The organism is Pseudomonas sp. Emmai (genome assembly GCF_055179735.1).
On sequence record NZ_CM143685.1, the window covers coordinates 3,809,407 to 3,860,966 of the forward strand.

Below are 51,560 nucleotides of genomic sequence, written 5' to 3' on the forward strand. Positions count from 1 at the left end.
CGACCAGAATCCCAAATAAACTGCTTAAATGTCGCCTCGTTGGTGTCAATCAGTTTGGCCACAACATATTGGCCGCTCTCCACGTCGCCGCCGGGCGCCACTAAGATTAACATCCCTTCGCTGAAGCTCATCCCATTGGTAGAGGTCATCGATGGCCCGCGAACCTTCAGCCAGAAGCCATTAGGGCCGGCCCATGCGTCCGAAGGGTGCATAGCTTCGAACTCACCAACATTGAACAAATCCATCGCCTCCGCTGCAACCCCTGCCTGCACCCAGCTTATTTCTGGGTACTCGTAATACCGAGTTGGCCCTGGAGCCGACTCGACGTTGGCATCAAAAGAGCCATCACCAATACCGTACATAAGCCACTCTGGAGAAACCCTGAAGGCTCTTGCCAGCTTGGCGATAGTCGGCATGCGCGGGCTCGAGCTCTCTCCAGACAAAATCCGGTTGATCGTTGGCTGAGGAACGCCAGACCTTTTCCCGAGCTGGGTTTCGTTCAATCCAGTCTCTGCCATTTTCGCGCGAATGCGCCCAGCGATGTCCATTACTCACCAAATATACAAATGCGGATTATGAGAATTCTATTGCATGAGAGCATGCGTATTCGTATGATTCCTCATGCAAAACCTCATAGGATTCCCGTCATGACAGTTCAAGAGATGTTGAATCGCCTTTTCCAGCTCGGGCTGTCGCAGACAGAAGTAGCTGAACACTGCGGCACCACGCAGGCCACGATCTCCCGCGCAACCAGCGGGACGATGGTCGGCTACAGCACCGGCAAAGCCATTGAGCTTCTGCTTGCTGAGCGCGAGAAGACCGCGAAGAACACCGAATTCCAAGCCGCTTAACCACCTTGCATGCTCAAAGGAGCCAAACGATGCACTTCGATCCAAGCCACATGCACGACAAGCCCACCAAAGTCCGCCTGGATGAGGTGGCTGACGATCTGCTCACCGCGATGGCCCGTTTCCAGCGCACACAGAAAGCCGTCCTCGCCCGGGAAATCCTCGAGCGCGGCCTGAACCAAATGATGGAAGAGCTTAACGCGAAAACCGACGTGGCCTGAAGTGGCCGAGGAGGCCCTGTGCCTGAAACAAAAGAGCTGGATGTACAGCTTGACGGGAGAGGTGCCCGAGAACTGGAGCTACTAGCCAGGAGACAGGGAATTTCACCCGAAGAGTTGGCAGCAAAAATCATCAACAAAGAGCTGGATCGAGTAACCCGCCCACCAAAAAGCCGCAGCAACGTCGCTTCCATAGGACGTAAGGGCTGATAAGTCCCCTAGGGACTATTGAGGATCTGCCAGTGAAACAACCATCCACCAAATCGCAGGCACAAAAAAACCGACGGATCAGGTCGGTTCTTTTAACAGCGCTTGCAACAACGTTCTGGAGCGAATAATGCCCACTACCCAATCAATCGTCAATACCCCATCCGGTGTCGCGACACGTTTTTCGAATTCTGAAAACGTGTCGCGTACCACTATGTCTTCACGAGAGGTCGCCGAACTAACTGGGAAGGCTCACTTCCACGTGAAGCGCGACGTTCTTTCGATGCTGAAAGACCTTGGAGAGGATGCATCCAACTTTGGATGCATCTATCTCGACCCGCTGAATCGTGAGCAGACCGAGTACATGCTTGATCGTGAGCATACCGACTGCCTGCTCACCGGTTACAGCGCCGCCATGCGGATGACAGTGATTCGCCGCTGGCATGAGCTGGAGACCCAGTCCGCGCAACCTGTGTCTATGCCGTCGTACGCGGAAGCGCTGAGGCTGTACGCCGACCAGATCGAGCAGACAGCAGTTCTGCGAATCGAGAACCACCAGCAGGCCTCCAAAATCCACTCCATGGAGAACCTGTTCAAGGAAGGGATGACCCACACCCAATTCTGCAAGGGCCTCAATGGGGTCAACGTCATGCAGGTGGGCAAATTCCTTGAGGGTCGCAACTGGCTCTACAACGAGAGCAAATCCGGCCTGCGCTTCCGTGTGGCGTCCTACGCCCGCGACAAGTACATGACCGAGCACCAGCACGAAGTCACTCCCCACGGCCGCGAGCCGTTCATTTCCTTTACGCCGGTTCTGCTGAAGAAGGGCGCTGCACGCCTGTACGACCTATACCTGGCTGGCGAGCTGCCCATGAAGAAGACCTGGGACGGCCTGTTCACTCACGACAAGGCGATGCGGGGTGCGGCATGAGCCGGGTAACGATCGTTCTCGACAGCCCCACAGAGCCAATCCACTTGGGCATGACGCTAGCTGGCGGTCGCCTTACAAGCGCATGCCTGGGCGATCAGTCAGAGCTTCTCGAAACAACCAAGAAGCTCCAGCGCGCCCTGTTCTATTACAACCAGATGCCAGAAGGCGAGCGTCTTGCTATTGAGCGTGAAGCCGCGCGTGTCATCGCCAAATTGGAGGCCGCGTAATGGCCGGGGACTGGATCAAAATGCGAGTAGACCTTCAGACGCACCCGAAAGTATTCCGCATGGTGTCCGCATTGCAGGCGGACAGATTGCGGATTATCGGCGGACTGCACATCGCTTGGAGCATCTTCGATACCCACTCCAATGATGGCGTGTTGGTGGGTTACACCGTCGATGCGATGGACGCTGTGGTGGGCTGGCCGGGCTTTACCAAGGCCATGATTGATGTCGAGTGGGCATCCGTAAATGATGGTGGAAGCCTTGTAATGCCTCGCTTTGACGAGCACAACGGGGCCAGCGCCAAGCGCCGCGCCAACGATTCCGAACGCAAGCGCAACGAACGCAAAAAACCTGTCCGCAATTTGTCCGCTTCGGATGCGGACAGTTTGCGGACCAGAGAAGAGAAGAGAAGAGAAGAGAAGAAAGAGCAAGATCAAAAGCAGGGCGCTGGCGCGCTGGTGAAGAATCCGAAGTTTGATCCTCTCACCGCAAGGCCTGAGAACGTCTCCGAAAAAGCGTGGGCCGACTGGTGCCAGCACCGCAAGGAAATCCGCAAGCCACTGACTGCCAAAAGCTGTGAGCAACAGGCCAAGGCGCTTCGAGGCCACGCCGCGCCGGATCAGGTGCTAGCCACCTCGATCGCCAATGGATGGACGGGAATATTCCCAGACAAGCCCGCCAGCAACGTCCACCCGTTCCCGGCCTCACGCCACACAGGATTCTCTGATCGCGATTACAAAGCCGGCCTGATTGCCCGGGAGGATGGTTCCTATGGCTTCTGAAAACGTCGTCGCCATTCCGGCACCAGCTTACCCGCCAGGGACGCGAATCCAGCCAGCCACCTGCGAAACCCATGGGGAGTACGAGCAGAAGGTCTATTCGGTGCTGGGCCGCGACCTGAAGAGCGGTTGCCCTGAGTGCAGTCGCATCCGCGCCGAGGAGGAGGAAGGCCGCAAGCAGGCTCAGGAATCCCAACTGCTGCGTATGCGCATGGCCGAAAAGCTCGGCGCAGCGCTGATCCCTAAGCGCTTCGTGGGCAAGACCTTCGATCAGTACGTCGCGAAGACCGCCGAACAGCGCAAGGCCCTGAACACTTGCCGCCGGTACGCCGCCGAGTTCGTGGATATTGCCGAGACTGGGCGCTGCCTGTTGCTGCTGGGCAAGCCTGGCACCGGCAAGACCCACCTGGCCGTGGCAATCGCCAACCAGATCATGGCGACCACCACCTCGACAGCCGTGTATCGCACCGTGGGCTCTGTGCTCCAGGCTATCCGCGCTACTTACGACAATTCCAGCGACAAGTCCGAAAACCAGATCCTGTCGAGCCTGATCAGTCCCTCACTGCTGATCCTGGACGAGATCGGCGTCAGCAAGGAGAAGCCCAGCGACTTCGAACTGACCACCCTGTTCGCAATCATCAACGGCCGCTACGAAGAGCTGAGGCCCACCGTCATCGTTTCCAACCTCGACGCGAAGGCCTTGGCCAGCGCTATCGGCGAACGTTGCGCAGACAGGCTGCGGGAGGGCGGTGTGATCGTGATTCCGTTCGAGTGGGAATCACAGCGCGGCAAGGAGGGCTTTTGACATGGCAGTTACCAGCATTCGATACAGCACCGCCCCAACCAAGCCAAAACCGCAGGCCGGCGACGAGCGCTTCCTGAAGGGTCGTGGCGTCCAGCAAATCCGCCAGCAGCAGTACAGCAAGATGTACAGGGCCTACATGGTCAGCAATGGCCGCCCGGTGTGGGAGTGGGTCGACAAGGGCAGCGAGAAGGATCGCACGTCTGAGGCATGGCTCCAGGCTCGCAAGTCGGAGCGCCTGGCATTGATCGCAGAAGCAGCGGAGCAACGGACATGATCGACAAGATGCGTGAAGAGTTTGAGCGCACCAATGGCCGAGATCACCGGCGCCAGCCGCCAAAGGGTAACAACTACATCGACCCGATGGCCCAGGCCGATTGGGAGTCGTTCCAGAAGGGCTGGAGGCAGTCCCGGGCTGCTGTAGTGATCGATCTGCCAGTCGAAAGCACCGAATGCGTAGATGGTGAGTTCGTCTACTTGGGCCTGGCTCGCGCCGCCATCGAAGCCGCCGGACTGAAGGTGAAGCCATGACCGACCACACAAAACTCAAGATTGCCGCCGAGGCCGTTAAGCAATCCTATGCGGACCTGTGCGAGCACGGCGGCGACGAATTTGCCGAAGCCTGGAATACGGCCGAGATGGCCTATGACGACGCAGCCAACCCTGACGTTGTTCTGGCCCTGATCGCCGAGAACGAGCGCCTGAACGCTGATTGTTCGAGTATGCGCGGAAGCCTGAAGACCTATTCAGTGAACACCAAAAAGCTCGTCAGAGATGGATCGAAAGCATCTCGGGAGCGCGACCAGGCAGAGCAGGATTACAAGGATGTCGTCGGCACCATTGAGCTTCGCGATATCGAAATAGCCACGCTCCGCGCCCAAGTCGCCGGACTCAAGACCGGCTACGAAGCCTACGAGCGGGTGAATGCTGAGCTGAAGGCTGAGTGCGAGGTGCTGCGCAAGGATGCAGATCGCGCCGCGTATTGGAAGCAGCGCGCCAAGTCCGCTGAAGGGCACCTGTTCTCCGGTGATTTCCGGGCCGCTGCAATGGAGCTTCACAAGTACTCGCGATTCGAGTCTACGCCATGGCCCGAACTCACAGGATCGCAGCATGCGCTGATCACAAGCGCTGCAGGAGCAGTGATTGCCACTGTCAACAGACTTCGGGATGCGCGACGCCCAAAGAATCGCGACGAGACGGATGCAATCATCTGGTGTGCGTGCGGCGACGGCCATGCAGCGAACAGCTATGGCGCTGGCTTCATGGATGCGAACAGCGGGGTTTGTTGGAGCTGCGACGCCGCCATGGGCCAGGGAGATCGGTCATGACTCTCGACTCAATCGCTTTGTGGCTTGGATACGGCTCAATGATCGTAGGTGGATTGCTGGTAATCGCGGCGATGCTCTTCATTGTCGGGTGCGCGCTTGCTGCGATTGCCAACAAGAGCCTTCGCGCGCTGATCCGCATCTATGACCTGAACACGCTGCGCGCGACCATGCGCAAGCTTGAGGCGGAAGGGAAGGTCAGCAAGAAGACAGGGGTGCAGTCATGACTGACAAGATCAGCGTCAACTGCCGCTCCATGCTCACCGAGGCCATCACCCGCATGTCCAAGATGTTCGAGGACAAGCACTTCGTGGTGGTGAGCCTACGCCCGGGCAAGGACCGCACCCTTGACCAGAACCGCCTGTGGTTCGCGATGTACAAGCGCATCGCCGAGATGACCCAGATCGGTGACGCTGGGGAGGCGCGCAAGTACTGCAAGCTGCATATCGGCGTTCAGATCCTGCTGAACGAGGACGCCGGGTTCCAGGCTGACTGGTACCGGGTGATGCGTCATCTGCCCTACGAAACGAAGCTGGACATGATGGGCGAGTGTCATTTGTTCGGCCCTGACGGCTTCCCGGTGACCAGCCTGTTCAATCGCGCTCAGGGTATTCAGTACACCGATCGAATCGCTGCCTACTTCACTGGCCACGGCGTGGTTTTCACTGATCTGCTGAGCAAGGAGGCTGCATGAGCCAGAAACTCACTTTGCGCTACATCGCTTGGCAGGTTTCCACCGGCATGCTTGACCGCGATATGTACCTGGAAGCCTGGGGCGGCCTTTGCCAGTTTTCCTTCGCAGTCACTGCATTCGTTCTTCGGCTGCTGATGCTATTGACCTTCCCTGTATCAGTTCCATTCCTGTGGGGGTTCCTGCGAGTGATGGAGCCGATCAACCATAAGCGGCGAAAGGCACGTTTCGACAAGGTCGCGAAGGCCCACCGCCAGCGCTTGCAGGAGGAGGACTGATGCTCGCCACCAAACAACCCAAGCCAAAGACCTGCAAAAACCCAGCATGCAGCGCCTCATTCGTCCCGCAGCGGCTGGGGCAGGCGGTATGCAACTACTCCTGCGGCCTGGCCATCAAGGACGTGAATCAGGACAAGGCGCGCAAGTCTCTGGCCCAGATCGAACGCAAAGAGATCAAGATCCGCAAGGAGAGGCTGAAGAGCAGGGCGGATCACCTGCGTGAGACGCAGACCGTGTTCAACGAATGGATCCGCCTGCGTGACGCCGCGCTGCCGTGTGTGAGCTGCGGCCGGCACCACGAAGGCCAATTCCATGCTGGGCACTATCGAACGGTTGCGGCAAATCCAGAGATCCGCTTCGAGCCGCTCAACGTGTGGAAGCAGTGTGCGCCCTGCAACAACCACAAGTCCGGCGACATCGTGAACTACCGCATCGAACTGGTGAGGCGAATCGGCGCCGAAAAAGTTGAATGGCTCGAAGGTCCTCATGAGCCCCGGCGCTACACCATCGAAGATTTGAAGACCATGAAGGCGCACTACCGGGCGCTGATCCGTGAACTGAAGAGGGCGGCCGCATGAACTGGAAAGCCACCAGCAAGAACTGCATTTCCTCGGAGGAGGGCTATCAGATCAGCAAGTACGCCCTGCAGGACGGACCGGCGTACGTCGCGAGGTCGCCGGCGGGGAAAATCCTGCACTCCGGCAAAGACCTGGCCAAGGCCAAGGCGGCATGCGTTGAACATTTTGAACTGACCATGGGGAAGGCGGCATGAAAATCAACTCAGCGCGTCAGGCATGGCATGACTGCAAATACAACCCGGCCCCCGGCCAAACCTCAGATGTTGTTCAGTTGGGCGTGGTGGTGCAGAACACAGAGCGAGGGCCGACGGCGAACCATGCGATGCACAGCGCACTGGCTGGGCACATCCAGTCGGTAATCGCCAGGCTTCACCCGCAGATTCGCGTCTTCGGTGATTTCATGTACGCCGCCGAGCAGAGTGACGACATTCGCGAAGCAGCCGAAGATGTGGTGTTCCTTCTGGTGCAGAACAGATCGCCGCGGATGACGGCGGCCAAGCGGGAGAAGTTGGAGTACGTGGTGAAAGGCGTAATGAGTCGTTACCGCTACATGCACCAGGGCGGCCAGTCGGCCAACGAAGACCCGCTGGCCAACGCCGAGAAGTTTCGGGCGTGGATGTGGCAGGTGCATGGTGTCCGGTTGGAATCCTGCAATTGGGAGCGCGATTGGGGCGGCGCGCTGCAACTGATCTTCGAGTGCTGTGAGGATCTCGACCGTCGTGCGCTCAGTCCTGTAGCAGCGGTGATTTACGAAATGCGCGAGGCCGCTTGAGGGCCTATTGCGTTCCCGTGCGGCTCATGGCATGATTTCGCCATCCTGATAATTTTGCCTTCGGCAACCTACTATGAATTTAAATGAAATTTGCGGTCTGGTTGCATACGACGAGTCGTCTCATACTGGATTGAGATGGCTTGTTGATCGAAGGGGCTCTGTTCGAAAAGGCGATCCTGCTGGGTCGCTTCTTGAGCATGCGAAGACCGGTCGAAAATGTTGGCAGGTTCAGTTGGGTGGGGTAGTGCAACTGGCTCATCGAGTTATTTACTCCTTGCGAACTGGTGACCAGATCCCTGAGGGTGTGCAGGTCGACCATATCGACGGTGATTCCACCAACAATCGATTCGACAATCTTCGCCTGGTCGAAGCCGCTGGCAACATGCGCAACAAATCGCAGTACGCCACCAACACCACGGGAATGACCGGCGTTAGCCTGACCAGCAAAGGCTACTACCAAGCATCGGCCCAGGGGGTTGATGGCAGGTCGATGTACAAGTGCTTCTCCCGGAAAAAGCTTGGGGATGCGCAAGCGTTAAAGATGGCCTCTGAGTGGAGAGCAAGCCGTATGGCAGAGCTCAATTCGCAGGGTGCTGGCTACACCGAAAGGCACTTGTCTCACTGAGTGCGCTGATCCAAGAAAACCCGGCCACTGCGCCGGGTTTTTTATTGCTCAAAATTCACTGCAGCCAGGGCAGCCTTCGGGAGGCCTGGACGCTGATAAGCCGGTAGTGCAGCGCTACGGAAAAACACCGGCAGCCCGCGCGCCCTGACCTAACACGCTTTCAGGGTGGCGCGAGACCGAAACGGCGAGATCGATGCACTTGGGTGTCGACGCCGTGATGGCCTTTGGCTGGCAGCGTGGGAAGACACGCGCACCTATTCAGGGCCTCGACATTGATCGGGGCCTTCTTGTTTTCGGCCCCGCCACACCCTTCGCTCTGAGCTGGGAGTGCCGCCGGGGCTGATCTATTCGCCGCTGCTCCCCAGCGTTTGGCCGCCACCTGACGGCCTTTTTTATTCAATCATGCAACTGAGAGGTCGAGCGCATGGAATTCCTGCATCGCTTGCTCGACAAGGCCGACCTGATCCTTGCCGGGGTAGTCGGCGCCATCATCGCGAGTTGGTGGAGCAAGGACGATCTGAAGGATCTCTGGTCCTGGGTCATCTTCCTGCTGACGGGTATTGCCTGCGCCCTGTACTTGACGGGCATAGTTTGCGACCGCCTGGCTGTGACTGATCCCAGCAATGTTGCCGGTGTTGGGTTCCTTCTTGGGGCGTTCGGCGGGTCACTCCTGACCGCCATCAACCGGGCCATCAAAGCCGCCGACATCTGGGCGCTTATCCGCTCGAAGCTCGGAGGGGGTTAATTCATGAGCCTTCAAACATTGAGCACGGCTTTCGTCTCCATCATCGCCATCTGGGCGACCTGGTGCGTACTGAGCCACAAGGTGAGAGACGGTATTGTCGGCAAGATCATTTACGCGGCGATCGCCGTGTCCGGGTTTGCGATTGCTACCCGGGGAGAGGCTGTACTCCTCAGCCCCAGCGCTGCAGGCGTCACCTTCCACGGAGCGCTCGCATTGGCTGGCCTAAGACACTGGTTCGTCGCCAACCACTGGCCGCGCGTCAAGGCATGGCTATGCCGGATGCTGAACTGCGAGCGCTGCCTGAACTGTGACAAGGCGCCTGGTGGTATCGATCGCCGGGGCAAGTAATCCGCGCCACGATTTGGCGCATTCGAAAACGTGGCGCGGAGATAGAGGTTTATGAATAGGCCTCGACCTCCAGCCTCATTGCTCGAACTGTCGGACCTATCCGACTTCGGCATCCGGTTAACGCCGGCGCCAGAAGTGTGGGAATGGCTCCAAGCCGAGATCCTTGCTGACACCGGCACCATTCACAACGAAGACCATGCCCACCTACTGGATGCAGACATCCGGATCATGTGGGCGTCGTCGAGCTTCGCCAAGCAGGGCCGCACGATACTAGGTCAGGCCGAACAGGTAGCGTTCCGCGCTGGTGGCTGGCAGAAGGCCCGGATGGAGCAACAGATGCGCGATTGGTTCGGCGACGTGCCGACCTACATCATCACGCTGGCCGCTGACTACTGCGACCAATGCAGCGACACCGACTTCTGCGCCCTGGTTGAGCACGAGCTCTATCACATCGCTCAGGCTAAAGATCAGTACGGCGCACCCAAGTTCACCCAGGAAGGATTGCCCAAGCTTGAGATGCGCGGACACGACGTCGAGGAGTTCGTCGGTGTTGTCCGCCGCTACGGTGCAAGCCCTGACGTTCAAGCGTTGGTGGATGCAGCAAACAGTCCTGCTGAGGTGGGGAAATTGAACATTGCGAGGGCCTGCGGAACCTGTCTGCTCAAGCTGGCCTGATTCTGGACAGGCATTGGACGGATGAGAATTTATGGCAGCCCTTCAAAACGACGTGAAGGCCTTTATCGTTCAGGCCCTGGCGTGCTTCGACACACCTTCTCAGGTGGTTGAGTCTGTCCAGAAAGAATACGGGGTTACGATCACCCGCCAGCAGGTTGAGACACACGACCCGACAAAGACTTCCGGCAAGTGCCTGGCCAAGCGCTGGGTGACGCTGTTCGAGGACACCCGCAAACGCTTCCGTGACGACACCGCAGACATCCCAATCGCGAACCGGGCATTCCGCCTGCGCGCTCTTGGCCGGATGGCTGAGAGAGCCGAGAGCGTGAAAAACCTTGCGCTCGCCGCTCAGTTGCTTGAGCAGGCCGCAAAGGAAACCGGTGGCACCTACACCAACAAGCAGCAGGTAGATCTCAGTTCGACCGACGGGACGATGACTCCCGCAAAGGACCGCCCGATTGACGCCGAGCTGGTTAAAGCCCTGGTAGACAAGCTGGTGGACTGATGGCTATCAAACCGATCGAGTGGGACGCGCTTACCGTTGGCGAGCGCTCCGCCTTGGTCGCGGCTGGCGAGCATAGCCCCCTGGCCTTTACCAGTCTGTGGTTCAACATCACCCAGGGCGACAGCTTCAGGACGAATTGGCACCACCACTACTTCGACTACGCGGCCCGCAAGATGCTTGTCGGTGACGCGCAGAACATCGTCGTGAACATCCCGCCAGGCGGCACCAAGACTGAGTTCTGGTCCGTCCACCTGCCGGTCTACACGATGGTCAAGCACCGTCGGGTGCGAATCCTCAACACCAGCTATTCCAAGAGCCTGGTGGACGAGAACAGCGAGCGCAGTCGTGCCCTGGTCAAGTCTGCCGAGTTCCGCGAGTTCTACCCCTTCGATATCGAGAAGGACAAGGTAGACGACTGGACACTCGCCAAAGACGGTAAGCGCGTACACCAACTGTTCAGCCGCTCCAGTGGCGGACAGATCACCGGTGTTCGCGGCGGCTACATGGGCGACGAGTACAGCGGCCACATCCAGGCGGATGACTGGGACAAGATCGACGATCTGTTCAGCGAGGCAAAGCGGCGCAAGTCGCACACGCGCCTGGTGAACACCCTGCGCAGCCGGAAGGCGCACAGCGGCACACCATTCGTTGCCATCCAGCAGCGCGGCCACATCGACGACTCGACCGCGTTCCTGTTGTCGGGCGGCATGGGCCTGAAGATCGATCTGCACATCAAGATCCCGGCCCTGGTCAATCAGGAGTACATCGACAGCCTGCCCGACGGTATCCGCGAGCGCTGCATCAAGAGCGTGTGCGGGTCTGAACAGGTAGACGGCTACTGGTCGTACTGGCCTGCCAAGGAGAGCGTTCACGACCTTATCGCGCTCCGCACGGCTCACCCGTACACCTTCAGCAGCCAGTACATGCAAGACCCCGACACGCTCGACGGCGGGATCTTCTCGGCAGACGACTTCCAGTACTACGGCGACGTGGATGCCGGCGCTGATCTTCCGGTACCGGACAAGTTCGACTACCGCTTCATCACCGCAGACACCGCACAGAAGACCAACACCTGGAACGACTGGACGGTATTCGGTGAATGGGGCGTTGCCACCCCGCCAGGTGAAGAGAAACGCATCTATCGGCTTGGAATGAAGCGCGGCCGGATGGACGCCAAGACGTTACGCCGCGAGTTCGAGGCGTTCGTCAAAGGCTCCTGGGCCAAGAACGGCAATGTCAACGGCATCCTGCGCCGCGTGTACGTCGAGGACAAATCAAGCGGTACCGGCCTGATCCAGGAGATGGAAAAGCGCCTGCCGCTCAAGGTGACGCCAGTTCCTCGGGACCGCGACAAGCTGACCCGCGCCCTGGACGTGCAAGGCTTCCACGCTGCCAAGCTGGTCTGCCTGCCCTACGACGACAGCCAAAACTACGAGTTCGTGTGTGAGGTCGCATCCTTCACCGCCGACGACAGCCACAAGTACGACGACCAGACAGACGTGATGATCGACGCTCTGTCCGAGGTTTACATCAAAGGCAAGCGCTCAATCCGCGACCTCCTATAACCAAATTGGTGACCCCATGAGTAAGAAGGGCCAAGCGCCAGCAACCAAAAAGCTGGGCAAGGCCCTCACTCGGGCCTTGGTTGAATACAAGGCTGGCACGAAACAGACCGCCGACGGATTGGTGAACGTCGTGTCCGGCCTGGGCACCGAAAAGGCCAAGCGCTCCCACAACCAGTTCGAATACGGGTTCCTGAACAACTTCCAGCAGCTCGACGCGGCCTACCAAACCAGTTGGCTTGCACGGGCGATCGTGGACTACCCGGCCGAGGACATGACTCGCGAGTGGCGCACCCTCAAGTGCGATGACGCTGACGTGATACGGGCCGAGGAAGACCGCTTGAACCTTCCTGCCATGGTGAGCGAGGCGACAAGCTGGGCTCGCCTGTACGGTGGCGCAGGCATCCTCATGCTGACCAATCAGGACCTGACCAAGCCGCTCAAGCCGGAGAAGATCAAAAAGGGCGACCTGTACCGCCTGCTGGTGATCGACCGCTTCGACATGACGGCGATGGATCTGAATCAAACCAACATCCTGGCTGCGAACTACTTGCAGCCGGAGTTCTACACCATCTCTGCCGGCGCCCAGCAGATCCATTGGACACACTTCGCCCGGTTCGCCGGCGCCAAGCTTCCGCGCCGCCAGCGCGCACAAACGCAGGGATGGGGCGACTCAGAGCTGCGCAAGTGCCTCGACGACGTGATGGACATCGTTGCCAGCAAGGACGGCATTGCCGAGCTGATGCAGGAAGCGAACGTCGACATCATCAAGCGTGTCGGCCTCTCGGATGAGCTGGCCAGTGATCAGGACGACGCCATCACGGCGCGTTACGCCCTGTTCAGCATGATGAAGTCGTCTATCAACCTGGCGCTGCTGGACGACGAAGAGACGTATGACCGCAAGACCCTGGACCTTTCCGGGGTTGCTCCGGTTCTCGACCTGCTGATGACTTGGATCGCCGGTGCCGCTGGTATCCCGGTGACGCGCCTGTTCGGTGAGTCGGCCAAGGGCCTGGGCAACGATGGACAGGGCGACGACACCAACTACCACAACCATCTGTCCTCGAAGCGCCTGACCCAGATTGACCCAGGCCTTCGCCAGCTGGATGAGGTGATGGTGCGCTCGGCCACCGGCCGGTGGATCGAAGACTTCAACTACGTCTGGAACCCGTTCAAGCAGCCTGACCTTGTGCAGATCGCCCAGGCCAACAAGGCCAACGCCGAGACGGACATCGCCTACAAGGATGCGGGCGTGATCACCACCAGCCAGATCCAGCGCAAGTTGCAGGCTCAGGAGCTCTACCAGTTCGACGACGAGAAGATCGAAGCGCTGGAGGCTGATGAGGACCTGACCATGTTCAACGATCCGGTGGATGACGACGACAACAGCGACAACAGGAAGCCGTCATCTGACGCCGCACCCGCTCCGCTCTATGTGTTCAGGCCGGTTCTGAACGCCGACGAGCTGATCAGTTGGGCCAAGTCGCAAGGCTTCACGCAAACCCTGCCAGCCGACGATTTGCATGTGACCGTTGCGTTCAGCAAGGCGCCTGTCGATTGGATGAAGGCCGGGGAAGCGTATGGCTCGCGTGATGATGGTGGCGTGACTGTTCGCCCTGGAGGCCCTCGCATGATTGAGCAGTTCGGTGAGGGCGCTGTCGTTCTGGCGTTCAACAGTTCTGACTTGTCGTGGCGCCACATGTCACTGCGGGAGATCGGTGCTTCGTGGGATTACCCGGAATATCAGCCGCACATAACCATCACCTACAACCCGGGCGATGTTGATGTGAGCAAGGTTGAGCCATATCGCGGGCAGATCGTTCTCGGGGCCGAGGTGTTCAAGCCGATCAAGCAGAACTGGAAGGCCGATGTCAGCGAGGAGTGATCCATGGACATGATCGGCATCCAGTACAACGCCAAGCTGCAGCGGCTGGTGAAGCAGGTCAAGGCGTCGATCGGCAAGGAGATCATGCCACTGGTTCGCCAGTTGGCTCCGGAGTACACGCAGGACGCGGTGGTCACGACTGATGCCTGGTCCGACCTGATTCTCAACGCCATCTCCATGTTGGTGAGTCGCTGGTCGTCTCCGACGGTTCAGTCAGCAGGTGCGCGGATCGCTGGCGAGTTCGTTCAGTCGTCGCTCAAGAAGTCAGAGCGCGAACTGAAGAAGTCGGCCGGCATTGACGTTTTCAGCGGCTCCAAGACGATGCAGGACTACCTGCACGCCTCGACTCAGCAGAATGCCCAGCTGATCAAGTCCATCCCGGCCAAGTACCTCGAAGACGTGCAGACGCTGGTGATGGCCAATATGCGCTCCGGCATGCGGCCGGGCTACATCGAGAAGGCGTTGCAGGAGCAGTTCGGCGTTACGCAGCGCCGCGCCAAGATGATCGCCCGCGACCAGACATCGAAGATCCAGGGTGAGCTGGCCGAGAAGCAGCAGAAAGACGCGGGCTTTGAATTCTTTCAATGGATCGACTCCGACGACAGCCGTGTTCGTAGCCGTCATCGCGAGATCGCCAACAAGGTAACCGCCTACGGCAAAGGGATTTACCGGTGGGACGACCTGCCGCTGAGTTCCGACGGCGTACCGATCAAGCCCGGGTCTGATTATTCCTGCCGATGCATCGCGCGCCCAGTGAGCGCTCGCGAGGTCAAGGCCAACCAAGACGCAGGCCGCACAGCGCCTGGCGTCCTTCGATAATTCATCCAATCCGCGAGGCCGCAACATGAAGTGCACGGTTTTCGACCGGGCTGGGTATCGCATCACCCAGCGAGAGTACACAGACGAGGGATTTCTCAAGGTTCCAGGCCGCGTTGCCCGCACTGGGATTCAGGAATACCTGGCTCGCGAGCTTGACCTAGATGGCGACCCGATGAGGGTTGTCCGTGTGTATCGCCCAGAAGAGGAGGTGTTCAACGACGAATCACTGAGCACCTATGACGCCTCAGCAGTCACCAACAACCATCCGCACGGCCTTGTGACCGCGGCTAACTACAAGGGCCTGACGGTCGGTGTGGTGCGCGGCTCCGGTCGGCGGGATGGAGATTTCGTTGTCTGCGACCTGATCGTCAAGGACAAGGCGACCATCGACGACATCACGTCCGGCAAGTGCGAGCTATCAGCCGGATACACGGCCGTTTACGACGACACCCCAGGGGTGACCGAAGGCGGCGAGAAGTACGACTACATCCAGCGTGACATCAGAATCAACCACGTTGCCGTTGTAGACCGAGCAAGGGCTGGCGCTAATGCCCGCTTTTTTGACCACAACCCAGGAGGCAACACAATGCCTGTACTTATCACCACCGATAGCGGGCGCAGCGTTGATGTTGCTGATCCTGCGAACGCCCAAGTGGTCGCCGACTCGTTCGACCGATTGCTGAAGCGTGCCACCGATGCGGAAACCAAGGCTGATAAGGCCCAGGCGACCGCCGACAAGGCTGCCGAAGATCTGGCTGAGGCCCGCAAGGCTTCGAGCGACGAAGCAATCAATGCTCGCGTCGTTTTGATCGGCAGCACCCAAGCCATGGCCCGCAAGGTTGCTGGCGATTCGTTCACCTGCGACAGCCTCGACGTGACCGAGATCAAACGCGCTGCATTGGCTGTTGCTCTGCCTAAGCGCGACTGGTCGGACAAGTCCGCCGGCTATGTCGAGTGCGCCTTCGACGCCGAATCCGACAAGGATGAGGAAGAAGAGGAAGACGACGGCAAGGGCGGCAAGAAGCCCAAAGACAAAAAGCCGATGGGTGACACTGCCGCGCTCTTTGCTCAATTCGTGCAGCTGGCCAAGGACGGCGCGACTCCGCCGGCAACCACCGACGCCAAGCCAACCCCTTACCAGGCCCACAAGCAAAGCTTGTCTGGTGCCCACAAACAGAAAGGAGCCTAACCATGCCAGCTATCGGTGGTAACGCAATCAACCACGGCGTCGCCTATGCGGGCATGGTCGCTGACGGCGAAGTGTCCAACGGCGTCTCCAAAGTCAACAAGGGCACCGTGAACATCGCCTACGGCCTGGGCGTGGTCACCGACGGTGACGACGGCGCCAAGCTGCCTGTCGCCGCATCGACCGCCGCCCAGTTCATCGGCGTCGTGAAGCGCGAACTCAACCGCGCCTACACCTCGACCGACGTGTTCGGCGCGGTTGCCAAGCGCGACATGACCGTCGAGACCATGGCGCCTATCTGGGTGACCGCCCGCGTAGCAGTCGCCAAGGATGACCCGGTCTACCTGGTTGTCGGCGATGGCACCGGCACCAACCAAGGCCAGTTCTCCAACGTGATCGGCGCGGCCGCAACCCTGGCTGTCCTGATCCCGAACGCCAAATGGGTCAGCTCCGCCGGAGCCGGCGCACTGGCTAAAATCTCTCTCAAGGTCGGGGGCTAATCGACATGACCCAGCTTAAAAAAATCGTCGTAGCCATTGATGCCGCAATCGCGCATCAGATCGGCCGCGATGCACACGAAGTTGCCTTCATTGACGGTCTGCCGACCCTCGACGACGGCTTGGCGTTCTACATCAGCCAGTTGGCGAACCTGGAATCTCGTATCTACGAGTCCAAGTACGCCGCGATCAACTACATGGAGTTGATCCCTGTCGACACCTCGCTTCCTGAATGGGTAGACGAGTGGAACTACATCAGCTACGACGGCGTAACCATCGGCAAATTCATCGGCGCCAGCGCTGACGACCTGCCTGATGTAACCATCAACGCGAACAAATCCAGCGTTCCAATCGGCTACGCGGGTAACAAGTACAGCTACAGCCTGGACGAACTGCGCAAATCGCAACAACTGCGCATTCCTCTGGACACCACCAAGGCCCGCCTGGCCTTCCGCGGCGCTCAAGAGCACACCCAGCGTGTGGCTTACTTCGGCGATGCGGCACGCGGCATGACTGGCCTGTTCAACAACCCGAACCTGGCGCTCTCGAACTCGACACTGGACTGGTACAACGCTGCCACCACCGGTGACCAGATCGTCGCGGACATGAACAAGATCCTGGTTGATGGATACATCAACTCGGCGACCGTTCACCTGTTCGATACCGTCATCCTTGATGCTGCCCGTTTCGCGTTCATCTCGAACAAACGGATGGGCACCATCACTGACAAGACGATCCTCGAGTACTTCCGCACCAACAACCAGTTCACCGCGCTGACTGGCCGGCCGATCAACATCTTCAGCCGCCTGCAACTGTCCGCCGCACAACTGGCCGCCGCCGGCGTGTCCAACGGCAACAAAGACCGCATCGTCGCTTACGAGCTGAACGACGAGAACCTGGGCATGCAGGTGCCGATTCCATGGCGTTCCTTGGCTCCGCAGTTCCACAACCTCACGGTTAGCGTGCCCTGCGAATACAAGCTGTCTGGCGTTGAATTCCGCTATCCGTTCTCTGGCGCGTACCGCGACCAGTTCTAACCATCCGATATCTGACCGCCTCCGCCATGCCCGGGGCGGCGGTCAGTGTTTCCGGGCGAGGATTCGACATGTTCCTGAAGAACGAAGCAGCACGACTGATCACCATCAACCACCTGGTGGATGGAGCAGAAACCAGCCACCCGATTCTGCCGGGCGAAAACCCAGCGGTCGAAGTGCCGGATGAGGTGGCGAAGATCGATTTCGTGAAGGCACTGCTGCAAAACGGTGACCTGCGCCGTGTTGGCGCCGATGAACTGGAAGCGGGCGAAGAAGAAAAATCGCCAGCAAAAGGCAAGAAGTAACACCCGGGCGCCTGGCGCCCACTCATTCAAGGAGTGCGCGTCATGGCTGAAGGGCTTTCAACCAGCCTCACCATATTGCGAATCGCCAACGGCTTGCGTGCCCTTACTACGCAAACCTATGACGAATGCAATAAGAAGCTCGGTAATCAGTGGGAAGCTTCTCGGCTTATCACTATCGCCAGCAATGCGCCAGCTAACAATGCTTACTCCATCATTCTGACCGGATCTAAACCGGTAGACCTGAAGTCAAGGGTGCTTGGCTATAGCGGTCTTGGAGTAGTTGGCCGGATCTACAAGTCGCCGATCTACACGGGCGGCACACCTGACCCTTGGTTCAATATGAACCCGCGCTATGTCGGCACCGAGCCGCTTGCAAAGCTCTTGGTAGGCTTCACGCTGACCAATAACGGAACCAAGTGCGGCGCTGACATCTTCGGCATTGGCCCGTCCAGCCAGCAGTCGCGAGGATCAACTCCGCAGTCATTTGGTAGCAACCGCATTCTCGACGAGCCCAACACTGCTTATTTGCTTGAGATCGCAAGCCTAGATCCTGGCTCTCAGTCGGTAATGGCGAGGCTGGAAATGTACGAGGGCGGGCTTGATCTGCCGAATGATGACTTCACACTTCGAACGGTGCCTTCCTGATGGATATCACGCCTGAAATTGTCGCCTCATTCAGGGCGACTCAGCTCGCGTTCACGGACACCACAAAGTGGCCTAATGCTGTCGTCCAGGAATCCCTGTGCGAGGCTGACTGCGAAACAGGCAGTAGCCGCTGGGGCGCGTATGAGGATGATTGCCATAACCTCAAGCGGCGCGGCCTGTACTACTTCGCCGCTCACTGGCTGTCGGTCACTTACCCGACCGGCCTTGGCGCTACCGACCCGACGAACATCCCATCTACTGCTCGCCTGAACGTGGCGGCCAAGTCGATTGGCGATGAGTCGGTGACATACCGAGTTGGCGCCATTCAGGAAACCGAAAACGACTGGCTTTCTCTCACCAACTACGGCGTTCAGTTTCTTCGCTTGCGTCGTCGCGTGGGCATGGGCGCCAAGGCGGTTTAAATGGGCATCAATGCACCGCATGGCGAGAGGCCTCGCAGTTGGCTGCGTAAGGCTGCGGACCTTGTTTTGCTAATGGTTGTAGTGGTGGCTTTCTCGTTCGCACTGGCATCAGGCCTTGAGTCCTGCCAGCAGCGTGTGCTGGAGATCACCAGACAATGATCACTCTCGACATCCAGGGCTTTCAGGAGCTGCAAGACGAACTGTCCAAGGAGTTGGCCGCACTCAGGTCGGACAAGGTGGTCACCGTCGGCATCCATGAAGAGGCTGGCAACGTCGAGTCTGGCGACATCACCATGGCCGGCCTTGGCGCCACTCATGAGTTCGGCGCCGAGATCAAGCACCCGGGCGGAACGTCATACGGCTACGCGAGCAAGGCCGCTGCTGATCGTGATGAAGTCCGCTTCCTCAAGACTGGCAGTGGCTACATGCAGTTGGGCGTGACTCAGCCGCATAACATCACCATCCCTGCGCGGCCATGGCTTGAGCCTGGAGTCGCCAGCGCCACGCCCGAGGTGCTGCTGACCATTCAGGACGGCATGGAGGCGGGGCAGTCGATGGATCAGATCCTGGAGACGGTTGGCGTCGTTGCTGCTGCGGCGGTGAAGGTCTATATGACCGAGCTGAAGACGCCGCCGAACGCCGCCTCGACCATCCGCAAGAAGGGCAGCTCAAACCCTCTGATTGATTCAGGCGCCATGCGCCAATCAGTCACGCACAAAGTGTCTATCGGTCCTGCATCGGAGGGTCTTGAATGAGCGGCACGCTAAGCATGGCCGGGCACGTCGACGATACCTTTGTCAGTGTCCCGGCATCGCGCACTGTTTCGGTGGATGGGCAGTGGGTCGAAGGTATATGGGTGCCGGGCACGACCGACACGAAGACCTATACCGTCAACATCCAGCAGGCCAGCGACCGGGAAGTGGATTTCATCCGGCAAGGTGGCGAGCGCATCACCGACGTGCGCCGGATCTACATCAATGACGGTGAGATGCAGTTGATCGACCAGACCGGAATCTGGACGTTTCTCAGCCAGCAGTGGAAGGCTACCAAGTGCGATAACCGGTGGTGGCGCGACTACTGCAAAGTCATCGTTATGCGCATTGACGACCAGTCAGGCGGTCCAGCATGACCAACCAAGAACTATTCGCAAAGCTGCGCCCGATTGTGATGCTTGCGACCGGAGTGCCTGAATGCATCCTGGCTGATCAGATCGGCCCTGGAAGCATGCCTTCCCCGCAGGGTGCCTACGCAACAATCACTCCGCGGCAATCCATCGGCGAGCGCGGGCAGGCCAACATCAAGTCCCGAGACATCCCCGGCGACCTGATTGAGACAGAGGTCCGCGCACAGATCATGTGCTCGGCCAGCATCAACTTCTACCGCGGCGAAGCCCTGATGTACGCCGAGCGCCTGAAGCAGGCCAACAAGCGGCCGGACATCAGCATGATGCTGTTCAGGTCGAAGATCGGCTGGAACAGCACGGATTCCGTGAACAACCTGACCAGCCTGCAGTCGGCCAACTTCGAGCAGCGGGCGCAGATCACCATACGCCTGATGTACGAAACCAGCAGCCTCCCAGCCATCAACAACATCCTGAGCGCCACCGTGGCACTCCAGAACGAAAAAGCGCAGGTCATCCAGACCTTCACCGTGGAAGTCGACCCCACATAACCCATTGGAGCTAGCACAGTGAGCTATCCAGCTACCAACATCATCCGGATTAATGCCCGGATCAGCCCGGCAGGCCTGGGCAATGCGAACTTTGCCAGCGCCATGCTGTTCGCTCCGCAACTCGAACTGCCGGTGGGCTTCGCGCCTGATACGTACCGGACGTATTTCACACTGGTCGCACTGTCTGAAGACTTCGCCGACACCACTGAGACCTACAAGGCGGCCCAGCGCTGGCTTGGCGGCACTCCGGCCACTCGACAGATTCAGGTTTGGGGTGCAGCAACGGCTGACGCTACCCGCGCCGCGACGCTCAACAAGGCCCGAAACATGCTCTGGTGGTACTGGACCATGTGGACGGCGCCTGTATTGGCTGTCAAAGCGGATGCTCTGGCGATTGCCCAGTGGTGCGAAGACAATACCAGCATGTTCATCGACAACCAGACCGGCGTATCGGCTACCGAGATCCGAGATCCGACTGATGTTGATGACATTGCCACTCAGCTGACCTCGGCCGGCTTCCGTCACGTCTACACCGCTGCGCACGCCGCCGACCCGTACTCTGGTTCAGCACTTGCCAAGCACTACGCGGCAGTGAACTACAGCGCCGACCGTTCGACCATCACTGGCGAGTTCAAAAAGTCTCCTGGCGTTATCGCTGAGTCGCTGATCGGCACGGCCTACACAGCCATGCAGAGCGACAAGAAGAAGGCCGTCTTCTACACAGTGGTCGACAACCAGGGCTCTACCGACTCCGGCCGCTGGCTAAACACCCTGACGCACAGCACCTACGGCGAGTTCATTGACGATGTGGTCAACCTCGACGCGTGCGTCAACTACCTGACGACCTCGCTCTACAGCGCAGTGGCCAACCAGACCACCAAGCTTGCCCAGACCCCGGTCGGCCAGGCCGTGCTGATCGGCGCCGCCCGGGCCACCATGCAGCAGTTCATCAACAACGGCTATCTGGGGCCGCGGAACTACATCGACCCTGACGACGGCCTTGAGAAGTACACCATCGGTTTCGAGATCCTGACCAAGCCAGAGGACATCCTCGACTTGTCGGAAGCAGACCGCAACGCCCGCAAGTCCGCACCGCTGCGCATCCGACTGTTCCGCGCCGGCGCCATCCACATTGTTGACGTTGACCTCGACGTTTATTGATAGGTGACCCATGAGCCTGAGTAATTTCTCGAACGACCTGACAGTCGTCACCATCAATGGCCGGCAGATCCAGGACTGGGGTGATACCGCTACCCCGTACACGGACGCGCCGATCGATCCTCGTAGTCAGCTGCGCCGAGGGCAGGGCGGTAACGCCATCCGCCTCGACCGCCAAAACCCAGGCCGAGAGGTGAACGTCTACCTCAACCCTGGCTCGTCCGACTCTGCATATGTGCAGGGCCTGCTGAACTCGAACGCGAACATTACGCTGACCTTCACTCAGATCGGCACGCTGGAAACGGCGCTGGGTTCGGAAGGCGTGATCGTGAACGACGGCCAGCGCGGCCGTGCCGGCTCAACCATCACGGACGACCAGTTCACGATGCAGTTCAACATCTGGGAAGCGACAAGGGGCTGATAGATGAGCGTGAAACCATTCACCATTGGCGGCGCGCAGTACAACGCCGCCATGGCCAGCGCTGTCGATCAAGACCGCCTGATGTCCCTGCTGTCAGCCGCCGTGCTGGAGCGATTCGCCACGGCGGCCGGCGCAGGCCTGGAGATTGACGACCAGGTGTTGTGCGCCATGTTCATGTCGATGCGACAGGACGTGAAGGCGCAGGTGGCGCAGATGCTTATGGCGCGAGTGCTGCTCAACGGAACGGAGCGCACAGTCACCGTCGCCGACTTCGGCGGCAAGATGGTGCAGTACAACCAACTCTTGGCCGAGCTGCTGCGCTGGAACCTTTCCGATTTTTTCGACTGGCTGCCAAGCGGCGAAAAAAGCCAAAGGCAGCCGGGCGAGGAAAGCGCAGCGCAGTAAATTGGTTCCTGATGCGGCCTTGTGTGGGCATACAAGGAATTTGCCCACCTCTTTGCACTTGGGGCCAGCTCGAAGATGGGACCTACTCACTGGCAAGCGTCGAGCGCTTCAACCAAACCATGGATGAAATGTGGGACCAATACGAGGCGGTGAAGAATGGCTAGCAAGGTACTGAAGTCGTTCCTGATCGGCATCGGCTACGACACAAGCGCTCTAGAGGCTGGCGACAAAAAGATCAACGCCAGCCTGAACGGAATCAAGTCGGGAACCCTGGGCATCTCTGCAGCGCTGGTTGGGGCTTTCGGCTTTGCTGCGAGCGCTGTTGTTGGCGTGTCCGATCGCGTCGACAAACTGGCGATGTCTACGCAAAATCTTCGTACTTCGATTAACACGGTTTACAGCTTTGGGAGTGCTGTAAAGCTGATGGGTGGCGATGCTTCAGAAGCCTTGGATGCCTTGAAAGGTTTTGAAGAGATCCAGAACAACCTGCGACTGAAAGGCGAGGCGGGGCCGATCACTGAGCTGGCCACGGCAGGCATAGACGTTAGCTCTCTCTATGCCACAAAAACCGGCGAAGAGTTCATGCGCGCGCTTGCTGACATGATTCCAAAGCTTGACGAAGGGCAGCGAGCACAGGTTCAAGGCTCCCTCGGGCTGTCAGATGGTGTTTTCCGTTCGATTGCCGGCGGGGTAGATCAGCTCGACGCAACCATGAAGCGCGCCAGCGGGCTGACTGGAAGCGTCGACCAACTGACAGATAATGCAAGGAATCTTGCTGACAACTCTGCTCAGTTCGGGCTGATCATTGAGGGAATCAAGAATGAATTGGCAGATAAGTTTTTGCCAAGTCTTGTTGGGGCCAGCAATGCGGTAAATAGTTTTTTGAAGGAATACCGGCCGGAGGTCAGCAAGGCAATCGATTACGCCTCAGACAACCCTAAGGCTACTGCTTTTCTCGGTGGCTCTGCTGTATCGGCAGTGGTAGGTGCAACTCTCGCAAAATTCGGCCTCAGCACTGTAGGTGGAGCGCTCAGCAAGGCAGGTACCGCTGGCGTCGTGGTAACCGGTAGTGCTGTCGGGGCAAACGTTCTAAATCGAACCCTGGACGAGAACGTGCCAGGTTACAGCGACGCCTCTCAAGAGTTTGACGATCTTCTGAAGCGCGTGACCGGCCTTAAAAGAATTAAAGGTCCGATGGAGTTGATGTTTGGAGCAGGCACCAGCAAGCCAGTAGGCGAGCATCCAGTTACCGACACGGCCAAGGTGTCAGAGCCAAGCTCGCCTGCAAGTGATGTGTGGCAGAAGGATCTGGAAGACAGCAGCTACAAGGAGGTCAAATCGCCAGAGATTGACGATCTTGTGAGGGCTATGCAGGACGCCAAGTCGAGCCTTCGGTCCGGTGCGGATAGCACAAATCAGCGAACTATAGATGAGTCGACATCGGGATTGATTGATCGAAGTTCTCCAGATCTTATTTATGGCGAAAGGTCCGCGTCAGACGTAATTCCGCCAACAGCTGAATCAACGACAGAAGAAGATCGCCAGGCGAACGCCCAGGCCTTGGCTGGCGCGCTCAGCCGAAACCCGATCAAGGTCGAAAACCAGCTAGGGCTGACCGTTCAGCTTGATGGTCAGGCACTGGAAGCAAAAATTGTTCGAGTCAGTGAGCGACAAAACTACGAAACCTTGGGCGACCTGAGGACGACAACGGAGCGATAGCCTTGAGCATTGTCAATATCTTCACGCGGCAGGCTCCGACAATTGCCGGCTACTCGTTCGATGCCGTACTGGAAGACACGCTGGATGTCAGCGTGTCGATCACCTCGTACCCCATAGAGAGCGGCGTCAGGATATCCAATCACCGGATATTCAACCCATTCAAGTGGACGATGACCGGCGCCATCAGCAACAACCCCGTGAAGGTTCAGCTGACTGACTTCCTGGGCGGGGCGCTTTCAAACCTGACCGACAACCCGATTGTCTCGACGGTGGCCGGCCTGTCTGCTGGATGGCTGGCTGGCAGCGATGAAACGCGGGCGAGCACAACGCTTGATTTTCTGATCTGGCTGATGAGCGAGTACGAACCGTTTGATATCGATACCGGCGACATCATCCTCAAGAACATGGCCATCACTCGGCTCTCCAGAACAAAAGAGCCGCGCAACGAGAACGGCCTTGAGTTCGTCGTCGAGCTACAAGAAGTCATTGAGCTCGACCGGATCGCCGCCGGCGAGCAGCGGTGGGTGTACCAGTTGCGCAATGGTGACCCATCCCAGAGCGCGCTGGCGAGAGCCGTAAACAAAGGCCAAGTCATAGCCAAGGAAGCGCTCGACAGCGTTTCGGAAGCAGTCAACGGAATTCTCGACGGGGTTATCTAATGCTGACCATTCCCTTGGCCGCCGGAGCAGCAAACGCACACCAACGGTTCAGCGTCCAGCTCGGCGAAAACCTGATCAATTTTGAAATCGACTTCATCTCGTACCTTGATACTCCGGCGTGGTCGATGAATCTGCTTAGAGATGGAAGCCGGATCGTGTCAGGAGCAATGCTGGAGCCAGGCAGCGACATCATCCAGAGCTACAGAACAGGGATAGGTCAAATGGTTTTCACGGGAAGCGATGCAACGCTGAACAATCTCGGCGTCGAGAACTTCCTTGTCTGGATTCCACCACCACTTGAAATATAGGGCTTGAGATGAGAAAGCGCGCCTGGTCGATTGATATCAATGGCGAGCCATACATTGGACTTCAGTCTGGATCAACTCAGTTTCGATGCCAGTTCAACATCGATGTCACGGCAGGCAACTCTATCTCGTTCGCCGATATCAGACTGTACAACATGAACAAGGAGTCGACCGTAGCTCAAGGGTCGAGCATTGTTTTTAAGGCCGGCTACACCGACAACATCGACGGGATATTTTCAGGCCTAGTCACGAACGTGCTTCGCGAGAGAGAGCCAGGATCCACGGAGATCATCACGCGACTGATCTGCCGATCGGGGGCGGCGGCATATGACCGCGGCTCCGCGCATCTGGCCTTCGGCATTGGCGCTCGGGTTGAGGAAGTGATCCGAGCCCTGGCCCGAGCTTGGCCGCTTCCGATTGATATCGACAATGCGCAATTCGCTGATGACAAACCGATGGCGACGGGCTTGGTGGTTGATGGAGATATCCCTGCCGCAATGGATGATCTGGCCTACGCCTACAAATTCAGTTGGCTTCATCATATGGGCCGCATGTATGTGTCGAAGCCGGAGATGCCCAGAAAATCAACCGTCCTTAAAGTTGACCAGTTCACAGGGATGGTTGGCATCCCCGAAGTGACTCGAGGTCCTAACGGTCTTGGCGTGTTCGTGTCTGTCGACCTTAACCCGTCGATCATGATTAACAGCATTATCGACGTGCATAGCGAGTTCGCGACCTACAACACTGGCAACCTTTTCATATCGCAGATCAGCGGTGACGCCAGCGCCAATGGCGAATACAACGTCTTCGCAATGAAGTATTCCGGTGACTCGCACAGCGATCAGTGGAAGCAAGAAATCGACGGGATCAGAGGCGGGAGCAAGCCGGTTGTGGTTGCTACTCCAACGCCAGGGAACGGGAAACTGATATGGGGTGCCAGAGTCGATCAGGAGTTCCGCGTCAAGGTTCGCGAAATCACGGGTCGAATTTCTATTGATCCGAATTGGCTTATGGCGGTTATGGGCTATGAAACCGGATACACCTTCAGCCCTGCCGCAAGGAACCCTGGGAGCTCTGCCACTGGACTTATCCAGTTCATCGAGCCAACCGCTGTAGGGCTTGGAACAACCACTGCGCAGCTTGCACGCATGACGGCGGTAAGGCAGCTCGACTTCGTGGAGTCCTACTTCAAAACCTATTCCGGGCGTATAAAAAATCTTGGGGATGCCTATCTTGCCGTGCTTTGGCCAATGGCTATTGGCCGGCCAGATTCCTACGTTATGTGGGAGCGAGACTCAGGGCCTTACCAGCGAGAATACGCGCTGAACTCAGGGCTTGATGTGAGCCGGGACGGCAAGATCACGAGAGGAGAGGCAGTTTCCGCCGTGAACACCTCCTACATGCGCGGGCAGCAGTTCGTGCGATGACCAACTAAACCAGCCCGCCTATCACGGGTTCATTGAATTCGAGGTAGGCATGCTTGAGTCAGAAGGCCGCGCAAAGCAGGCGAAGCTTATACGCGATGCTTTTCGAGAACTTATAAAGAACCTATGTACGTCAGTTCCAGGGCATGTTCTTGGGTTTAATTCTGATACGCAGAGAGCTCAAATACAGGTCGGAATAACAAGGGTCGATATAAACGGGGCCGAGTTCACTATCAAGCCAATCATCGAGGTTCCGGTGTACTTCCCTGGTGGCGACTACTGCATTGAATACCAGATAGATGACGGCTGCGAGGGTGACATTCTGTTCTCCCAGCGATGCATTGATGGTTGGGTGCAAAGCGGGGGAGTCGCGTCCAACCCGATCGGCCGCTTCCACAGCATGCAGGACGCCATGTTTTTGCCTGGGTTCCGCTCCCAGCCGAACGTGCTGCCCGACTTTCAGAACAACGGCGTGCGCATGCGCAATAAGGCCGGCACGCAGTTCGTTTGGCTGAAGAACGACAACAGCATCACCATGGATAACGGGGTTGCCCGTTTCAACGTCCTGGCCGACGGCACAACCCTGATGCAGAACGGCGCTGGCATGTTCCAGTTGCTGGCTGATGGGTCCTTTCTGATCAATGGCCTGACCATCACGCCCGATGGCAACATCATCACCGCCACTGGCGTAAACCTGAACCTGCATATCCATAGCGGTGTAACGCCCGGATCGGGCAATAGCGGAGCGCCAGTGACATGACCGTTCGCAGACTGGACGAAAACGGCGACATCGTGACCCGTGGCCAGCAGTTCCTCAGCGGCAAGGAAGAGATCGCACAAACTGTCCTGACCCGACTTCGCCTGTTCCTGGGCGAATACTTCCGCGACATAACCGACGGCACGCCGTGGTACGAGCAGATCCTCGGCAAGTTCACCAGCCTTTCGGCCGCCGAGGCGGCGCTCAGGGCAAGGATCGCCAATACACCTGGCGTCATCCGTCTCACAAGCTTCTCCGCTGACTTCGACATCACCACCCGCCGCTACAGCGTGACCGCTGGAATACTCACTGAGTTCGGCACGGACGAGGTAACACTGAATGGCTAGCCTGACTTCGACCGGCTACGTGCTACAGACTCAAAATGAGTGGTTCGCCCAGGAGCGCCAGTTCTACGTGGAGATTGATCCACTGTGGAACCTCGACCCATCCACGCCCGACGGCCTGAAGATGGCGCACGACTCCGAGATTTTCTACGCCCTGGACGAGACGCTGCAGCGCGCTTACAACTCGAAAGACCCGAATAAGGCCAAGGGCAATGACCTGGACATCATCTGCTCGCTCACCGGAACCATCCGGTCCAGCGGATCAGCCTCAAGTGTCGAACTTACCCTTACGGCGACACCTGGCACCGTGATTTTCAAGGGCAACCTTTTCGAGTCGATTGTTACCGGAAGCCGCTGGGCGACCGATCAAACGGTCACTGCTGATGGAACTGGCTCGGTAACCGTCAATGCTACCTGCGCTGTCGCAGGGCCAACCCAGGCGGATGCGGGCACGATCACGCGCATCGTTGATGTGGTGGCTGGCCTTGCCTCCGTGACCAACCAGGCCCCGGCCACACCAGGAACTGACGCGCAGAGCAACGAGCAGCTTCGGGTTACGCGCGCAACCGCGGTTGGTCGCCCAGGAAACAACCAGATCGACGCCATGATTGGCGAGCTGTTCGGTGTTGAAGGTGTTCGCCGGGTCAAGGCCTACGAGAACGACACCAACAGCGCGTCGGTGTCGGCCGATAATCCATACGGCCTGCCAGCACATTCCATCGCCCCAATCATTGACGGCGGAACGGATGACGATGTGGCGATGGCGATCTATCTGAAAAAAAACCCGGGCGCTCTTCTTTACCAGGCAGGAACGCCATTTCAAGTGCTGGTTACATCGCCAAAGTATCCGTCGAACAAAAAGATCATCAAGGCCAGCCGCCCGATCTACGTCGACGGGATCCTGCTGCTCGACATCAAGAATGATGGCTCGCTGCCGGCCAATGCTGATCAACTCATAAAGGAGGCAGTCCTTGAGTTCGCTGCCGGCGACCTAATCCCGGCCGACGTCGGATTCAAGATCACCGGTTTCGATATTGGCGAGCCTGTTCCCTTCAGCACCATCCTGACGCCGGTCAACCAAGTGATCGGGTCGTACGGGAACAGCTACGTTAACATCGCGACTTCCAGTTTGAACGGCACGACAGGAACGCTAGCCATCGCCTTCAACCAGATGTCGCGTTGGACCGAGAGCAATATCACTGTGGTAATCACATGATGAATATCCCGGACAGGATCTACGCGCAGTACAACAACAAGCCGAAGGCTGTGGCCTGGTACGCAATCGCACGAATGCTCGGTGGAAGCATAAAGGCAGCGGCTGAAGCCGTTCGCAAGAGCTACGACATCGATACAGCCGTCGATGAGCAGCTGGATGTAATCGGGCGAATCGTCGTCGCCCCGCGCAGCTTTGCCGGATCAATGCCAATGAATCCGGGGCTGTTCGACCTTACCGACGGCAGTGAGTTTGGCGACGACGACGCGATGTTCAGCGCACTGAACATTGACCAGGACGGCAAGCTCTCCAACGAGCTTTACCGACTGGTCATCAAGTCCAAGATAGTCAAAAACAACGGCGACGCCACGATAGAAAACATCCTCGACGGGATGAATTTTTTACTGCCGCACGCAGATGTCCTCCGCGTAACTGACGGCGAGGATATGTCGTTCAGCATCGAGTTTTACGGTGAGATCTCTGATCTTGAGAGGTTCGCATTGTTGAATGCCGGGCTCGTACCAAAGCCCCAAGCAGTGAGATTTAACGGGTTCCTTGAGGGGCTCGGAATGTTCGAATTCGGCGATGCAGATGCCGAGTTCGGGGACGAGAGCGCAGAATTTGCTGGCTATATAGGGGGTTGAAATGGCTTTAAAGCTCAATGAGCGTTATCCAGGAAGGTTTAACAACCCATCTGCTGGTTATCCGCAGGGGTCATTCAAAAACAGAACATCCCCTACCGCGAAAGATGGATCTTATCTTGAGTCGGATTGGGCGAATGACAAGGAAGGCTTTTTTCAGTCGCTACTATCGAAAGCAGTGATCACGGCAAACGGAACCGTGGATTCTGCGACAAGCTCTCAGTATTACGACGCGCTGCTGAAAATCGTGCAGGTAAACAGCGGAGCTTATATCGCTGGGGGCGGCACTGCGAATGCGCACACAGCCAACTTCATTCCGCCAGTAACCGCTTTGACGGATGGCATGGTGCTCAAGTACAGAGCCTCCGTGGCTAACACCAGCGCCTGTACGTTCAATCCTAATGGCCTGGGAGCCAGGCCAATTGTCGGTGGTGCGCACTCAGCCCTTCAGGGCGGCGAGATCGTAGCAACCGGTGATGTCTGGCTGCAATACAACAGCTCGATTGGTTCCGGATCATGGATTCTGATCGATAGCACTGGCGGTGCACTTCAGGTCGCTGCTGCCACCCAAAGCCAGCATGCCATCCAGCTCAAGCAGATGGCCGCTGTGATCGGGAGCATCCGCAATGCCGGGATGAATGTCAGTGCTGCAAGCGCTACTGCAACGTTCACTGCAAGCGAGGTTGCAGTGAAATCGGCGCTTGGCGGCGCCGCATGGCTGATCCCCAATTTCAACAAAACGATCAACCTTGCAGCTACTGGTGCGGGCGGCATGGATACAGGCCCGGCCCCTGTAAGTGGTTGGGTGGCTATCTACGCGATCTACAATCCAACAACAGACACATCTGCATTACTCGCTGTAAATTCAACCTCAGCTGTCGCGCCTGAAGTCTGTGCAGGCGTAATGCCCTCAGGCTACACAGCTTCTGCACTGGTCAGTGTTTGGGGAACCACCGCCGGCGGCCTGCTGCAAATCGGCAGGCAACAAGATCGAGACATTTCTGTCGCGTTATCCACTGTCATCAACATAACTTCGACACAGCCTGCATTCACGCCTACGAACATTGGTAGCGGCATCCCGCCGAATGCCAAGAAGGTGTCGGTGCTGATGAACTCCTCGTCCAGCGTCAGTACGACCTTATCGATGTTCGCCTCGCCGGACGGTGTCACGGATGCGCAGCAGCTTCTTTCAACAAACACTGTCCAATCCATTGGCGCATTCCGCGACATTAAGATCGTGACCCAGCAGACCATTTACACAAGATTCAACGCTGCTGGGACGGTCACTCTCCTTGTTAACGTGACGCAATACTCTTTCTAAGGAGCCATCAATGGCAAAGTTAAACGTACAGTTTGAGGGCGAAAGCGAGGAGGAAATAATCTCCTACTTTGGGTCGCCGCAGGGTCCGGAATACTGGCCGAACATGGGCACGGTAGACTCGGAGGATGCTCGGTGGTCCACTTATTACGACGCTTGTCCAGTCTGGGTGCGGGAAGCATTGCCGGCGCCAATTGATTGAGTAGGTGCGTGTTAGATGTGCGTGCCAGAAGAGGGCTTAAGTAGAATTATCAGTGCCGAATAATATCGGCACTGATAATTAACTTCTATTTGTAGCCTGGCTTAGAGTGGCACGTTGAAAGCTTGCTGGTGGACCTGGTTTTTATGAGGTGAGCTGATGTGATTAACGCTCCAAGCAGGCATGCTGTCGTGGAGAAAAATAGTAGTCGAGCATCCGCCGCATTTCCAAGCGCTACAAGTCCGAGGGCGTATAGCGCAGCTGATAAGAATAGCACTAGCGCTTCAATATTCGGCTTTCTTGTTAGTATTGAGAGCGTCAATATGCAGAGAGTGGTGAGATAAAGAAACCATGGCTTGAAAAATATTAGGCTTGAGTATTCGTTGATGTATTTGACAACGGATTCTCTAGTTTTAGATTTAGCAAGGCTGTAGCCGTAATCGTTGATGTCTATTTGCGGTGCGGTTATCAAAAATTGTTCGCCGGAGTTGAAGCCGAATAGGTATTTGGTGAGTTGAATTTTGTTATGCAGGAAGCATATAGGGTGATTGATCGCCACCGTTTCCCATAGTTCATCTAGCTTTTCATCCGTGGTGATTTTTTTTAGAAGATGGTCTGAGAGATTTGAATGCCTTGGGTCGTAAGTGTTTTTTATTTCGGTAATAGTTAAGCCTGGCGATACCTCAGAGAACAAATTTTCGTCTAAACAAATACTCGCGCCGGCTATATCCATTTTTCTAACTATAGGGATTAGCTTTGTCGATCCGCTCAGCTCTCGAAACTCTGGAAAAGAGTATTTGTCAATTTGAAGCTTCGATACGTACATGAGCCCTGTAATGGATGAGCCGATGATTGCTGTGAAAATCAGCGTTTTGATTTTTCGATTTGGGAGTTTTGTGCAAATAATCCACGACAAATAAAATATAATTGGTGCTGCTGCTGTTATCGCATTGTGGCGCGAACAAACGCCTAGAAAAATCAATAGCATTGATAAGCATAGCAGTACGGTTGAAGATGATTTGTTTTTAACAGACTTCATTGCTAGTGCTAAAACGCTACGCGGACCCATCGCATCTTACTCAAATTAGAAGTAGTCGCCCATTGATGGTTTTTTCTGGAGAGCCCCATGCCCATCACCCAGCAGCAACTGCTGCAGATCCTCTCGAACGCCGGCAAACAAGCCGGCGCTTTCATTCCTGGAGTTTGACGAATGCGCACATCACAGAAGGGCGTAAGCCTGATCAAGTCGTTCGAGGGGCTGCGGCTCACCTCTTATCCAGATCCAGGAACTGGCGCAGAGCCGTGGACTATCGGTTATGGCACTACGCGCGGCATCAAGGCGGGCATGACCATTTCAGCCGAGCAGGCCGAGCGAATGCTGCAGAACGACATCGCCCGCTTTGAGCCGGAGATCGATCGATTGGTGAAGTTGCCTCTCAGCCAGAACCAGTGGGACGCCCTGATGAGCTTCACCTACAACCTGGGGTCGGCCAACCTTGGCTCGTCGACGCTGCTGAAGCTGCTCAATGCTGGTGACTATGCCGCTGCTGCGGATCAGTTCACGCGCTGGGATAAGGCCGCTGGCAAGACGCTGGCCGGTCTGACGCGGCGCCGCGCAGCCGAACGGGCGATGTTCCTGGGGGCGGCATGACCTCCCTCTGGCTGCGAGTCCCTCCTTATATAGCTGCGGTACTGCTGGCGGCCGGCGCGCTGTTCGGCGCCTACCAACAAGGCCTGTCGGTGAAGGATGCCGAATGGCAGGCCATGTGGAATGACCGGGACACCCGGGACGCCTCGGCAAAGGCGACGAATGAAGCCGCCGAGCGCGCCAAAGAACAGGCCCGTCAACTATCCATCAACAAGGCGATTCAAGATGGCCAACGCACGATCGACCAAGCAACTGCTGATGCTGCCGCTGCTCGCGCTGCTGCTGACGGCTTGCGCGCAGCAGCCGACAACCTTGCCGCTCGACTCGCAGCCAGTCAGGTCGGCGGCCATTCCTGCACTGCCGCCGCAAGCGAGGCAGCTTCCCGTGCCGTCATGGTGCTTGCCGACGTGTTCAAGCGCGCTGACCAGAGAGCGGGCGATCTTGCTGAATTTGCTGACCAGGCCCGAGCCAGGGGAATGACTTGCGAACAGGCGTATGATGGGCTGGGAGAAGTGGGGAAAAGCAACCCAGCAGCAACGAAATAGTACAGTGGTTAGTACATGTGTTTTCGTGGTTTGCAGTTTTTATCAATGAATGCTGGTGTTTTAGGCTTAAGTTCGATTCCGGCTTCGGGCACCATTTAAAATCAAGGGTTTGCGTGCGAAAGCTGATGCAAACCCTTGTTTGTTTCTGGTCCATTCATATGGATCATTCCCGCCTAAAGTACTCAAGAAACCAACCTGTTTGGCCGATACGCTTCGCTCCAGGCATTGATGCCAATCAAGTGAGTAACGGAGTTTCAAATGGTTTTGCATAAAATGTTCGCACGTCTAGGCATTGTGATGATTGTCGGTGGGTACGTTGTTTCAGCCGCGGCTGCCGGTGACGCTGCCAAGGACCACAACGTGGCCATTTCGCTGGTCGCTATGACCCAAGCGTGTGCGGAGCAACACCCCGACGCGGGAATATCTCTGGAAAAAAACATGCTGAAGGAGAAGGCTAGCCTGACTCCCGAGATGGAGAAAATCATCAAAGAGGCGGCGACAAACCCCGTGTACGCCAGTGAAGTGAAGGAATCCTACGACTTCTTCACTACCCCCGATGGCCTGGGCCTTTTGAAAAGCATCTGCAAAGAAATGATTGCTACAAATTAATTTTTATTAGGTTATATATCAACGGCCTGCATGAGGTTTCTCATGCAGGCCTTGTTGTTTCTGCTGCATTATTTTTGACAGGCATGGAGCTTGGGTTTTGATTTCATTGATGAAAAAAACAGCCATCGTATTCAGCGTTGGGCTGGCGGGCTTGAGTAGTATTGCGGCGTCGGTGGCCCAGGAGCCGTCCAATCGCGAGGCCGCGGTGATGACCGTAGCGATGAAGAGGACGTGCTCACACTTGAACCCTGCCGGGAAATATTCCCTTCGCAACGTCATGGACGACCCGGAGTCGGGGCTGACGGAAGAGATGAAGGAAGAAATACTCATCGCCGACACATCACCCGACTACCAACAGGAAATTCAGCTAGCCAGGGATAAGACCGAGAGCGACATAACTGGCCGGGCCGCAATTGCCCTGATCTGCAGAAATTTCGAACCGCCCAGGGGCTTTAGTTTTTGGCCCTGGTAAGGCGACGCTGCGCTAATCGCCTAGCCTCATCACGGTCTTGCATCGGATGCATTGAGCTTCGCACTCTGTGTAAACCTGATAGGCCAGAAGGCGGCGGCTGTTGAGTGATTCGTCGCCAGGCCGGTAAAGGAATTCCATGCACTTTCTGCACTTGGGGCAGCGCACAAAGCAGGACAGCAGAAAGAACAAACAAACGGCGATGATTTGCAGGACAGCGAAGATTTCAAAATGACGCTTGGCTGAGTGATCGAACCAAAACCAGGCCATGTAGATAAGGCTGCCCCAGAAACTGGCGGAGCATAGCAGCGCCGCCACGAAGGCTATCCAGCGATTTTTTAGTGTTTTCAAGTAAGAGTCCATTCTGAAAGTGCCGCGCCAGTATGCGGGGACGGGCGGTACTTTTCAGCTTTGGCGTGCTCTTGGAGTTTGCCTCAGGAATAAGTTGGGCCGATCAGATCGGCCCGAGGGGAATATCTAAACGAAGGCCTGACCGCGAAATCCGCGAGGCAGTCTTTGTCGCCCAGGCATGGCCGATAGCCGCTGAACCCATTCTGCCCGCCAATCACTAGCGGTATGAGTCACCTTGGCCTTGCGCGCCGCGCGACGTGTCGCGTTGCGTTCCTCTTTGCGCGCGTCCTTGAACGCATCGGTGTTGCGGCAGCTTCTGCATTTCACCTGGTTCAGTATTTTGCTCGAAACCAGATTGGTACCGGTATGACCGCAGGCTAGATGCCCGCCAACTTTGAAGTGAGTGACCATGTGGAACGTCTCCTTCGTGACGTGTGTTCGTTGGACCTCTCGTCAGCGACGGCGTTCGTCTTTGGAACCAACAGGCAAAAAAAAGCCCGCATGCGGGCGGGCCAAGGGATTCTTCAAAGGAGTGGTTCCACAGTAGGGCGTTGGTTGTGAACAGGATGTGAAAGGATTTGGGCAAAAAAAAGCCCAGCGCATGGCCGGGTTGCGGGTATGGCAGGAGGCTATCAGGCAGGCAGGATCTCGGTGACACGGTTGTCGCCGTTCATGCTTCCTGATTCAGGCCTGTCCTTGAGTCGGATATCTATCTGAACCGTGGCAGTGGTGGTTCGACGGGGTGGAGCGACGACAGCGTGCTGCGAATCAGCGGTGCGTCTTTCTCGATGTCGTTCAGCCGGTCACGGATTTTCAGGGCCGTAGGGTGACCGCCTTGGTGATCGACCCAGTCGGCGATTTCCTTGCAGGCGGCCGCGAGGCGAGCCTGACGGGAGTCGAGCAGGGTGAGCAGGGTGGTGATGGACTCTTTTTCGGACATGACAAACACCTCCTTGAAGGAATCTGACAAGTGGCAGCAAAAAGCCCGCTGGTGCGAGCTTTCTGCCGATGGGGTCGCTGGTCCTTCAGCTTTTTTCAGTATAGACCCGGTTAGAAATCATGAACCTTTTCAGCTTTGCCGGGCTGTCACTTGTGAGCGGGCATTGAGTTGATGGCACTCACGTCGGGCGTCTTCTTCAAGATCGAAGCCGTCACCGATGAAGCCGCGGGTGCGGGTATCGGCGATGCGGTACCAGACGGCAGCGTCAGGTGGTGCGTGGTCGACTTCTCCGGCTCGGCGGCCATGAATGATGATCTTGTTGCAACGTTTCACAACGAAAATGTCTTCCATGGCACCACCGTAGCTGATTCGTGTTCAGATCAACTATAGAAGCCCTTTGCGATCGTGCAAAAAATAGACAGGTCAGTTCGTCGGTTGCTGCTTGATCAATCGCCGAAAGGTTGTAGCTGCCAGCCCGCCGGGCGCCATTTCAATGTGTGGGTCGGGGCCAGCGCCCTGAGAAACGCCTGGTCGTGGGATACCGCGATGATCGCTCCCGGGAAATCTCGCAGCGCGTATTCGAATGCCTCGATGGACTCAAGGTCCAGGTGATTGGTGGGCTCGTCGAGCAGCAACAACTGCGCCGGTATTTTGCGCCAGAGCGCAATGGCGATGGCCGCTTTGAGGCGTTCGCCCCCGCTGAGCAAGCCACTCGGCCGAGTAACCCGGCTGACGTCCAGTTGCAGGTGAGCCAAATGACTGCGCAGCGTACCTTCGGTCAACGGCGTGTCGAGCAAGCCCAATTGCTCGACGACGGAGCGCTGGTCGTCGAGTAAGGCCAGCTGCTGATCGAGAAAGGCGCTGGGTACATGGGTGATGCACTGGCCCGTATGCGGTGGAAACTCGCCGGCGAGCATACGCAGCAAGGTGGATTTTCCACAGCCATTCGGCCCACTGACGGCGATGCGCACCGGGCCTGCCATGGATAACGTCAGTCGGGATGCAGACCAGGGCGGTTGCGCGTCTACCAGCGTCAACACCTGTCGAGTTGCCGGCACGGCGGTGCCTGGCAGGCTCACCACCACACAATCCTCGGGCAACACCTTGGCGCTGGCTTCCCGCAGTTGAGCGTCGAGTCCGCTTTTGCGAGTTTGATGCGCCTGGCGTACCGGCCCCATGGCGTCTCTGGCAGCGCCTTTCATCTTGGCTTTTTCGAAGCCGGAGACATTGGCGCTGTCAGCCTTTTTCAGTGTGCCGGCGACATGGCGCTGGATCGTATCGTGCTCCCGTTGCAAGCGGTGGCGTTCGCGATTGCGCTCGGTCCGGGCCTGATTGAGGACCCTGTGCGCGGCGGCCCGATCGATGTCCCGTTGTGCCTGGAACGCCTGGTAATGACCGCCAAAGACCTTCGCTTCGAGCGGTGTCAGTTCGACGATTCGTTGCATACGGTTCAGTAGTTGCCGGTCATGACTGATCACGATCAACCCGCCGCGCCACTGGTCAAGCTTGTGCAGCAGCCAGCGACGCCCGTCGGCGTCCAGGTGGTTGGTGGGCTCATCCAGCATCAAAAGCTGAGCCTGGCCGAGTAGGGCGCCGATCAGGGCGATACGCGCTTGTTGGCCGCCGCTTAAGTGTTGCGTCAGATCCTCGGGACCGATGTCTGCCAGCCCTGCCTCATCCAGCAGCAGGCGCAAGCGTTCGGACAGGTCCCAACGGTCGGCCAAGGTGTCGAAATCTTCGCTTGAGCCATGGCCGAGATTCAGCCGGGCAAGGGCCTGCAAGGCCGGTGCGCAACCGGTGGCGTGGGCGACGGTTTGCCCTTCAATGATTGGAAACGTTTGCGGGACATACGCAACATGTCCCTGGCAGATCAGGCTGCCAGCGGTGGGGTTGAGTTGCCCGGCAATCAAGCGCCCCAGCACGCTCTTGCCGACGCCATTACGACCGACGATAGCGGTGGGGATGCGGTCGAAACTAAGGTTCAGGGACTCGAAAATCGTCTCGCCATTGGCGAAGTGAAAACACAGTTGGTTTAGAGAAACGAGTGCAGGCAGACGCGTGACGTGAGTCATCGGCACCTCCGAAAAATGTCGAAAAACCAACAAGCGCCGTGGGCGGCTTGTCGCGCAAACATTTTGGAAGGCTTAGTTGTTCACGTTAGCGGTCGTCCAGGGGAAATGAGATTGGTCAGGCTAGACGTGGATTCGGATTCGATCAAGGCCTGCGTAGGCGCTCAGGGTTTTTCAGTGGCGGCGACCATTTGTTCGAGAAAAATCGCCAACCCGACTTCTTCGGCCCTGAGGCCTTTGCGCACCCTCGGCCGCGGCAATTGAGCCAATGCCCCCAGCATGAATCCATCCAGCACCGCCGGGTGGATGTAGCACTTGCGGCATACCGCCGGGGTGTTGCCCAACTGTTTGGCGACGTTCTTCACCATATCCACCACATGCCGCTTGGCGTCGGATTCCGGTTCCCATTGCAGCTCGCGCAACACCGCCAACGCCAACGCGCTGCCGGCCCAGGTGCGGTAATCCTTGGCGGTGAAGTCGGCGCCGGTAAGGGTTTGCAGGTAAGCGTTGACGTCGGAGGAGCTGACGGTGTGGCGCTCGCCGTTTTCATCGAGGTACTGAAACAGGTTTTGCCCCGGAATTTCCAGGCAGCGCTTGATGATCCGTGCCAGGCGCCGGTCTTTCACGGTGATCTGGTGCTCGACGCCGCTTTTGCCACGAAACTGGAACAGGATCGCACTGCCATTGACCTCGACATGCCGACTGCGCAGGGTGGTCAGGCCGTAGGAGCGGTTGTCCCGGGCATATTGGGTATTGCCGACGCGGATCAGCGTCGCATCGAGCAAGGTGATGACCGTGGCCATGACCTTGTCGCGGCTGAATCCGGGCGCCGCCAGCAGGGCTTCCAGTTGTTTGCGCAGTTTTGGCAGGGCCAGGCCGAAATCCCTGAGACGTGAATACTTGTCGGCGTCGCGCACTTCGCGCCAGCGCGTGTGATAACGGTATTGCTTGCGGCCCCGGGCATCGCGGCCGGTGGCTTGCAGATGGCCGCGCGGGTCGGCGCTGATCCACACGTCGACGTAGGCCGGTGGCACCGCCAGGGCGTTGATGCGCTTGATTTCGTCGGGATCGGTGATGCGCTGGCCCGCTGGATCGAAGTAACAGAACTTGCCGCGCAGTTTCCTGCGGGTGATACCGGGCTGGGTGTCATCGACGTAATGCAGGTCGGGCGGCAACACATCGGTCAGCGCGGTATCGGGCATGGCGGTAGTCCTTGGCAATGAAATCGAGGGCTTGTACAGCCATTGACCGCGCGACTTCGCCGTGGTGCCAAGAGATTCAGGCCAGTACGGCCACCGCTTTGATCTGCGCCCACAGCGACTGGCCGGGATGAATGCCCAGTTGATCCCGGGAGTAGCGGGTGATCCGCGCCAGCAGCGGCGTGCCGCCGGCGTCCAGCCGGACCAGAACGTGGGCGGCATTGTCGGCACCCAATTCATGGATGACCGTGACCGGAAGGCGATTGAGGATGCTGCTTTGCTCGATGCTGTGCAGGCTCAAGCTGACATCCCGCGCCTGCACCTTGCAGCGTAAGGCCTGACCTTCGGTCATCGGCGAATGGGTCACGCGGATGCTCAGGCCGGTGTTTGGCAGTTGCAAGGTGAGCAGTTGATAGTCGGCGTCGTAGGCGCTGACATGTCCTTCAATCACCACGCCGGCATCGTCACCCAGCGCCAAAGGAAGGTCGAGACGGGCCAGGGTTTCGCCGATCGGGCCGCTCGCCAGGGCTTTGCCGTCGCTGAGCAGGACAATATGGTCGGCCAGTCGCGCCACTTCATCCTGGGAGTGACTGACGTACAACACCGGAACATCCAGTTCATCGTGCAGCCGTTGCAGGTACGGCAGGATTTCGTTTTTGCGTTGGCTGTCGAGTGCCGCCAGCGGTTCGTCCATCAGCAACAGTTTCGGGCTGGTGAGCAGGGCGCGAGCGATGCCGATGCGCTGGCGCTCACCGCCGGACAAGTGCTGCGGATGCCGGTCCAGCAGATGGCCGATGCCCAGCAGCTCGGTGGCATGGGCCATGTCGACCCGGCGCTGTTGTTTCGGGATGCGCTTGAGGCCGAACTCAAGGTTGGCCAGCACCGACAGGTGTGGAAACAGGCTCGCCTCTTGAAAGACGTAACCGATGGCGCGTTTGTGCGGCGGGACGAAGATTTTCTTGCTGCTGTCCTGCCAGACTTCATCGTTGACCTGGATGAAACCTTCTTCGGCTTGCTCCAGCCCGGCAATGCAGCGCAGGCAGGTGGTCTTGCCCGAGCCGGAATGGCCAAACAGTGCGGTGACGCCGCGACCGGGCAATTGCAGGTCGACATCCAGGGCGAACCCCGAGTAATGCAGTTTCAGACGGGTTTGAATCATCAATCAGCTCCAGCCCGCTTTGGTTTTACGGCTGGAGTACAGCGCCAGCAACACCAGGAAAGAAAACACCAGCATCGCCCCGGCCAGCCAATGGGCCTGGGCGTATTCCATGGCTTCGACGTGATCGTAGATCTGCACCGAGACCACCCGGGTCTTGTCCGGAATATTGCCGCCGATCATCAGCACCACGCCAAATTCGCCGACCGTGTGGGCGAAACCGAGTATCGCGGCGGTGATGAAACCGGGGCGGGCCAGGGGCAGAATCACGCTGAAAAACGTGTCCCAGGGATTGGCGCGCAACGTGGCGGCTACTTCCAATGGGCGAGTGCCGATGGCGGAAAAGGCGTTTTGCAGCGGCTGTACCACGAACGGCATCGAATAGAGCACCGAACCGATCACCAACCCTGCAAAACTGAATGTGAGGGTGCCCAGCCCCAGTGATTGAGTGAACTGGCCGATGAAGCCGTGAGGCCCGAGCGCCAGTAGCAAATAGAAGCCAATCACCGTGGGTGGCAGCACCAGGGGCAGGGCGACGATCGCCCCGACCGGGCCGCGCAACCAGGAACGGGTGCGCGACAGCCATAACGCAATCGGAGTGCTGATAATCAACAGGATGACAGTCGTCAGGGACGCCAGTTTCAGGGTCAGCCAGATGGCGGAAAAATCGGCACTCGTCAGCGTCATTTAGAGTTGATAACCGTAGGACTTGATGACAGCAGCGGCTTTCGGCCCTTTGAGGTATTCAACCAGTGCCTTGGCGGCCGGGTTGTCTTTGCCTTTGTTGAGGATCACCGCGTCTTGTTTGATCGGGTCGTGCAGGCTGGCAGGAACGATCCAGGCCGAACCGCTGGTGACTTTGCCGTCTTTGTAGATCTGCGACAAGGCCACGAAGCCCAATTCCGCGTTGCCGGTGGAGACAAACTGGTAGGCCTGGGTGATGTTCTGGCCTTCAACGATCTTGTCCTTGACCTTGTCGGTCAGGCCTTCTTTGGCCAATACCTGCGTGGCCGCCAGGCCATACGGCGCGGCTTTCGGGTTGGCAATGGACAGGTGCTGGTATTCGTTCTTTTTCAGCACTTCGCCTTTGGCGTCGACATAACCTTCCTTGGCCGACCACAGCGCGAGGGTGCCGATGGCGTAGGTGAAGCGCGAGCCTTTGACGGTATCACCTTCGGTTTCAAGTTTTTGCGGGGTAGTGTCGTCGGCCGAGAGGAACACTTCGAACGGCGCGCCATTCTTGATCTGGGTGTAGAACTGACCGGTCGCGCCATAAGCCGCTACTAGTTTATGCCCGGTGTCTTTTTCGAAATCGGCGGCGATCGCCTGGATCGGTGCGGTGAAGTTGGCGGCGACCGCCACCTGGACTTCATCGGCCTGGGCCGAGCCGAAAGCGAAGGCAGCGAGCACACTCGCCAGGCAAGTAGGGGCAAAACGTGAGGCACGAATGGTCATGGAACGGCTCCGTGGTAGGCAAGTGCAGTGGGCAGTTTTTATGGGGAGAACTGCGCCGATGCGAGGTGGAAACGCTATATATCGGAATATATAGCGAAATGCCTGTAAACGGAACTTGTTGGGCTTTCCTCTGTGGTGAGGGAGCTATTTGTGGCGAGGGAGCTTGCTCCCGCTGGGTCGCGAAGCGGCCCCGCTTTACAGGGGACTGCTGCGCAGTCCAGCGGGAGCAAGCTCCCTCGCCACAGGGGTTTTGTAGTGTTCTGGGATTAGCGGTGAGTCAGCTTCGCCAACGCTTCTTCAGCCAATCGTCGGGTCAATTCAGCGGCTGGCATCTCGATGCCCAGCCTGAACGCCTGTCCGGCCCAAAGATTGGCGAAATCCGCCGGGTTTTTGGCCCGCAACGGCATCAGTGCACCACCGGCCAGTGGAAAGGCCGGGGCTTTGTCGCTCATGGGGCCGATTTCACGCATCACCCGATTCAGAATCCCCCGCGCCGGGCGCCCGGTGAACAGGTTGGTGAGCGCGGTTTCGCTGTCCTTGGCCGTGCGCAACGCCTTGTGGTGGGCCGCGCTGATCTTGGCTTCCGCTGTAAACAAATACGCCGTGCCCACCTGTACCGCCGAGGCGCCCAAGTGAAACGCGGCGGCAATCCCTCGTGCGTCAGCGATCCCGCCCGCGGCAATCACCGGTAGTTTCACCGCATCGACAATCTGCGGCACCAGCGCGAAAGTCCCCACCTGACTGTTCAAGTCATCGCTGAGAAACATCCCGCGATGACCACCGGCCTCGTAGCCCATGGCGATGATTGCGTCGCAGCCATGTTGTTCCAGCCAGACCGCTTCTTCTACGGTGGTGGCCGAAGACAGGATTTTTGCCCCGGTGGCTTTCACCCGGTCCAGCAGCGATTTCTCCGGCAGCCCGAAGTGAAAACTCACGACCTCGGGGCGAAATGCTTCGACCAGTGCGCAGGTTGCGTCATCGAACGGCGCACGATTGGACACGGGCGTTGGCGCATCAAAATCGGCACCCAGTTCACGGTAGTAAGGCTCCAGCAAATCCTTCCAGTCCCGCGCCTTTTGCTCATCCGGCAGCGGTGGCTGGTGGCAGAAGAAATTGACGTTGAACGGACGTTGGCTGTGTTGGCGGATGGTTTTCAGTTCTTCGCGCAGTTGATCGAGGCTCAGCAACGCCGCAGGCAACGAGCCCAGGCCGCCGGCGTTACTCGCCGCAATCACCATGGCCGAATCGTGAGCGCCGGCCATAGGCGCCTGGATGATCGGCAACTCGATGCCGAGCAGGTCAAGAATGCGGGTGTCTGGCCATTGGCTCATTTGAATGCTTCTCCGACGTCGACGGTAATGCCCGTTTTGTAGCAGCAATGACCGGTGGCGGACCAGTTTGTTTTTCTGAATGGCCAGCGTCGGTTTTACTGAAAGGTGTTTATGCCTGCGGCAGCCAGGGTGCCGCCAGTGCCAAGGCACCATGACCACCTCGGCGCACGCAGGCCAGAACCTGCAGCCAGGTCAGTTCAGTCAGGCGAACCTGGGAGGCAGGCACCACGCGAACTTCCCCCGACGTGCCGCTCGCCGGGCCGGCGTCCAGGATAAACACCGAAAACCAGGCATCCTGCTGTTCAAGCACCAGACAAAACAACCAGCCATCGTCCTCGTTGATCAACCCGACCTTGGCAGCCCCTTCAACGATGATTCAGCAGTCAACTCAACGGCGATGCAGTCCGCCGCCACCTCCGCCAAACGAACGATTCATGACCCGGGACGAATCGTGAAAATTGTCGAAGCGTTCATTGCCGAACGAGCGCGCCGCCGATTCACGATTGAGGTTCTGTAGTTGGGCGGTGTTCGCCGGATTGACCCGTGTCCCGCCGCCCTTGACCATCGACTGCCAGCCATCGTCGGTCTTCTTGTAGACGTTGCCGTCATACCCGGCGTAAACGTTGTCACCCACACGAGCGGCGCCGCTGTTGCGTCCGCGTACGCCGCCGTACTGAGTGGTGTTACCGGTGTTGGGGTTGTAGACGGCGCCACGATTGGCGGTGACCTGAGTGCCGTTGCGCACGTTGCCTGCCGTCACTTTCCCACCTGCAATCGCGCCGCCATTGGGGCCGACAATCTCGCCGCTGCGCCCGGCGGCGTAGTTGCCGGTGTAGACGTTATGCACCGCGCCACGCTGGCCGGCCGTGGCGATGCCGGTGCGCGAGTTGTAGGAATTACCCACCTGACCGGCCCAGCGATTGCCGGTCCAGGCGTTATAGCCGGCACCGTAACGACTGACCGATGCGCGATCACCCCATTGCCGGTAGATGTTGCCGGTACTGCCAGCCCAACCGCCGGGCCCCCAGGCCACCGCGCCGCCGTGATAACCATAGGCCGCGCCGCCCCACGGCATCGGCGCCGGGTAAAGGTGAGGACCCCAGGCATAACCCCAGCCGTAATTGCCCCATAGCCTCCGGTCGTGGAAACGCTCGCTGGAAATCGGGATTGGATGAAAGTCGGGTAGGGCAATGTGTTGCTTTGTGTTATTTCAATGACACCCCCCCTCAGCGAACCCAATGGGAGACAGCAATGTTCAAAGGTATTTTGATCGACAAAGACGACAGCGGTTACCGGGCCACACTGCAAGAGATCAATGACGATCAACTGCCCGAGGGCGACGTGACGGTGCGCGTGGCGTACAGCACGCTGAATTTCAAGGATGGCCTGGCGATCACCGGCAGCAGCCCGGTGGTGCGAAAATTCCCCATGGTGCCGGGGATCGATCTGGCAGGCACTGTCGAAGTCAGCGGGCATCCGGACTACAAGGTCGGTGACCTTGTCGTACTGAATGGCTGGGGCGTGGGTGAAGGGCATTGGGGCGGATTGGCGCAGAAAACGCGGCTCAATGGCGACTGGCTGATTCCACTGCCCAAGGCGTTCACGACAGCTCAAGCCATGGCCATCGGCACCGCCGGTTACACGGCGATGCTGTGCATCCTGGCGCTGGAGCACAACGGTGTCACCCCGGAACAAGGCGAAGTACTGGTCACTGGCGCTAATGGCGGGGTCGGCAGTTTTGCCATCGCACTGTTAAGCAGGCTCGGCTATCGCGTGGTGGCATCCACCGGCCGCACCTCGGAACACGACTACCTTAAACAGTTGGGCGCCAGTGAAATCATCGACCGCGCGACCCTGTCCGAGCCGGGCAAACCATTGGCCAAGGAACGTTGGGCCGCGGTGATCGACTCGGTCGGCAGCCACACCCTGGCCAACGCCTGTGCCAGCACCAAGGCCAACGGTACGGTCGCTGCCTGTGGTTTGGCCCAAGGCATGGACTTCCCGGCCTCCGTCGCACCGTTCATTTTGCGCGGTGTGACCCTCGCCGGGATTAACAGCGTGACCCAGCCCAAAGCCAAGCGTGTGCTGGCCTGGAATCGCCTGGCCGAGGATCTGGACTTCGCCCTGTTGCCGCTGATCAGCCACGAAATCGGCTTGAGCGAAGCGATCGAGGCGGCTCCGCGTTTGCTTGCCGGGCAACTGCGGGGAAGGGTTGTCGTCGACGTCAATCGCTGACAAGGTAGGCGCCATTGCGGCTCGTCAGGGCCGCAGATCTCAATCAAGGGAATGGCGCCGCAATGGAAGTCAAACAAGTCTACGTAGCCGCCGGGATGGGGGCACAAGAGTCTGCGCCAGGTTACGAAAGCATCTCTATCGAAGACGGCCGCTATCTGGTCTTTGAGGGCAGCGGACCCATGCCGGATGCCGTGATCAGTGCCTGGCAATTCATCTGGAATTATTTCGAGTCCAACCCGCAAATCGAGCGCCGGTTTGCGACTGACTTTGAAGCCTATACCGGCCCCGAGTCAGTCGCGGTGCATATCGGCATCGTCTAAGGCTGGGTTTCGCGCTCCAGCAACTGCCGCTTGCGCTCCACGCCCCAGCGATAACCCGACAGGTTGCCGTCGCTGCGCACCACCCGGTGACAGGGAATCGCGACGGCGAGGCTGTTTGCGCCGCAGGCCTGGGCCACGGCGCGCACCGCTTTCGGCGAACCGATGCGCAGGGCGATATCGGCGTAGCTGGCCGTGCAGCCTGCCGGAATCTCCCGCAGGGCTTGCCAGACGCGCTCTTGAAACGCCGTGCCGCGCACGTCCAGGGGCAAGTCCAGGCCGATGGCCGGCGCTTCGATAAAGCCGACGACCTGGGCGATCAACTGCTCGAAGCCATGATCGGCGCCAATCAGGTTGGCGCGCCGGAATTTATCCTGCAGATCACACACCAGTTGGTGCGGATCGTCCCCCAACAGAATTGCGCAAATACCCCGTTCACTCTGCGCCACCAGAATCGCGCCCAATGCGCACTGGCCAACGGCAAAGCGAATGTCGTTGTTCTGGCCTTCGGCGCGGTAATCGCCGGGTTTCATGCCCAACAACTGATCAGCCGCTTCATAAAACCGACTGTTGGAATTGAAGCCCGCGTCATACAGCGCGTCGGTCACCGAGCCGCCATCGCTCAAACGCTCGCGAACCCGACGTGAGCGGTGGGCGCTGGCGTAACCCTTGGGCGTCAGGCCGGTCACGGCTTTGAACACGCGGTGGAAATGGAAACTGCTCAAACCGGCGGCGTCGGCCAGTTCGTTCAACGCCGGCAGAGTCTCGGCGGATTCAATTTGACGGCAGGCGGCCGCTACGGTCGCGGCATGTTGGGCGGCGACGTCGCTTTGATCCTTCGCCGCCCGTTTGCTGGGGCGGTAACCGGCGGCCTGAGCCTGTTCCGCGGTGTCGAAGAATTCGACGTTCTGCGGTTTCGGCAGGCGCGCCAGGCTGCTGGGGCGGCAATAGATGCCAGTGGTTTTCACTGCATAGACGAACTGCCCGTCAGCCTTGGGGTCGCGGGCGACGACGGCGGCCCAGCGAGGGTCGTTCTCGGTGGCGGTCTTGGTCGAAGAGAGGGTCATGGCTTCAGGTCCGTTGACGGGTTTCATGCAGATTAAGCAACTGGCCGGGCTGTGGCACTCCGGGTCTTGCGGTCAAACTCAGCCCGCCTTACGAAACGTAAAATTGATCCGCTGATCGCCCAGTCGTGGATGCTGCCCCTCCTTGATCGGCAATACGCCGTGATAACGCAAGCGATCAACACCGCCCCAGACCACGATGTCACCATGAAACAACGGCACTCGCTGGCTCTTGTCGCTGCGTTCGAAACCACCAAACAGAAACATTGCCGGCAACCCCAAGGACACCGAAACGATAGGTGCCGCGTAGGAACCTTCGTCTTTATCCTGATGCAAAGACATCTTGGCCCCTGGGACATAGCGGTTGATCAGGCAGGAATCCGGCACGAAGTCGGCAAATCCTGCTTCCCGCGCCGCCGTTTGCGCCAGCTCGAAAAACACCTCGGGCATCGCCGGCCAGGGTTGCCCGGTTTGCGGATCGTTGCGGGTGTAGCGGTAACCGCTGCGGTCAGTGGTCCAGCCCAGCGTGCCGCAACTGCTCAGCGCCACCGACATCTTGAAACCGCCGGGCGTGACCATTTGCCGAAACGGTGCGGTCAGGAGAACAGCCTCTAATGCCGGCAACAACCGGTCGAGCAGGGGCAGGGCAAAGCCCCGGAGGACGTAGGACTGTTCGCCGAGCTGCTCGCGCCGGGGCGGTTGCTCGGGTTCGACGTCGGCGAACAGATCGAGGGTGGTCGGGGTCATGGTTTCATAACGCATCGTGAAAGATGATTCCAAGGGTATGCCGTTTTCCGCTGTGCAGGCGACTGACGCCGTGGCGCAGGGTCACGCGGTAATAGCCGCGAACGCCTTTGACCGGGCGCTGGTTGACGGCAAAAATCAGCCCGTCGCCTTTCTTCAGTCCGATCACCTGGGGCCGCGACTGCATTCGCGGACGCTGTTCGGTGAGCACGAACTCGCCGCCAGTGAAGTCTTCGTTCGGTTCTGATAGCAAAATCGCCACTTGCAGTGGGAAAACGTGTTCGCCGTACAAATCCTGATGCAGGCAGTTGTAATCCTGCGGGCCGTATTGCAGCAACAACGGTGTCGGTCGCTCCTGACCGGCGGCATGGCAACGTTCAAGGAAGGCGTCGTGAGTGTCGGGGAAACGGATCGGCAGGTCCATGTGCTCATACCAGCGATTGGCGATGGGCACCAATCGCGGATAGAGCCTGGTTCGCAACCGGCCCACCACCTCTGGCAACGGGTACTTGAAGTACTTGTACTCGCCGCGCCCGAAACCATGACGGGCCATCATGACTTGAGAGCGGAAGGGCTCGGGCTGGGCGTACAACGCGCTGACTTGATCGCACGTCTCGTGGCTCAACAACGACCGGATAATGGCGCAACCGTCCTGATCGAGCTGTTGTTCCAGCAACGCCCAGTCCAACGAGCTCATGGTTGCGCCTCGCGATCGAGCAACTGCCGTTTGCGTTCCAGCCCCCAGCGATAACCACCCAGACCGCCATCCTGACGCAGCACCCGATGGCACGGCACGATCACCGCCACCGGGTTGGCGCCACACGCATTGGCCACCGCACGAAATGCCTGAGGCTGTTCGAGACGTCGCGCGATATCGCGATAGCTGGCGGTTTGACCGACCGGGATTTGCCGCAGGGCTTCCCAGACCTGCCGTTGAAAGGTACTGCCGGCCAGATCAAGCGGCAGATCAAAGGCCATGCGCGGATTATCGAGGTGACGCAGGGTTTGCTCCAGCCAAGGGGCCAAGCCCTCATCGCGCCGCAACGTGCCGCAAAAGCGCCGCGCCAGATCCTGTTCCAGGCTGGCCAGGTCATCACCCAGCAGCAACGCACACAGGCCCTTGTCGCTGAACGCCAGCAACAACTCGCCCAGCGCACACGTGCCATTGATATAGCGAATCGAGGAAGTAGACATGTTCTGACTCCTGAACCTAAGGTTGAGGTGGCCAGACTAGGGCGCGTTGATCGAGCGAACACTCCGGCGCTTGCGGTCAAACTTTTACAGACGGGGGAGCTGACGTCCCTGTTGTCGCTCCCGATCGCGTTACAGCGCTTTGCTGACGGCGATGTCGCTGATCACGTCGTCGCCCTGGCCATGAATGGCGTCCAGGGCGGCCTTGGCTTCGGCTTCGGTGCCGTTTTCAAGCAGGGCGAACTCGAAACGACGTTCGCCGTTGAGTTTGTATTTGATGACGTACTTGGTCGTTTGGGCCACGGTCATGATTGCCTCTTTACGTGTAGGGCGTTGCTCAGCTCAGTTTTGTGCTGGAGCGGCGGACGATCTTGATCGAATGGGTCAGGGTCGGCTTGCGCGTGACGCTGATAGCCTTGCGGCTGTTGACCATGTCGATGGTGATGTTCCAGAAACCGGTGCTCGGTGCGGTGATGCGCGCCGGGAAGGTGTCGAATGCGCCGCCGTGGTAAGTGTGACGGCCGCCATTCTTGAAGCTGCGGAAGTTGGCGTCGTTCATCAAGCGGATGTTGCACATTTGGGAGCACTGGATGACGACAATGTCGTCCTCATTGAGGTGCTCGCGCTGGTGGATAAATTTCATGAGGCGCCTCCAGAAGGGCTTTTTCTACAAAATCAAAACGATAGCAGGGCAATTGGCAGAGTTTATCAGCCCGAACGGGTTATTATCTGGCTGTCAGCGTCGTGTTTGACAATTAAAAACAGTTATTCGGAATTCTATGAGCGATAAATGCAACGAGCCTCGGAGAAAAACAGTATTTACGCTGTCGGAGGGTCTTTATCGGAGGTTTTGTATGAAATGGGGTGTCCTGGTCCTGCCGCTAGCGCTGGCGGTGAGTGGTTGTGCCAATGTCGCAGAAATCAACGAGACACTGCCGACCATGAACGTGATCTCAGGTAAAAAACCTCATGAGTACGCGCAATGCCTGGTCGAGAAACTGGCCTCCAGCCGCGGTGCCTTGCAGCTTGAACCGCATAAGGAAGGCGTGCGGGTGATTGTTCCAGGGAAACTGTCCTCGGGGCCGGCTGCCGTATTTGATATCGAAGATCGCTCCGGCGGCAGCAGTATCAAATTGCATGAGCGCATGTCCAACGTGCCGGTACGTCCAAAGGATGTGCAGCGTGCCGCCACGGTGTGCATTTCCGGCTGATAGACTGTCGACCGTCCGCCTGATGCCGCCAGAGCGATGCTTTGGCGGCATCGTCATTTCTGGAGCCGCGCATGAAGCGAGAGCAAGTTCGGGAACGCCATGCAGAGGGCCATATCTCTGCCACCCACGTGATTCAGAACCCGGCGAATCCGGGGGAGTGGATCGTATTTTTCAAGAAAAGCGCCGGGCGCAGTTATTTCCTGGTGGATGACAACGATGAAGTCGAATCCTTCAGTCGCCTGGACGATTTGATCGAGACCGTGCGCGGTCTCGGGATCAAGTTTGCCGAAATCCACATGTAGGGCAGGGCGCCTTACTTGCAGACCACCACCACGCTGCGGTTCTTGAAGTTGCCTACGTCGACGCCCAGGGTCTTGTCGCTTTCCTTGGTCGACGGTGTGCCGTCGGTGCCAACGATCCGGTAGCCGGTGCCGGCACACGAGTCATCAGCCTTTTCGTAGCAGGTAGCCCAGGAGTTGGCTTCCCCGGAGCAGTCGATGGTCAGGCCTTGCTCGCCGTTATTCAGATAGATTTTTTCAGAGGTGGCGCAGCCAGTGAGCGCCAGTACCGCAATCAGTGCCAGAAGTTTGTTCATGTCGTTGTCGTCGTCAGATGATGGGGCTAAGCCTGTGACAGCAGCGGTGTCAAAAGGTTATAGCGATTGGCCACTTTGTTGCGGGCAAACATAAAAAAGCCCTGCGCGATGGCAGGGCTGCTCGAATCAGCTGCGTGTCAGGACTTGTCCTTGCCGCGCCGTTTCGGGCCTGCGGGTTGATCTTGCAACACCGATGCCACCTCGATCGCCAACGCTTCGGTCGGGAAAGGTCCGGCGATATTCTCGCCCGCGACGCTGTCTACCCACCATTGGCCGTCTTTCGCCTGATTGATCAGGTACCCGTTGACGCTTTTTGCTACCGACATCTATCTGCCTCGTTGGCTTGGTTCAATCGCGCCATGATACCGCCAAATGCACTCAACGGGTGCTGATGGGCGTATGGTGGTGCGATTGCCGGTCGGCGCAAAGCCGGTGGTCTGTGCTATCAATAAAAGCTTATGGGAACTATCCGCCAGAATATTTCTCTATGATGGCATCGGTTAGCCAGTGCGGGGCATTGTAAGGTGCACGCCGCCTGATTAGACTGCGCCGAAACTCGTACACACAGCCCTTTCAAGGACTTATATGATCAAGAAATGCTTGTTCCCAGCAGCCGGTTACGGTACTCGCTTCCTGCCAGCGACTAAAGCCATGCCCAAAGAAATGCTGCCGGTGGTAAACAAGCCACTGATCCAGTACGGCGTCGAAGAAGCACTGGACGCTGGGTTGACCGAAATCTCCATCGTGACCGGTCGCGGCAAACGCGCTCTGGAAGATCACTTCGACATCAGCTACGAGCTGGAAAACCAGATCAAGGGCACCGACAAGGAAAAATACCTGGTCGGCATCCGTAAACTGCTCGACGAGTGCTCGTTCTCCTACACTCGCCAGACCGAAATGAAAGGCCTGGGCCATGCAATCCTGACTGGCCGTCCGCTGATCGGCGACGAACCTTTCGCCGTGGTGCTGGCGGATGACTTGTGCGTCAACCTCGACGGCGACGGCGTGTTGACCCAGATGGTCAAGCTGTACAAACAGTACCGCTGCTCGATCATCGCGATCCAGGAAGTCGATCCGCTGGAAACCAACAAGTACGGCGTTATCGCCGGTGACTTGATCGGTGACGACCTGTACCGCGTGCGCAACATGGTTGAGAAACCAGCGCCGGAAGATGCACCGTCGAACCTGGCTATCATCGGCCGTTACATCCTGACGCCGGATATCTTCGACCTGATCAAGCAAACCGAGCCAGGCAAGGGCGGCGAGATCCAGATCACCGACGCCTTGATGA

Annotated in this window: 76 protein-coding genes (2 of these 76 only partly in view); 54 read left to right on the top strand and 22 right to left on the bottom strand. The window is 58.2% G+C overall.

The window, feature by feature from the left end; all coding sequences use genetic code 11:
* Positions 1-548, bottom strand: the 5' portion of a protein-coding gene (locus ACY4LX_RS17515) for a LexA family protein (protein ID WP_463257228.1). The gene continues 109 nt to the left of window position 1, outside the view; 548 of the gene's 657 nt are visible here — the first part of the coding sequence; it begins with the start codon at positions 546-548; its stop codon lies off the left edge, out of view.
* Between the two features lie 99 nt (positions 549-647).
* On the opposite strand from ACY4LX_RS17515, the gene ACY4LX_RS17520 reads away from it, so the two are divergent.
* The 45 genes from ACY4LX_RS17520 to ACY4LX_RS17740 all read left to right on the top strand — a co-directional run bounded on the left by ACY4LX_RS17520 (position 648) and on the right by ACY4LX_RS17740 (position 30,944).
* Positions 648-851 carry a helix-turn-helix domain-containing protein gene (locus tag ACY4LX_RS17520; protein ID WP_095040228.1) on the top strand — a complete coding sequence of 68 codons (204 nt, stop codon included), beginning with the start codon at positions 648-650 and terminating at the stop codon, positions 849-851.
* Between the two features lie 29 nt (positions 852-880).
* Positions 881-1,069 (top strand): hypothetical protein, encoded by a 189-nt coding sequence (locus ACY4LX_RS17525; protein WP_010568074.1) that lies wholly within the window; start codon positions 881-883, stop codon positions 1,067-1,069.
* Positions 1,070-1,087: 18 nt separating this feature from the next.
* Positions 1,088-1,276 carry a hypothetical protein gene (locus ACY4LX_RS17530; protein WP_463257229.1) on the top strand — a complete coding sequence of 63 codons (189 nt, stop codon included), beginning with the start codon at positions 1,088-1,090 and terminating at the stop codon, positions 1,274-1,276.
* Between the two features lie 127 nt (positions 1,277-1,403).
* Positions 1,404-2,204 (top strand): Rha family transcriptional regulator, encoded by an 801-nt coding sequence (locus tag ACY4LX_RS17535; RefSeq protein ID WP_463257230.1) that lies wholly within the window; start codon positions 1,404-1,406, stop codon positions 2,202-2,204.
* Positions 2,201-2,431, top strand: a complete 231-nt coding sequence (locus ACY4LX_RS17540) for a hypothetical protein (protein WP_463257231.1) — start codon at positions 2,201-2,203, stop codon at positions 2,429-2,431. The genes ACY4LX_RS17535 and ACY4LX_RS17540 overlap by 4 nt, the downstream gene beginning before the upstream one ends.
* Entirely contained in the window at positions 2,431-3,210 is a 780-nt protein-coding gene (locus tag ACY4LX_RS17545; RefSeq protein ID WP_463257232.1) for a Pyocin large subunit-like protein, read from the top strand. The genes ACY4LX_RS17540 and ACY4LX_RS17545 overlap by 1 nt, the downstream gene beginning before the upstream one ends.
* A complete protein-coding gene (locus tag ACY4LX_RS17550) occupies positions 3,200-4,012 on the top strand; it encodes an ATP-binding protein (protein ID WP_463257233.1) in 813 nt (270 codons plus the stop codon). The genes ACY4LX_RS17545 and ACY4LX_RS17550 overlap by 11 nt, the downstream gene beginning before the upstream one ends.
* A 1-nt stretch (position 4,013) precedes the next feature.
* Positions 4,014-4,286, top strand: a complete 273-nt coding sequence (locus ACY4LX_RS17555; protein WP_463257234.1) for a hypothetical protein — start codon at positions 4,014-4,016, stop codon at positions 4,284-4,286.
* Positions 4,283-4,540 carry a hypothetical protein gene (locus ACY4LX_RS17560; RefSeq protein WP_463257235.1) on the top strand — a complete coding sequence of 86 codons (258 nt, stop codon included), beginning with the start codon at positions 4,283-4,285 and terminating at the stop codon, positions 4,538-4,540. Before ACY4LX_RS17555 ends, ACY4LX_RS17560 begins: the two co-directional genes overlap by 4 nt.
* The gene (locus ACY4LX_RS17565) at positions 4,537-5,337 is read left to right on the top strand and encodes a hypothetical protein (protein ID WP_463257236.1); all 801 of its coding nucleotides are present in this window, start codon (positions 4,537-4,539) and stop codon (positions 5,335-5,337) included. Before ACY4LX_RS17560 ends, ACY4LX_RS17565 begins: the two co-directional genes overlap by 4 nt.
* Complete coding sequence (locus ACY4LX_RS17570) at positions 5,334-5,561, top strand: hypothetical protein (protein WP_463257237.1); 228 nt, start codon at positions 5,334-5,336, stop codon at positions 5,559-5,561. Before ACY4LX_RS17565 ends, ACY4LX_RS17570 begins: the two co-directional genes overlap by 4 nt.
* Positions 5,558-6,028: a hypothetical protein gene (locus ACY4LX_RS17575; RefSeq protein WP_463257238.1), complete on the top strand. Its 471-nt coding sequence runs from the start codon at positions 5,558-5,560 to the stop codon at positions 6,026-6,028. Before ACY4LX_RS17570 ends, ACY4LX_RS17575 begins: the two co-directional genes overlap by 4 nt.
* Complete coding sequence (locus ACY4LX_RS17580; RefSeq protein ID WP_463257239.1) at positions 6,025-6,303, top strand: hypothetical protein; 279 nt, start codon at positions 6,025-6,027, stop codon at positions 6,301-6,303. The genes ACY4LX_RS17575 and ACY4LX_RS17580 overlap by 4 nt, the downstream gene beginning before the upstream one ends.
* A complete protein-coding gene (locus tag ACY4LX_RS17585) occupies positions 6,303-6,881 on the top strand; it encodes a recombination protein NinG (protein WP_463257240.1) in 579 nt (192 codons plus the stop codon). The genes ACY4LX_RS17580 and ACY4LX_RS17585 overlap by 1 nt, the downstream gene beginning before the upstream one ends.
* Entirely contained in the window at positions 6,878-7,075 is a 198-nt protein-coding gene (locus ACY4LX_RS17590) for a hypothetical protein (RefSeq protein ID WP_463257241.1), read from the top strand. Before ACY4LX_RS17585 ends, ACY4LX_RS17590 begins: the two co-directional genes overlap by 4 nt.
* Positions 7,072-7,653, top strand: coding sequence for a hypothetical protein (locus ACY4LX_RS17595; RefSeq protein ID WP_463257242.1), 582 nt, complete (start codon positions 7,072-7,074; stop codon positions 7,651-7,653). Before ACY4LX_RS17590 ends, ACY4LX_RS17595 begins: the two co-directional genes overlap by 4 nt.
* Positions 7,654-7,726: 73 nt before the next feature.
* Positions 7,727-8,278, top strand: coding sequence for an HNH endonuclease signature motif containing protein (locus ACY4LX_RS17600; RefSeq protein ID WP_463257243.1), 552 nt, complete (start codon positions 7,727-7,729; stop codon positions 8,276-8,278).
* 424 nt (positions 8,279-8,702) lie between these two features.
* Positions 8,703-9,023 (top strand): MFS transporter, encoded by a 321-nt coding sequence (locus ACY4LX_RS17605; protein ID WP_108524306.1) that lies wholly within the window; start codon positions 8,703-8,705, stop codon positions 9,021-9,023.
* Between the two features lie 3 nt (positions 9,024-9,026).
* The gene (locus tag ACY4LX_RS17610) at positions 9,027-9,371 is read left to right on the top strand and encodes a hypothetical protein (protein ID WP_463257244.1); all 345 of its coding nucleotides are present in this window, start codon (positions 9,027-9,029) and stop codon (positions 9,369-9,371) included.
* A gap of 51 nt (positions 9,372-9,422) precedes the next feature.
* On the top strand, positions 9,423-10,046 hold the full coding sequence (locus ACY4LX_RS17615) for a putative metallopeptidase (protein WP_463257245.1): 624 nt from the start codon (positions 9,423-9,425) through the stop codon (positions 10,044-10,046).
* Positions 10,047-10,077: 31 nt separating this feature from the next.
* Entirely contained in the window at positions 10,078-10,551 is a 474-nt protein-coding gene (locus tag ACY4LX_RS17620; protein WP_463257246.1) for a DUF2280 domain-containing protein, read from the top strand.
* Positions 10,551-12,116: a phage terminase large subunit gene (terL, locus tag ACY4LX_RS17625; protein ID WP_463257247.1), complete on the top strand. Its 1,566-nt coding sequence runs from the start codon at positions 10,551-10,553 to the stop codon at positions 12,114-12,116. Before ACY4LX_RS17620 ends, terL begins: the two co-directional genes overlap by 1 nt.
* Before the next feature lie 16 nt (positions 12,117-12,132).
* Positions 12,133-13,998 carry an anti-CBASS protein Acb1 family protein gene (locus ACY4LX_RS17630; protein WP_463257248.1) on the top strand — a complete coding sequence of 622 codons (1,866 nt, stop codon included), beginning with the start codon at positions 12,133-12,135 and terminating at the stop codon, positions 13,996-13,998.
* Between the two features lie 3 nt (positions 13,999-14,001).
* The gene (locus ACY4LX_RS17635; protein WP_463257249.1) at positions 14,002-14,817 is read left to right on the top strand and encodes a phage head morphogenesis protein; all 816 of its coding nucleotides are present in this window, start codon (positions 14,002-14,004) and stop codon (positions 14,815-14,817) included.
* 25 nt (positions 14,818-14,842) lie between these two features.
* The gene (locus ACY4LX_RS17640) at positions 14,843-16,006 is read left to right on the top strand and encodes a DUF2213 domain-containing protein (protein ID WP_463257250.1); all 1,164 of its coding nucleotides are present in this window, start codon (positions 14,843-14,845) and stop codon (positions 16,004-16,006) included.
* Between the two features lie 2 nt (positions 16,007-16,008).
* On the top strand, positions 16,009-16,503 hold the full coding sequence (locus ACY4LX_RS17645; RefSeq protein ID WP_463257251.1) for a structural cement protein Gp24: 495 nt from the start codon (positions 16,009-16,011) through the stop codon (positions 16,501-16,503).
* 5 nt (positions 16,504-16,508) lie between these two features.
* Entirely contained in the window at positions 16,509-17,537 is a 1,029-nt protein-coding gene (locus ACY4LX_RS17650) for a DUF2184 domain-containing protein (protein ID WP_463257252.1), read from the top strand.
* Positions 17,538-17,605: 68 nt separating this feature from the next.
* Complete coding sequence (locus tag ACY4LX_RS17655) at positions 17,606-17,839, top strand: hypothetical protein (RefSeq protein WP_463257253.1); 234 nt, start codon at positions 17,606-17,608, stop codon at positions 17,837-17,839.
* Positions 17,840-17,881: 42 nt separating this feature from the next.
* Positions 17,882-18,484, top strand: a complete 603-nt coding sequence (locus ACY4LX_RS17660) for a hypothetical protein (protein WP_463257254.1) — start codon at positions 17,882-17,884, stop codon at positions 18,482-18,484.
* Complete coding sequence (locus ACY4LX_RS17665; RefSeq protein ID WP_463257255.1) at positions 18,484-18,906, top strand: DUF4054 domain-containing protein; 423 nt, start codon at positions 18,484-18,486, stop codon at positions 18,904-18,906. The genes ACY4LX_RS17660 and ACY4LX_RS17665 overlap by 1 nt, the downstream gene beginning before the upstream one ends.
* A 155-nt stretch (positions 18,907-19,061) precedes the next feature.
* Positions 19,062-19,661, top strand: a complete 600-nt coding sequence (locus tag ACY4LX_RS17670) for a hypothetical protein (RefSeq protein ID WP_463257256.1) — start codon at positions 19,062-19,064, stop codon at positions 19,659-19,661.
* Positions 19,658-20,035 carry a hypothetical protein gene (locus ACY4LX_RS17675; RefSeq protein WP_463257257.1) on the top strand — a complete coding sequence of 126 codons (378 nt, stop codon included), beginning with the start codon at positions 19,658-19,660 and terminating at the stop codon, positions 20,033-20,035. Before ACY4LX_RS17670 ends, ACY4LX_RS17675 begins: the two co-directional genes overlap by 4 nt.
* On the top strand, positions 20,032-20,577 hold the full coding sequence (locus tag ACY4LX_RS17680; protein WP_463257258.1) for a phage neck terminator protein: 546 nt from the start codon (positions 20,032-20,034) through the stop codon (positions 20,575-20,577). Before ACY4LX_RS17675 ends, ACY4LX_RS17680 begins: the two co-directional genes overlap by 4 nt.
* A gap of 18 nt (positions 20,578-20,595) precedes the next feature.
* Entirely contained in the window at positions 20,596-21,738 is a 1,143-nt protein-coding gene (locus tag ACY4LX_RS17685) for a DUF3383 family protein (RefSeq protein WP_463257259.1), read from the top strand.
* Positions 21,739-21,748: 10 nt separating this feature from the next.
* A complete protein-coding gene (locus ACY4LX_RS17690; protein WP_463257260.1) occupies positions 21,749-22,156 on the top strand; it encodes a hypothetical protein in 408 nt (135 codons plus the stop codon).
* Between the two features lie 3 nt (positions 22,157-22,159).
* A complete protein-coding gene (locus tag ACY4LX_RS17695) occupies positions 22,160-22,561 on the top strand; it encodes a hypothetical protein (RefSeq protein ID WP_463257261.1) in 402 nt (133 codons plus the stop codon).
* 156 nt (positions 22,562-22,717) lie between these two features.
* Entirely contained in the window at positions 22,718-24,280 is a 1,563-nt protein-coding gene (locus ACY4LX_RS17700) for a hypothetical protein (protein WP_463257262.1), read from the top strand.
* A 2-nt stretch (positions 24,281-24,282) separates the two neighbouring features.
* Positions 24,283-24,939 carry a phage baseplate protein gene (locus ACY4LX_RS17705; protein ID WP_463257263.1) on the top strand — a complete coding sequence of 219 codons (657 nt, stop codon included), beginning with the start codon at positions 24,283-24,285 and terminating at the stop codon, positions 24,937-24,939.
* Positions 24,939-25,247 carry a phage baseplate plug family protein gene (locus ACY4LX_RS17710; protein WP_463257264.1) on the top strand — a complete coding sequence of 103 codons (309 nt, stop codon included), beginning with the start codon at positions 24,939-24,941 and terminating at the stop codon, positions 25,245-25,247. Before ACY4LX_RS17705 ends, ACY4LX_RS17710 begins: the two co-directional genes overlap by 1 nt.
* Positions 25,248-25,255: 8 nt before the next feature.
* On the top strand, positions 25,256-26,671 hold the full coding sequence (locus tag ACY4LX_RS17715) for a hypothetical protein (protein WP_463257265.1): 1,416 nt from the start codon (positions 25,256-25,258) through the stop codon (positions 26,669-26,671).
* Positions 26,672-26,720: 49 nt separating this feature from the next.
* Positions 26,721-27,428 carry a Gp138 family membrane-puncturing spike protein gene (locus ACY4LX_RS17720; protein ID WP_463257266.1) on the top strand — a complete coding sequence of 236 codons (708 nt, stop codon included), beginning with the start codon at positions 26,721-26,723 and terminating at the stop codon, positions 27,426-27,428.
* A complete protein-coding gene (locus ACY4LX_RS17725; protein WP_463257267.1) occupies positions 27,425-27,772 on the top strand; it encodes a hypothetical protein in 348 nt (115 codons plus the stop codon). The genes ACY4LX_RS17720 and ACY4LX_RS17725 overlap by 4 nt, the downstream gene beginning before the upstream one ends.
* The gene (locus tag ACY4LX_RS17730) at positions 27,765-28,985 is read left to right on the top strand and encodes a baseplate J/gp47 family protein (protein WP_463257268.1); all 1,221 of its coding nucleotides are present in this window, start codon (positions 27,765-27,767) and stop codon (positions 28,983-28,985) included. The genes ACY4LX_RS17725 and ACY4LX_RS17730 overlap by 8 nt, the downstream gene beginning before the upstream one ends.
* Positions 28,982-29,626, top strand: coding sequence for a baseplate wedge 1 family protein (locus ACY4LX_RS17735; protein ID WP_463257269.1), 645 nt, complete (start codon positions 28,982-28,984; stop codon positions 29,624-29,626). The genes ACY4LX_RS17730 and ACY4LX_RS17735 overlap by 4 nt, the downstream gene beginning before the upstream one ends.
* A 1-nt stretch (position 29,627) precedes the next feature.
* The gene (locus tag ACY4LX_RS17740; RefSeq protein WP_463257270.1) at positions 29,628-30,944 is read left to right on the top strand and encodes a hypothetical protein; all 1,317 of its coding nucleotides are present in this window, start codon (positions 29,628-29,630) and stop codon (positions 30,942-30,944) included.
* 284 nt (positions 30,945-31,228) lie between these two features.
* Here the strand turns inward: ACY4LX_RS17740 and ACY4LX_RS17745 are convergent, their stop codons facing one another.
* Complete coding sequence (locus ACY4LX_RS17745) at positions 31,229-32,179, bottom strand: hypothetical protein (RefSeq protein WP_463257271.1); 951 nt, start codon at positions 32,177-32,179, stop codon at positions 31,229-31,231.
* A 171-nt stretch (positions 32,180-32,350) separates the two neighbouring features.
* Between ACY4LX_RS17745 and ACY4LX_RS17750 the strand changes: the two genes are divergently transcribed.
* The 4 genes from ACY4LX_RS17750 (at position 32,351) to ACY4LX_RS17765 (ending at position 34,414) form a co-directional block, all read left to right on the top strand.
* On the top strand, positions 32,351-32,791 hold the full coding sequence (locus ACY4LX_RS17750; RefSeq protein WP_463257272.1) for a lysozyme: 441 nt from the start codon (positions 32,351-32,353) through the stop codon (positions 32,789-32,791).
* Positions 32,788-33,333 (top strand): DUF2514 family protein, encoded by a 546-nt coding sequence (locus ACY4LX_RS17755; protein WP_463257273.1) that lies wholly within the window; start codon positions 32,788-32,790, stop codon positions 33,331-33,333. Before ACY4LX_RS17750 ends, ACY4LX_RS17755 begins: the two co-directional genes overlap by 4 nt.
* A 258-nt stretch (positions 33,334-33,591) precedes the next feature.
* The gene (locus ACY4LX_RS17760) at positions 33,592-33,942 is read left to right on the top strand and encodes a hypothetical protein (protein ID WP_149661703.1); all 351 of its coding nucleotides are present in this window, start codon (positions 33,592-33,594) and stop codon (positions 33,940-33,942) included.
* Between the two features lie 97 nt (positions 33,943-34,039).
* Positions 34,040-34,414: a hypothetical protein gene (locus ACY4LX_RS17765; RefSeq protein ID WP_463257274.1), complete on the top strand. Its 375-nt coding sequence runs from the start codon at positions 34,040-34,042 to the stop codon at positions 34,412-34,414.
* Between the two features lie 12 nt (positions 34,415-34,426).
* Here the strand turns inward: ACY4LX_RS17765 and ACY4LX_RS17770 are convergent, their stop codons facing one another.
* The 12 genes from ACY4LX_RS17770 to ACY4LX_RS17825 form a co-directional block, all read right to left on the bottom strand.
* On the bottom strand, positions 34,427-34,762 hold the full coding sequence (locus ACY4LX_RS17770; protein ID WP_149661705.1) for a hypothetical protein: 336 nt from the start codon (positions 34,760-34,762) through the stop codon (positions 34,427-34,429).
* 126 nt (positions 34,763-34,888) lie between these two features.
* A complete protein-coding gene (locus ACY4LX_RS17775; protein ID WP_149661706.1) occupies positions 34,889-35,173 on the bottom strand; it encodes a hypothetical protein in 285 nt (94 codons plus the stop codon).
* 298 nt (positions 35,174-35,471) lie between these two features.
* Complete coding sequence (locus ACY4LX_RS17780) at positions 35,472-35,702, bottom strand: hypothetical protein (protein WP_133836423.1); 231 nt, start codon at positions 35,700-35,702, stop codon at positions 35,472-35,474.
* 129 nt (positions 35,703-35,831) lie between these two features.
* The gene (locus ACY4LX_RS17785; RefSeq protein WP_149661707.1) at positions 35,832-36,053 is read right to left on the bottom strand and encodes a hypothetical protein; all 222 of its coding nucleotides are present in this window, start codon (positions 36,051-36,053) and stop codon (positions 35,832-35,834) included.
* 95 nt (positions 36,054-36,148) lie between these two features.
* Positions 36,149-37,774 (bottom strand): ABC-F family ATP-binding cassette domain-containing protein, encoded by a 1,626-nt coding sequence (locus tag ACY4LX_RS17790; protein ID WP_463257275.1) that lies wholly within the window; start codon positions 37,772-37,774, stop codon positions 36,149-36,151.
* 161 nt (positions 37,775-37,935) lie between these two features.
* Positions 37,936-38,973, bottom strand: coding sequence for a DNA topoisomerase IB (locus ACY4LX_RS17795; protein WP_463257276.1), 1,038 nt, complete (start codon positions 38,971-38,973; stop codon positions 37,936-37,938).
* Positions 38,974-39,049: 76 nt separating this feature from the next.
* The gene (gene modC, locus ACY4LX_RS17800; RefSeq protein ID WP_463257277.1) at positions 39,050-40,129 is read right to left on the bottom strand and encodes a molybdenum ABC transporter ATP-binding protein; all 1,080 of its coding nucleotides are present in this window, start codon (positions 40,127-40,129) and stop codon (positions 39,050-39,052) included.
* 3 nt (positions 40,130-40,132) lie between these two features.
* Complete coding sequence (modB, locus tag ACY4LX_RS17805; protein WP_463257278.1) at positions 40,133-40,813, bottom strand: molybdate ABC transporter permease subunit; 681 nt, start codon at positions 40,811-40,813, stop codon at positions 40,133-40,135.
* Positions 40,814-41,581: a molybdate ABC transporter substrate-binding protein gene (gene modA / locus ACY4LX_RS17810; RefSeq protein ID WP_463257279.1), complete on the bottom strand. Its 768-nt coding sequence runs from the start codon at positions 41,579-41,581 to the stop codon at positions 40,814-40,816. It lies immediately after the preceding gene.
* A gap of 266 nt (positions 41,582-41,847) precedes the next feature.
* The gene (locus ACY4LX_RS17815; RefSeq protein ID WP_463257280.1) at positions 41,848-42,912 is read right to left on the bottom strand and encodes an NAD(P)H-dependent flavin oxidoreductase; all 1,065 of its coding nucleotides are present in this window, start codon (positions 42,910-42,912) and stop codon (positions 41,848-41,850) included.
* Positions 42,913-43,021: 109 nt separating this feature from the next.
* A complete protein-coding gene (locus ACY4LX_RS17820; protein WP_463257281.1) occupies positions 43,022-43,258 on the bottom strand; it encodes a hypothetical protein in 237 nt (78 codons plus the stop codon).
* A gap of 42 nt (positions 43,259-43,300) precedes the next feature.
* On the bottom strand, positions 43,301-43,987 hold the full coding sequence (locus ACY4LX_RS17825; protein WP_463257282.1) for a hypothetical protein: 687 nt from the start codon (positions 43,985-43,987) through the stop codon (positions 43,301-43,303).
* 176 nt (positions 43,988-44,163) lie between these two features.
* On the opposite strand from ACY4LX_RS17825, the gene acuI reads away from it, so the two are divergent.
* Positions 44,164-45,147: an acrylyl-CoA reductase (NADPH) gene (gene acuI, locus ACY4LX_RS17830; RefSeq protein ID WP_463257283.1), complete on the top strand. Its 984-nt coding sequence runs from the start codon at positions 44,164-44,166 to the stop codon at positions 45,145-45,147.
* 62 nt (positions 45,148-45,209) lie between these two features.
* On the top strand, positions 45,210-45,467 hold the full coding sequence (locus ACY4LX_RS17835; RefSeq protein ID WP_463257284.1) for a GyrI-like domain-containing protein: 258 nt from the start codon (positions 45,210-45,212) through the stop codon (positions 45,465-45,467).
* On the opposite strand, the gene ada is transcribed toward ACY4LX_RS17835, so the two are convergent.
* The 6 genes from ada to ACY4LX_RS17865 all read right to left on the bottom strand — a co-directional run bounded on the left by ada (position 45,464) and on the right by ACY4LX_RS17865 (position 49,106).
* Positions 45,464-46,531 (bottom strand): bifunctional DNA-binding transcriptional regulator/O6-methylguanine-DNA methyltransferase Ada, encoded by a 1,068-nt coding sequence (gene ada, locus ACY4LX_RS17840; RefSeq protein WP_463257285.1) that lies wholly within the window; start codon positions 46,529-46,531, stop codon positions 45,464-45,466. The two genes, ACY4LX_RS17835 and ada, sit on opposite strands and share 4 nt — an antisense overlap.
* 78 nt (positions 46,532-46,609) lie before the next feature.
* The gene (gene alkB / locus ACY4LX_RS17845; protein ID WP_463257286.1) at positions 46,610-47,290 is read right to left on the bottom strand and encodes a DNA oxidative demethylase AlkB; all 681 of its coding nucleotides are present in this window, start codon (positions 47,288-47,290) and stop codon (positions 46,610-46,612) included.
* Positions 47,280-47,969, bottom strand: a complete 690-nt coding sequence (locus ACY4LX_RS17850) for a 2OG-Fe(II) oxygenase (protein ID WP_463257287.1) — start codon at positions 47,967-47,969, stop codon at positions 47,280-47,282. The genes alkB and ACY4LX_RS17850 overlap by 11 nt, the downstream gene beginning before the upstream one ends.
* Positions 47,966-48,466 carry a methylated-DNA--[protein]-cysteine S-methyltransferase gene (locus tag ACY4LX_RS17855; protein WP_463257288.1) on the bottom strand — a complete coding sequence of 167 codons (501 nt, stop codon included), beginning with the start codon at positions 48,464-48,466 and terminating at the stop codon, positions 47,966-47,968. The genes ACY4LX_RS17850 and ACY4LX_RS17855 overlap by 4 nt, the downstream gene beginning before the upstream one ends.
* Positions 48,467-48,595: 129 nt before the next feature.
* Positions 48,596-48,772, bottom strand: coding sequence for a hypothetical protein (locus ACY4LX_RS17860; protein ID WP_463257289.1), 177 nt, complete (start codon positions 48,770-48,772; stop codon positions 48,596-48,598).
* A gap of 28 nt (positions 48,773-48,800) precedes the next feature.
* Positions 48,801-49,106, bottom strand: coding sequence for a DUF1883 domain-containing protein (locus ACY4LX_RS17865; RefSeq protein ID WP_054050556.1), 306 nt, complete (start codon positions 49,104-49,106; stop codon positions 48,801-48,803).
* 211 nt (positions 49,107-49,317) lie between these two features.
* On the opposite strand from ACY4LX_RS17865, the gene ACY4LX_RS17870 reads away from it, so the two are divergent.
* Together ACY4LX_RS17870 and ACY4LX_RS17875 are read left to right on the top strand one after the other, a co-directional pair.
* Positions 49,318-49,674, top strand: coding sequence for a hypothetical protein (locus ACY4LX_RS17870; RefSeq protein WP_149661722.1), 357 nt, complete (start codon positions 49,318-49,320; stop codon positions 49,672-49,674).
* A 71-nt stretch (positions 49,675-49,745) separates the two neighbouring features.
* Entirely contained in the window at positions 49,746-49,976 is a 231-nt protein-coding gene (locus ACY4LX_RS17875) for a hypothetical protein (protein ID WP_027922990.1), read from the top strand.
* Between the two features lie 11 nt (positions 49,977-49,987).
* Here ACY4LX_RS17875 and ACY4LX_RS17880 read toward each other — a convergent pair whose 3' ends face one another.
* Entirely contained in the window at positions 49,988-50,269 is a 282-nt protein-coding gene (locus tag ACY4LX_RS17880) for a hypothetical protein (protein ID WP_149661723.1), read from the bottom strand.
* A gap of 137 nt (positions 50,270-50,406) precedes the next feature.
* Complete coding sequence (locus ACY4LX_RS17885) at positions 50,407-50,595, bottom strand: hypothetical protein (protein ID WP_054050563.1); 189 nt, start codon at positions 50,593-50,595, stop codon at positions 50,407-50,409.
* Between the two features lie 259 nt (positions 50,596-50,854).
* Here ACY4LX_RS17885 and galU point away from each other — a divergent pair, with 259 nt between their 5' ends.
* Positions 50,855-51,560, top strand: the 5' portion of a protein-coding gene (gene galU, locus ACY4LX_RS17890; protein ID WP_054050566.1) for a UTP--glucose-1-phosphate uridylyltransferase GalU. The gene runs 134 nt beyond the window's last position; the window shows 706 of its 840 coding nt (coding positions 1-706); it begins with the start codon at positions 50,855-50,857; the stop codon falls past the right edge of the window.

Bases quoted from the DNA above. Each gene is read 5' to 3' on its own strand.
- modA (WP_463257279.1), bottom strand. From the start codon at position 41,581: ATGACCATTCGTGCCTCACGTTTTGCCCCTACTTGCCTGGCGAGTGTG.
- ACY4LX_RS17835 (WP_463257284.1), top strand. From the start codon at position 45,210: ATGGAAGTCAAACAAGTCTACGTAGCCGCCGGGATGGGGGCACAAGAG.
- ACY4LX_RS17750 (WP_463257272.1), top strand. From the start codon at position 32,351: ATGCGCACATCACAGAAGGGCGTAAGCCTGATCAAGTCGTTCGAGGGG.
- ACY4LX_RS17855 (WP_463257288.1), bottom strand. From the start codon at position 48,466: ATGTCTACTTCCTCGATTCGCTATATCAATGGCACGTGTGCGCTGGGC.
- ACY4LX_RS17520 (WP_095040228.1), top strand. From the start codon at position 648: ATGACAGTTCAAGAGATGTTGAATCGCCTTTTCCAGCTCGGGCTGTCG.
- ACY4LX_RS17660 (WP_463257254.1), top strand. From the start codon at position 17,882: ATGGCTGAAGGGCTTTCAACCAGCCTCACCATATTGCGAATCGCCAAC.
- ACY4LX_RS17700 (WP_463257262.1), top strand. From the start codon at position 22,718: ATGGCTAGCAAGGTACTGAAGTCGTTCCTGATCGGCATCGGCTACGAC.
- ACY4LX_RS17680 (WP_463257258.1), top strand. From the start codon at position 20,032: ATGACCAACCAAGAACTATTCGCAAAGCTGCGCCCGATTGTGATGCTT.
- ACY4LX_RS17610 (WP_463257244.1), top strand. From the start codon at position 9,027: ATGAGCCTTCAAACATTGAGCACGGCTTTCGTCTCCATCATCGCCATC.
- ACY4LX_RS17730 (WP_463257268.1), top strand. From the start codon at position 27,765: ATGGCTAGCCTGACTTCGACCGGCTACGTGCTACAGACTCAAAATGAG.
- ACY4LX_RS17565 (WP_463257236.1), top strand. From the start codon at position 4,537: ATGACCGACCACACAAAACTCAAGATTGCCGCCGAGGCCGTTAAGCAA.
- ACY4LX_RS17725 (WP_463257267.1), top strand. From the start codon at position 27,425: ATGACCGTTCGCAGACTGGACGAAAACGGCGACATCGTGACCCGTGGC.
- acuI (WP_463257283.1), top strand. From the start codon at position 44,164: ATGTTCAAAGGTATTTTGATCGACAAAGACGACAGCGGTTACCGGGCC.
- ACY4LX_RS17640 (WP_463257250.1), top strand. From the start codon at position 14,843: ATGAAGTGCACGGTTTTCGACCGGGCTGGGTATCGCATCACCCAGCGA.
- ACY4LX_RS17670 (WP_463257256.1), top strand. From the start codon at position 19,062: ATGATCACTCTCGACATCCAGGGCTTTCAGGAGCTGCAAGACGAACTG.
- ACY4LX_RS17780 (WP_133836423.1), bottom strand. From the start codon at position 35,702: ATGTCCGAAAAAGAGTCCATCACCACCCTGCTCACCCTGCTCGACTCC.
- ACY4LX_RS17880 (WP_149661723.1), bottom strand. From the start codon at position 50,269: ATGAACAAACTTCTGGCACTGATTGCGGTACTGGCGCTCACTGGCTGC.
- ACY4LX_RS17615 (WP_463257245.1), top strand. From the start codon at position 9,423: ATGAATAGGCCTCGACCTCCAGCCTCATTGCTCGAACTGTCGGACCTA.
- ACY4LX_RS17540 (WP_463257231.1), top strand. From the start codon at position 2,201: ATGAGCCGGGTAACGATCGTTCTCGACAGCCCCACAGAGCCAATCCAC.
- ACY4LX_RS17865 (WP_054050556.1), bottom strand. From the start codon at position 49,106: ATGAAATTTATCCACCAGCGCGAGCACCTCAATGAGGACGACATTGTC.
- ACY4LX_RS17690 (WP_463257260.1), top strand. From the start codon at position 21,749: ATGAGCCTGAGTAATTTCTCGAACGACCTGACAGTCGTCACCATCAAT.
- ACY4LX_RS17740 (WP_463257270.1), top strand. From the start codon at position 29,628: ATGGCTTTAAAGCTCAATGAGCGTTATCCAGGAAGGTTTAACAACCCA.
- ACY4LX_RS17595 (WP_463257242.1), top strand. From the start codon at position 7,072: ATGAAAATCAACTCAGCGCGTCAGGCATGGCATGACTGCAAATACAAC.
- alkB (WP_463257286.1), bottom strand. From the start codon at position 47,290: ATGCGTTATGAAACCATGACCCCGACCACCCTCGATCTGTTCGCCGAC.
- ACY4LX_RS17875 (WP_027922990.1), top strand. From the start codon at position 49,746: ATGAAGCGAGAGCAAGTTCGGGAACGCCATGCAGAGGGCCATATCTCT.
- ACY4LX_RS17600 (WP_463257243.1), top strand. From the start codon at position 7,727: ATGAATTTAAATGAAATTTGCGGTCTGGTTGCATACGACGAGTCGTCT.
- ACY4LX_RS17645 (WP_463257251.1), top strand. From the start codon at position 16,009: ATGCCAGCTATCGGTGGTAACGCAATCAACCACGGCGTCGCCTATGCG.
- ACY4LX_RS17580 (WP_463257239.1), top strand. From the start codon at position 6,025: ATGAGCCAGAAACTCACTTTGCGCTACATCGCTTGGCAGGTTTCCACC.
- ACY4LX_RS17585 (WP_463257240.1), top strand. From the start codon at position 6,303: ATGCTCGCCACCAAACAACCCAAGCCAAAGACCTGCAAAAACCCAGCA.
- ACY4LX_RS17850 (WP_463257287.1), bottom strand. From the start codon at position 47,969: ATGAGCTCGTTGGACTGGGCGTTGCTGGAACAACAGCTCGATCAGGAC.
- ACY4LX_RS17710 (WP_463257264.1), top strand. From the start codon at position 24,939: ATGCTGACCATTCCCTTGGCCGCCGGAGCAGCAAACGCACACCAACGG.
- ACY4LX_RS17785 (WP_149661707.1), bottom strand. From the start codon at position 36,053: ATGGAAGACATTTTCGTTGTGAAACGTTGCAACAAGATCATCATTCAT.
- ACY4LX_RS17695 (WP_463257261.1), top strand. From the start codon at position 22,160: ATGAGCGTGAAACCATTCACCATTGGCGGCGCGCAGTACAACGCCGCC.
- ACY4LX_RS17735 (WP_463257269.1), top strand. From the start codon at position 28,982: ATGATGAATATCCCGGACAGGATCTACGCGCAGTACAACAACAAGCCG.
- ACY4LX_RS17675 (WP_463257257.1), top strand. From the start codon at position 19,658: ATGAGCGGCACGCTAAGCATGGCCGGGCACGTCGACGATACCTTTGTC.
- ACY4LX_RS17525 (WP_010568074.1), top strand. From the start codon at position 881: ATGCACTTCGATCCAAGCCACATGCACGACAAGCCCACCAAAGTCCGC.
- ACY4LX_RS17760 (WP_149661703.1), top strand. From the start codon at position 33,592: ATGGTTTTGCATAAAATGTTCGCACGTCTAGGCATTGTGATGATTGTC.
- ACY4LX_RS17665 (WP_463257255.1), top strand. From the start codon at position 18,484: ATGGATATCACGCCTGAAATTGTCGCCTCATTCAGGGCGACTCAGCTC.
- ACY4LX_RS17715 (WP_463257265.1), top strand. From the start codon at position 25,256: ATGAGAAAGCGCGCCTGGTCGATTGATATCAATGGCGAGCCATACATT.
- ACY4LX_RS17745 (WP_463257271.1), bottom strand. From the start codon at position 32,179: ATGAAGTCTGTTAAAAACAAATCATCTTCAACCGTACTGCTATGCTTA.
- ACY4LX_RS17815 (WP_463257280.1), bottom strand. From the start codon at position 42,912: ATGAGCCAATGGCCAGACACCCGCATTCTTGACCTGCTCGGCATCGAG.
- ACY4LX_RS17775 (WP_149661706.1), bottom strand. From the start codon at position 35,173: ATGGTCACTCACTTCAAAGTTGGCGGGCATCTAGCCTGCGGTCATACC.
- ACY4LX_RS17545 (WP_463257232.1), top strand. From the start codon at position 2,431: ATGGCCGGGGACTGGATCAAAATGCGAGTAGACCTTCAGACGCACCCG.
- ACY4LX_RS17605 (WP_108524306.1), top strand. From the start codon at position 8,703: ATGGAATTCCTGCATCGCTTGCTCGACAAGGCCGACCTGATCCTTGCC.
- ACY4LX_RS17560 (WP_463257235.1), top strand. From the start codon at position 4,283: ATGATCGACAAGATGCGTGAAGAGTTTGAGCGCACCAATGGCCGAGAT.
- ACY4LX_RS17590 (WP_463257241.1), top strand. From the start codon at position 6,878: ATGAACTGGAAAGCCACCAGCAAGAACTGCATTTCCTCGGAGGAGGGC.
- ACY4LX_RS17620 (WP_463257246.1), top strand. From the start codon at position 10,078: ATGGCAGCCCTTCAAAACGACGTGAAGGCCTTTATCGTTCAGGCCCTG.
- ACY4LX_RS17555 (WP_463257234.1), top strand. From the start codon at position 4,014: ATGGCAGTTACCAGCATTCGATACAGCACCGCCCCAACCAAGCCAAAA.
- terL (WP_463257247.1), top strand. From the start codon at position 10,551: ATGGCTATCAAACCGATCGAGTGGGACGCGCTTACCGTTGGCGAGCGC.
- ada (WP_463257285.1), bottom strand. From the start codon at position 46,531: ATGACCCTCTCTTCGACCAAGACCGCCACCGAGAACGACCCTCGCTGG.
- ACY4LX_RS17535 (WP_463257230.1), top strand. From the start codon at position 1,404: ATGCCCACTACCCAATCAATCGTCAATACCCCATCCGGTGTCGCGACA.
- modB (WP_463257278.1), bottom strand. From the start codon at position 40,813: ATGACGCTGACGAGTGCCGATTTTTCCGCCATCTGGCTGACCCTGAAA.
- ACY4LX_RS17790 (WP_463257275.1), bottom strand. From the start codon at position 37,774: ATGACTCACGTCACGCGTCTGCCTGCACTCGTTTCTCTAAACCAACTG.
- ACY4LX_RS17720 (WP_463257266.1), top strand. From the start codon at position 26,721: ATGCTTGAGTCAGAAGGCCGCGCAAAGCAGGCGAAGCTTATACGCGAT.
- ACY4LX_RS17635 (WP_463257249.1), top strand. From the start codon at position 14,002: ATGGACATGATCGGCATCCAGTACAACGCCAAGCTGCAGCGGCTGGTG.
- ACY4LX_RS17885 (WP_054050563.1), bottom strand. From the start codon at position 50,595: ATGTCGGTAGCAAAAAGCGTCAACGGGTACCTGATCAATCAGGCGAAA.
- ACY4LX_RS17825 (WP_463257282.1), bottom strand. From the start codon at position 43,987: ATGCCGTGGGGCGGCGCGGCCTATGGTTATCACGGCGGCGCGGTGGCC.
- ACY4LX_RS17575 (WP_463257238.1), top strand. From the start codon at position 5,558: ATGACTGACAAGATCAGCGTCAACTGCCGCTCCATGCTCACCGAGGCC.
- ACY4LX_RS17655 (WP_463257253.1), top strand. From the start codon at position 17,606: ATGTTCCTGAAGAACGAAGCAGCACGACTGATCACCATCAACCACCTG.
- ACY4LX_RS17755 (WP_463257273.1), top strand. From the start codon at position 32,788: ATGACCTCCCTCTGGCTGCGAGTCCCTCCTTATATAGCTGCGGTACTG.
- modC (WP_463257277.1), bottom strand. From the start codon at position 40,129: ATGATTCAAACCCGTCTGAAACTGCATTACTCGGGGTTCGCCCTGGAT.
- ACY4LX_RS17570 (WP_463257237.1), top strand. From the start codon at position 5,334: ATGACTCTCGACTCAATCGCTTTGTGGCTTGGATACGGCTCAATGATC.
- ACY4LX_RS17630 (WP_463257248.1), top strand. From the start codon at position 12,133: ATGAGTAAGAAGGGCCAAGCGCCAGCAACCAAAAAGCTGGGCAAGGCC.
- ACY4LX_RS17860 (WP_463257289.1), bottom strand. From the start codon at position 48,772: ATGACCGTGGCCCAAACGACCAAGTACGTCATCAAATACAAACTCAAC.
- ACY4LX_RS17870 (WP_149661722.1), top strand. From the start codon at position 49,318: ATGAAATGGGGTGTCCTGGTCCTGCCGCTAGCGCTGGCGGTGAGTGGT.
- ACY4LX_RS17650 (WP_463257252.1), top strand. From the start codon at position 16,509: ATGACCCAGCTTAAAAAAATCGTCGTAGCCATTGATGCCGCAATCGCG.
- ACY4LX_RS17550 (WP_463257233.1), top strand. From the start codon at position 3,200: ATGGCTTCTGAAAACGTCGTCGCCATTCCGGCACCAGCTTACCCGCCA.
- ACY4LX_RS17795 (WP_463257276.1), bottom strand. From the start codon at position 38,973: ATGCCCGATACCGCGCTGACCGATGTGTTGCCGCCCGACCTGCATTAC.